This is a genomic window from Wolbachia endosymbiont (group B) of Schoenobius gigantella, from assembly GCF_964031005.1.
In the GTDB taxonomy this organism is placed as follows: Bacteria; Pseudomonadota; Alphaproteobacteria; order Rickettsiales; family Anaplasmataceae; genus Wolbachia; species Wolbachia pipientis.
Genome location: NZ_OZ035002.1, coordinates 980415 through 1038085, shown reverse-complemented (window position 1 = coordinate 1038085; position 57671 = coordinate 980415). Strand labels below are relative to the sequence as shown.

45 protein-coding genes and 3 pseudogenes (1 of these 48 only partly in view) are annotated in these 57671 nt (G+C 35.0%); 22 read left to right on the top strand and 26 right to left on the bottom strand.

From position 1 onward, the window contains the following. Nucleotides 1–168: 168 nt before the first annotated feature. Both ACQH2O_RS04755 and ACQH2O_RS04750 read right to left on the bottom strand, forming a co-directional pair. Nucleotides 169–333, bottom strand: a complete 165-nt coding sequence (locus ACQH2O_RS04755) for a hypothetical protein (RefSeq protein WP_244662725.1) — start codon at nucleotides 331–333, stop codon at nucleotides 169–171. Between the two features lie 70 nt (nucleotides 334–403). Continuing rightward, entirely contained in the window at nucleotides 404–1270 is an 867-nt protein-coding gene (locus tag ACQH2O_RS04750; protein WP_425385096.1) for an ATP-binding protein, read from the bottom strand. Between the two features lie 714 nt (nucleotides 1271–1984). On the opposite strand from ACQH2O_RS04750, the gene ACQH2O_RS04745 reads away from it, so the two are divergent. Then, nucleotides 1985–2251, top strand: a complete 267-nt coding sequence (locus ACQH2O_RS04745) for a hypothetical protein (RefSeq protein WP_425385095.1) — start codon at nucleotides 1985–1987, stop codon at nucleotides 2249–2251. Between the two features lie 178 nt (nucleotides 2252–2429). Then, nucleotides 2430–3632, top strand: a complete 1203-nt coding sequence (locus tag ACQH2O_RS04740; RefSeq protein ID WP_244226872.1) for an MFS transporter — start codon at nucleotides 2430–2432, stop codon at nucleotides 3630–3632. Between the two features lie 40 nt (nucleotides 3633–3672). Here the strand turns inward: ACQH2O_RS04740 and ACQH2O_RS04735 are convergent, their stop codons facing one another. From ACQH2O_RS04735 to secG, 3 genes are read right to left on the bottom strand one after another with little or no spacing between them, the layout of a single operon-like run. After that, complete coding sequence (locus ACQH2O_RS04735) at nucleotides 3673–4080, bottom strand: nucleoside deaminase (protein WP_010962617.1); 408 nt, start codon at nucleotides 4078–4080, stop codon at nucleotides 3673–3675. A gap of 25 nt (nucleotides 4081–4105) precedes the next feature. Then, nucleotides 4106–5710: a CTP synthase gene (locus ACQH2O_RS04730; protein ID WP_015588967.1), complete on the bottom strand. Its 1605-nt coding sequence runs from the start codon at nucleotides 5708–5710 to the stop codon at nucleotides 4106–4108. Next, a complete protein-coding gene (secG, locus tag ACQH2O_RS04725; RefSeq protein ID WP_010962615.1) occupies nucleotides 5710–6030 on the bottom strand; it encodes a preprotein translocase subunit SecG in 321 nt (106 codons plus the stop codon). Before secG ends, ACQH2O_RS04730 begins: the two co-directional genes overlap by 1 nt. 144 nt (nucleotides 6031–6174) lie before the next feature. Here secG and ACQH2O_RS04720 point away from each other — a divergent pair, with 144 nt between their 5' ends. Then, complete coding sequence (locus ACQH2O_RS04720; RefSeq protein WP_010962614.1) at nucleotides 6175–6690, top strand: gamma carbonic anhydrase family protein; 516 nt, start codon at nucleotides 6175–6177, stop codon at nucleotides 6688–6690. A 50-nt stretch (nucleotides 6691–6740) separates the two neighbouring features. Here ACQH2O_RS04720 and ACQH2O_RS04715 read toward each other — a convergent pair whose 3' ends face one another. Then, on the bottom strand, nucleotides 6741–8033 hold the full coding sequence (locus ACQH2O_RS04715; RefSeq protein WP_425385094.1) for a hypothetical protein: 1293 nt from the start codon (nucleotides 8031–8033) through the stop codon (nucleotides 6741–6743). 249 nt (nucleotides 8034–8282) lie between these two features. Between ACQH2O_RS04715 and ACQH2O_RS04710 the strand changes: the two genes are divergently transcribed. The 6 genes from ACQH2O_RS04710 (at nucleotide 8283) to ACQH2O_RS04685 (ending at nucleotide 16789) form a co-directional block, all read left to right on the top strand. Then, nucleotides 8283–10877, top strand: coding sequence for a valine--tRNA ligase (locus tag ACQH2O_RS04710; protein WP_182282612.1), 2595 nt, complete (start codon nucleotides 8283–8285; stop codon nucleotides 10875–10877). A 66-nt stretch (nucleotides 10878–10943) separates the two neighbouring features. Further along, nucleotides 10944–12449 (top strand): AAA family ATPase, encoded by a 1506-nt coding sequence (locus tag ACQH2O_RS04705; protein ID WP_425385093.1) that lies wholly within the window; start codon nucleotides 10944–10946, stop codon nucleotides 12447–12449. A gap of 176 nt (nucleotides 12450–12625) precedes the next feature. Beyond that, on the top strand, nucleotides 12626–13744 hold the full coding sequence (locus tag ACQH2O_RS04700; RefSeq protein ID WP_182282615.1) for a hypothetical protein: 1119 nt from the start codon (nucleotides 12626–12628) through the stop codon (nucleotides 13742–13744). A gap of 168 nt (nucleotides 13745–13912) precedes the next feature. Continuing rightward, a complete protein-coding gene (locus ACQH2O_RS04695; protein WP_425385092.1) occupies nucleotides 13913–15175 on the top strand; it encodes a hypothetical protein in 1263 nt (420 codons plus the stop codon). A 92-nt stretch (nucleotides 15176–15267) separates the two neighbouring features. Further along, the gene (gene pyrF, locus ACQH2O_RS04690; RefSeq protein WP_425385091.1) at nucleotides 15268–15942 is read left to right on the top strand and encodes an orotidine-5'-phosphate decarboxylase; all 675 of its coding nucleotides are present in this window, start codon (nucleotides 15268–15270) and stop codon (nucleotides 15940–15942) included. Between the two features lie 49 nt (nucleotides 15943–15991). Then, complete coding sequence (locus ACQH2O_RS04685; RefSeq protein ID WP_007548904.1) at nucleotides 15992–16789, top strand: hypothetical protein; 798 nt, start codon at nucleotides 15992–15994, stop codon at nucleotides 16787–16789. 192 nt (nucleotides 16790–16981) lie between these two features. Here ACQH2O_RS04685 and ACQH2O_RS04680 read toward each other — a convergent pair whose 3' ends face one another. Beyond that, on the bottom strand, nucleotides 16982–17275 hold the full coding sequence (locus ACQH2O_RS04680; RefSeq protein ID WP_010962608.1) for a hypothetical protein: 294 nt from the start codon (nucleotides 17273–17275) through the stop codon (nucleotides 16982–16984). 48 nt (nucleotides 17276–17323) lie between these two features. On the opposite strand from ACQH2O_RS04680, the gene ACQH2O_RS04675 reads away from it, so the two are divergent. After that, nucleotides 17324–18523: a phage major capsid protein gene (locus tag ACQH2O_RS04675; RefSeq protein ID WP_065094900.1), complete on the top strand. Its 1200-nt coding sequence runs from the start codon at nucleotides 17324–17326 to the stop codon at nucleotides 18521–18523. Between the two features lie 374 nt (nucleotides 18524–18897). Here ACQH2O_RS04675 and ACQH2O_RS04670 read toward each other — a convergent pair. From ACQH2O_RS04670 to ACQH2O_RS04655, 4 genes and pseudogenes are all read right to left on the bottom strand, one after another. Continuing rightward, nucleotides 18898–19730 (bottom strand): annotated as a pseudogene (locus ACQH2O_RS04670) (IS5 family transposase). 102 nt (nucleotides 19731–19832) lie between these two features. Further along, complete coding sequence (locus ACQH2O_RS04665) at nucleotides 19833–20474, bottom strand: amino acid ABC transporter ATP-binding protein (protein ID WP_010962606.1); 642 nt, start codon at nucleotides 20472–20474, stop codon at nucleotides 19833–19835. Further along, complete coding sequence (locus ACQH2O_RS04660) at nucleotides 20458–21105, bottom strand: amino acid ABC transporter permease (RefSeq protein ID WP_022626279.1); 648 nt, start codon at nucleotides 21103–21105, stop codon at nucleotides 20458–20460. The genes ACQH2O_RS04665 and ACQH2O_RS04660 overlap by 17 nt, the downstream gene beginning before the upstream one ends. Beyond that, nucleotides 21105–21839, bottom strand: a complete 735-nt coding sequence (locus ACQH2O_RS04655; protein WP_038198776.1) for an ABC transporter substrate-binding protein — start codon at nucleotides 21837–21839, stop codon at nucleotides 21105–21107. The genes ACQH2O_RS04660 and ACQH2O_RS04655 overlap by 1 nt, the downstream gene beginning before the upstream one ends. A 125-nt stretch (nucleotides 21840–21964) precedes the next feature. Between ACQH2O_RS04655 and ACQH2O_RS04650 the strand changes: the two genes are divergently transcribed. Further along, nucleotides 21965–22420 carry an arginine repressor ArgR gene (locus ACQH2O_RS04650; RefSeq protein ID WP_010081874.1) on the top strand — a complete coding sequence of 152 codons (456 nt, stop codon included), beginning with the start codon at nucleotides 21965–21967 and terminating at the stop codon, nucleotides 22418–22420. Nucleotides 22421–22473: 53 nt separating this feature from the next. On the opposite strand, the gene tatC is transcribed toward ACQH2O_RS04650, so the two are convergent. From tatC to ACQH2O_RS04635, 3 genes and pseudogenes are all read right to left on the bottom strand, one after another. After that, nucleotides 22474–23235, bottom strand: coding sequence for a twin-arginine translocase subunit TatC (tatC, locus tag ACQH2O_RS04645; protein WP_010962605.1), 762 nt, complete (start codon nucleotides 23233–23235; stop codon nucleotides 22474–22476). Continuing rightward, complete coding sequence (locus ACQH2O_RS04640; RefSeq protein ID WP_010962604.1) at nucleotides 23232–24329, bottom strand: type I glyceraldehyde-3-phosphate dehydrogenase; 1098 nt, start codon at nucleotides 24327–24329, stop codon at nucleotides 23232–23234. The genes tatC and ACQH2O_RS04640 overlap by 4 nt, the downstream gene beginning before the upstream one ends. A gap of 601 nt (nucleotides 24330–24930) precedes the next feature. Next, a pseudogene (locus ACQH2O_RS04635) lies at nucleotides 24931–25014 on the bottom strand (WPE palindromic element domain-containing protein); the annotation flags it as partial. Between the two features lie 568 nt (nucleotides 25015–25582). On the opposite strand from ACQH2O_RS04635, the gene ACQH2O_RS04630 reads away from it, so the two are divergent. Both ACQH2O_RS04630 and ACQH2O_RS04625 read left to right on the top strand, forming a co-directional pair. After that, nucleotides 25583–26116, top strand: coding sequence for an HK97 family phage prohead protease (locus tag ACQH2O_RS04630; protein WP_070357044.1), 534 nt, complete (start codon nucleotides 25583–25585; stop codon nucleotides 26114–26116). A 135-nt stretch (nucleotides 26117–26251) separates the two neighbouring features. Beyond that, complete coding sequence (locus ACQH2O_RS04625) at nucleotides 26252–28027, top strand: hypothetical protein (protein ID WP_174516763.1); 1776 nt, start codon at nucleotides 26252–26254, stop codon at nucleotides 28025–28027. Here the strand turns inward: ACQH2O_RS04625 and ACQH2O_RS04620 are convergent. Together ACQH2O_RS04620 and ACQH2O_RS04615 are read right to left on the bottom strand one after the other, a co-directional pair. Further along, nucleotides 28011–29186, bottom strand: a complete 1176-nt coding sequence (locus ACQH2O_RS04620) for a CCA tRNA nucleotidyltransferase (protein WP_010962599.1) — start codon at nucleotides 29184–29186, stop codon at nucleotides 28011–28013. The two genes, ACQH2O_RS04625 and ACQH2O_RS04620, sit on opposite strands and share 17 nt — an antisense overlap. A 75-nt stretch (nucleotides 29187–29261) precedes the next feature. Next, complete coding sequence (locus tag ACQH2O_RS04615; protein WP_425385090.1) at nucleotides 29262–30194, bottom strand: hypothetical protein; 933 nt, start codon at nucleotides 30192–30194, stop codon at nucleotides 29262–29264. Nucleotides 30195–30311: 117 nt separating this feature from the next. On the opposite strand from ACQH2O_RS04615, the gene ychF reads away from it, so the two are divergent. The 5 genes from ychF (at nucleotide 30312) to ACQH2O_RS04590 (ending at nucleotide 37447) form a co-directional block, all read left to right on the top strand. Then, a complete protein-coding gene (gene ychF, locus ACQH2O_RS04610) occupies nucleotides 30312–31406 on the top strand; it encodes a redox-regulated ATPase YchF (protein WP_010962597.1) in 1095 nt (364 codons plus the stop codon). 267 nt (nucleotides 31407–31673) lie between these two features. Then, on the top strand, nucleotides 31674–32867 hold the full coding sequence (locus ACQH2O_RS04605; protein WP_070356816.1) for an ankyrin repeat domain-containing protein: 1194 nt from the start codon (nucleotides 31674–31676) through the stop codon (nucleotides 32865–32867). Next, the gene (locus tag ACQH2O_RS04600) at nucleotides 32860–34665 is read left to right on the top strand and encodes a pentapeptide repeat-containing protein (protein WP_070356815.1); all 1806 of its coding nucleotides are present in this window, start codon (nucleotides 32860–32862) and stop codon (nucleotides 34663–34665) included. Before ACQH2O_RS04605 ends, ACQH2O_RS04600 begins: the two co-directional genes overlap by 8 nt. Then, complete coding sequence (gmk, locus tag ACQH2O_RS04595) at nucleotides 34649–35254, top strand: guanylate kinase (RefSeq protein ID WP_022626283.1); 606 nt, start codon at nucleotides 34649–34651, stop codon at nucleotides 35252–35254. Before ACQH2O_RS04600 ends, gmk begins: the two co-directional genes overlap by 17 nt. 294 nt (nucleotides 35255–35548) lie before the next feature. Further along, nucleotides 35549–37447: an ankyrin repeat domain-containing protein gene (locus tag ACQH2O_RS04590; RefSeq protein ID WP_038198760.1), complete on the top strand. Its 1899-nt coding sequence runs from the start codon at nucleotides 35549–35551 to the stop codon at nucleotides 37445–37447. On the opposite strand, the gene sdhA is transcribed toward ACQH2O_RS04590, so the two are convergent. Both sdhA and gltX read right to left on the bottom strand, forming a co-directional pair. Next, nucleotides 37419–39218, bottom strand: a complete 1800-nt coding sequence (gene sdhA / locus ACQH2O_RS04585) for a succinate dehydrogenase flavoprotein subunit (protein WP_010962592.1) — start codon at nucleotides 39216–39218, stop codon at nucleotides 37419–37421. The genes ACQH2O_RS04590 and sdhA overlap by 29 nt on opposite strands. Before the next feature lie 697 nt (nucleotides 39219–39915). Continuing rightward, a complete protein-coding gene (gene gltX, locus ACQH2O_RS04580) occupies nucleotides 39916–41337 on the bottom strand; it encodes a glutamate--tRNA ligase (protein ID WP_010962590.1) in 1422 nt (473 codons plus the stop codon). A 149-nt stretch (nucleotides 41338–41486) separates the two neighbouring features. On the opposite strand from gltX, the gene ACQH2O_RS04575 reads away from it, so the two are divergent. Next, nucleotides 41487–42242: an ankyrin repeat domain-containing protein gene (locus tag ACQH2O_RS04575; protein ID WP_425385089.1), complete on the top strand. Its 756-nt coding sequence runs from the start codon at nucleotides 41487–41489 to the stop codon at nucleotides 42240–42242. Between the two features lie 72 nt (nucleotides 42243–42314). Further along, nucleotides 42315–44390, top strand: coding sequence for an acetyl-CoA carboxylase biotin carboxylase subunit (locus tag ACQH2O_RS04570; RefSeq protein WP_070356813.1), 2076 nt, complete (start codon nucleotides 42315–42317; stop codon nucleotides 44388–44390). Here ACQH2O_RS04570 and ACQH2O_RS04565 read toward each other — a convergent pair. The 6 genes and pseudogenes from ACQH2O_RS04565 to ACQH2O_RS04540 form a co-directional block, all read right to left on the bottom strand. Continuing rightward, on the bottom strand, nucleotides 44339–45367 hold the full coding sequence (locus tag ACQH2O_RS04565) for a COX15/CtaA family protein (protein WP_038198748.1): 1029 nt from the start codon (nucleotides 45365–45367) through the stop codon (nucleotides 44339–44341). The genes ACQH2O_RS04570 and ACQH2O_RS04565 overlap by 52 nt on opposite strands. Beyond that, nucleotides 45349–46949, bottom strand: a pseudogene (locus ACQH2O_RS04560) (glycosyltransferase family 2 protein). Before ACQH2O_RS04560 ends, ACQH2O_RS04565 begins: the two are co-directional and overlap by 19 nt. A gap of 5 nt (nucleotides 46950–46954) precedes the next feature. Then, nucleotides 46955–47431: a hypothetical protein gene (locus ACQH2O_RS04555; protein WP_070356812.1), complete on the bottom strand. Its 477-nt coding sequence runs from the start codon at nucleotides 47429–47431 to the stop codon at nucleotides 46955–46957. A gap of 8 nt (nucleotides 47432–47439) precedes the next feature. Next, nucleotides 47440–47919: an ATP synthase F0 subunit B gene (locus tag ACQH2O_RS04550; protein ID WP_010962584.1), complete on the bottom strand. Its 480-nt coding sequence runs from the start codon at nucleotides 47917–47919 to the stop codon at nucleotides 47440–47442. A gap of 3 nt (nucleotides 47920–47922) precedes the next feature. Beyond that, nucleotides 47923–48150 (bottom strand): F0F1 ATP synthase subunit C, encoded by a 228-nt coding sequence (locus ACQH2O_RS04545; RefSeq protein WP_006014985.1) that lies wholly within the window; start codon nucleotides 48148–48150, stop codon nucleotides 47923–47925. Between the two features lie 59 nt (nucleotides 48151–48209). Further along, complete coding sequence (locus ACQH2O_RS04540) at nucleotides 48210–48935, bottom strand: F0F1 ATP synthase subunit A (RefSeq protein ID WP_022626288.1); 726 nt, start codon at nucleotides 48933–48935, stop codon at nucleotides 48210–48212. A 229-nt stretch (nucleotides 48936–49164) separates the two neighbouring features. Between ACQH2O_RS04540 and ACQH2O_RS04535 the strand changes: the two genes are divergently transcribed. Together ACQH2O_RS04535 and pheT are read left to right on the top strand one after the other, a co-directional pair. Beyond that, nucleotides 49165–49428 carry a hypothetical protein gene (locus tag ACQH2O_RS04535; protein WP_010962582.1) on the top strand — a complete coding sequence of 88 codons (264 nt, stop codon included), beginning with the start codon at nucleotides 49165–49167 and terminating at the stop codon, nucleotides 49426–49428. 112 nt (nucleotides 49429–49540) lie between these two features. Beyond that, on the top strand, nucleotides 49541–51880 hold the full coding sequence (gene pheT, locus ACQH2O_RS04530) for a phenylalanine--tRNA ligase subunit beta (protein WP_425385088.1): 2340 nt from the start codon (nucleotides 49541–49543) through the stop codon (nucleotides 51878–51880). Here the strand turns inward: pheT and ACQH2O_RS04525 are convergent. Both ACQH2O_RS04525 and ACQH2O_RS04520 read right to left on the bottom strand, forming a co-directional pair. Continuing rightward, a complete protein-coding gene (locus ACQH2O_RS04525) occupies nucleotides 51871–54360 on the bottom strand; it encodes a hypothetical protein (protein WP_179949434.1) in 2490 nt (829 codons plus the stop codon). The two genes, pheT and ACQH2O_RS04525, sit on opposite strands and share 10 nt — an antisense overlap. A gap of 68 nt (nucleotides 54361–54428) precedes the next feature. Continuing rightward, on the bottom strand, nucleotides 54429–57671 hold the 3' portion of the coding sequence (locus ACQH2O_RS04520; protein WP_070356811.1) for a class I tRNA ligase family protein. 93 nt of this gene lie beyond the right edge of the window; only the last 3243 of its 3336 coding nucleotides appear in the window; its start codon lies off the right edge, out of view — the gene reads right to left on this strand; its stop codon occupies nucleotides 54429–54431.

The window sequence follows — 57671 nt, the reverse complement described above, 5'->3', positions numbered from 1 at the left end:
TAGTTGCTAAAATTATAACTCTTAATTTAATAATTTTAATCCAATAAGCTTTCAGGTTAATAAAATTAAATTATTTGAGTAAATGCAATACCATGTCTTTATTTGTGGGTAATAATAAGAATAACGAAGGTTGGCTCAGCTACACTTCTATAATTTCAATTTTTATGTTTACCGTATAAAAGAAGTTTCTTCTATCTGTGTCTTCGCGTTTGAAACTAACTTTATTCTATCTCTTTCTTGTTCTGGACTTAACCTGTGAAGCGCGTAACTGAAATCTTCCTCACTCACTATAAGCCGTCTTTGCGCACCAGCGCTAATTTTTGCTTCATTCACTAATTGCTCTAACTCAGCCCCAGAATAGCCTTCAGTCTTGTCTGCAATGTCTTGGAGGCTTAGCTTTTCATCAGTTTTTGTACCCTCGCATATAAAGTGCCAATATCTTTTGTCTCACCTCTATGTTTGGATTAGGGACATAAACCTTCTGACCTAAACGTCCAGGTCTAATAAGTGCTGGATCTATACCACCGATAAGGTTAGTTGCACCAATTACTATTATATCTTTTCTGCTCTTAAATCCATCTATTTCAGTTAACAACTGTGTTAAACTCTCTCGACAATGGTAAGCTGAGTTATTAGCGGTACTTCTTTTTTGTGCAACTGCATCTATTTCATCTATAAAGACTATACAAGGAGAATATTTTTTTGCTATTTTAAAAAGCTCGCGTACAGCATGTGCACCATGACCAATATATACTCCAATAAGTTCAGGACCTGAGATGCTTATGAAATTCATATTTGATTCACCTGCAATTGCACGAGCGATAAGTGTTTTACCATTTCCAGGAGGGCCATATAATATGTAACCTCTTAGTGAATTAATACTTTTATTTCCAAACAGCTTGCGCATTTCTTCTGTCATTTGGTCACAGCAAATCATCTGCAACCGTTGTTTTAAGGAGTCATCAATTATAGCATCAGCAAATGTTATTCTTTTATCATCTGAATTAGCTAATTCTATCGATATAGGCAGCTCTACTTCCTTTAGTTTGCTGAATACTTGATCATATACAAACCAAACAATAAAAAGGAGAACGACAAGTAACACACAAGGCATAGCTTCACTAACATAATGTGCAGCTAACTCATACCCTTTACTAAGCAACATTGTATGCATATAGGCAAACAAAAAAGCGATAGAGACAATAGTTGCCACGCATAGTAAACAGATTGAAATTCTTTTTAGTAATTCTGAAATTTCAATTTTTTTCATCTTAATACCTTATACCAATTTTAAACTAAGAATAATTTTATCTAGCTTACCTATTTTAGCTTGATTAGAGCGTTCAGAAAAATTATCAAGTACGTACTTTATTAAATACTAAAAACAATATATCACCATATTGTCACATACATCTTTAAAGTTTACCAAATTCATTTTCAAAAAACAAGATTTTATTATTAACCCGAATTCTGGATTAGATTTTAGGTAAATTATTGAAAGTCTTGAATTTTACTAAATTAGTAACTAGTCTTAAAATGCTTACTGCTTTATCGTAAATGCTAAAACAATAAGCTATTGATATTCTTGTTTTTTTTAATCTCCAATCCAGAATTCGGGTTAAAAACGCTAACTTGTATCTTCAAGAAGTAAGACATAATAGCTCTAAAATGTCTTGCAAGGAAAGGTAAAGCTGAACGCTAACTTATGCCAGAAAAATACCGTCTTGTTTGCCTTTTTGAGTAGTATCATCTTATTTTTCCTGTAAATTTTGTTTATAACGCCTAAGATTTACGATATTTTAATCCCGGTAGAATATCTTATAAAATCAGATTATATGTTATACCTATGGAAATAGATAACTTTCAGCAATATTACAACCAAGAAGAAATGAAGACAGTAACATTAGCTCAAATTTATAAAGACTTGGTAATAAAGATATTCGATATAGCCACAAGCAAAATGTAAGCTACTATTAATGGTATTATGGAAATAGCACCAACGATACCACCTACTATACCTACTACCAGAGGTGACGGAGTAGTAAGGCTTAATATAATAAGTGGGAGAGAGATAATTGATAGTATTATAGAAATTACACCTACTGTTTTCAGAAGAGATAGAAATCCTTTTGAATCTAAGTGTTCTTTAATTCCCTTAAATAATATAAAGAAAATGCTTATACACATTATAGCACAAAGTATTACTGCTGCTATTTTTATTATAGCTGCTGCTATAAGTGCTGCTAAATAAGCTATATTCATTGCAATTATCACACACCATAATAAAAAAGTCAACTCCATATGTTTAGGTTGTAAAATCCCAAAAAGCAGCCAGAATAGAATAAGCAAACATTTACGAATTGAATTTAGTGCAAACAAGGGTGTTGATATCAACCATACTCTGCAGAATCGCAATATGGTATGACTACATGCTTTTTATTGATTTGATTAACATAATCAGCAGAGAGTTTTGTTTTGCAAAAGATGTCTACAGTAACATACTGCAATTATTTGGAATTGTAGGGCTAGGTGCAATTGTAAGGCCACTTGGTGCATTCATATTTGGTCACGTTGGTGACAGGTATGGAAGGAGGATAGCATTAATAATTACTATCTTGCTAATATCGATACCATCAAGTCTCATTGCATTTATTCCAAGTCACAATCAAGTAGGTATAATTTCTACTATATTGCTTCTTGCAATCCATATAACACAAGGAATTGCACTTGGTGGTGAACAAGGAAGTTCTGTTTATCTTATAGAGCATTTATCCAGTAGGAAAGAGAACTTAGGGATGTATTTTGGAATGATGGGTTTTGGTCGCTCCATTGGCGTCTTGCTTTCTGCGGTGATAGTGATTATCTGCAAAAAAACTACTGATTTTTGTACCTGGGGTTGGAGATTGCCATTTATTTTCTCAGCTATTTTAGGATTAATTAGCGCGTATAGCATATACACATTGGGAGAAACTCCAGCATATGAAAAAAATCGAAAACAAAGAAATTTACCTGATTTGCCAATAATAGAGCTTATAAAACGCCACAAGAGAGCTCTTATACTTGCTATTTTAATATCTGTACCTGTTAATGTTGCTGTTGGATTTACCATATTTCTTCGAACTCTCGCAAAGGAAATAGCATCAGTGGATGTTTATGTAACAACATATATCAACGAAATTGTATTGATTATAACCAGTGTATTAATGCCGATATCTTCAATAGCGTTTGGAATGTTGGCTGATAAAGTTGGAAAAGAGCGCACTGCAATCTTATTTATAGCAATTACAATGGCACTGTGTTGTCCTGCGTTATCTATTGCATATTACTATAAAAATTATCTTGTGATTGCGTTGAGCGTAATGGTTCTCTCTATAATAGAAAGGGGTATAGTTCCCATAGGAATAGTTGCATCTGAACTCTTTCCTACCAATGTTAGATTTAGTGGTGTGAGCTTATCACGCAATATCTCTTATGCGTTACATGGAGGATTTACTCCTATGGTTTGTATTTGGTTGACTGTAACATTTCCTCAAACAAACCTTGCTGCTGGGCTTTATATAGTCTTCTGCTTGTTGATCAGTGTGGTAGCAATATTGCAAATAAAACCGCAAGATAAAAATTTTGATTTGTGAAAGTTCTCAGTTTTCTCTTAGATTTATACCGTAATCTAAATTAGGTCCTTAGTTTCTCAAAAAAATCCTTTAACAAAAAAGAGCATTCTATTTCTAATATCCCACCATAAACTTCAGGTATATGGCTGCAAAATTGAAATATCTTAGCACCATTTTCAATTCCTCCACCTTTTGGATTATAAGCTCCAAAGTACAATCGTTTAATTCTGGCAAAGGAAATAGCTTGAGCACACATCGGACATGGTTCTAATGTTACGTACATATCAGCATCACAAAGCGTGGGAGTTGAAAATGCTTGTCTGATCGCTAACATCTCTGCATGTGCAGTTGGATCGCTGGATATATTGTGTGCAGAAGAAATGATATTGTCTCCACTCACTATTACAGCACCTATGGGCACCTCATCATTTTTTTGAGCGAGTTTGGCTTGCTCTATGGCAAGCTCCATATATTGATACTTAAACACTAGGCACTTATTTCTTATCAATTGCTGCTTTAACGAACGACACGAAAAGAGGATGAGGAGAAAACGGCTTTGATTGAAATTCTGGATGAAACTGCACACCAATAAACCACGGATGACTCTCTAACTCCACTGCCTCTATGCACGTTCCATCTTCTGATATGCCACTGCATAGCAGCCCATTTTTTTCCAAATCATCTTTATAATCTGAATTGATTATGTATCTATGCCTGTGTCTTTCTGAAATAGTAGTGTTACTATATGCATCCATCATTTTAGAGTTTGCATTTATATTACATTTGTATGCCCCAAGTCTCATGGTTCCACCAAGATCGTCATCTTGATCGCCAGCTAACTTAACGATTGGATGTTTACAGTTACGAAATTCTTCAGAGTGTGCATCTTCAAGCTTAACAACATTACGAGCAAATTCAATAATTGCAAGCTGCATACCAAGGCAAATTCCGAAAAATGGGATATTATTTGTACGGGCATAATTTATTGCTAATATTTTACCCTCTACTCCGTCATCACCAAACCCCCCTGGAACAAGGATTGCATGAGAATTCTGTAATTTCTCTCCTATAAGTTTTTCATTTATAGGTTTTTCTTCCTTCTCTCTTGAGTTAACCCAATTTATCTTTACTTTGACTTTATTACTAATCGCACCATGATTTAATGCTTCAACCAGTGATTTGTATGCATCAGGGAATTCGGTGTATTTTCCCACTATAGATACAGTAACTTCCTGTGTTGGGTGCCTTATGGAATGCACTATTTGATCCCATTCAGTCAAGCTTGGTTTTGGCTTACTTAAATGAAAGTGCTCCAAAATTTGCGTATCAAGCCCACATTGGCTATACAACACCGGTAACTCATATATATGACTCACATCAGGGGCAGGTATCACATTGGATAAAGAAACATTGCAAAGCTTAGCTATTTTCTCTCTTTGATTATCGAAAATTTCTTTCTCACTGCGGCATAATATAATATCTGGTTGTAACCCCGCGGAATTTAACTCTCGAACTGAATGCTGCGTTGGTTTTGTCTTTAATTCTTGCGCTGCGGTAAGATATGGTATTAAAGTTAAGTGAATAAGGATAACTCTTTGTTTTCCTAATGTGTAGTTAACTTGACGTATAGCCTCCAAAAATGGTTGGCTTTCAATGTCACCTACAGTTCCGCCTATTTCACATATTACAAAATCTAAACCTTCCGTACCATTAAAAATGAACGATTTGATCAAATCTGTCACATGAGGAATGACTTGCACAGTTTTGCCCAGATAATCACCACGCCTCTCTTTCTTCAATAACTCATGATATATCTTACCAGTTGTTATATTGTCATCTTTTGTTGCTTTAATTCCAGTAAAACGCTCATAATGCCCAAGATCCAAATCAGTTTCAGCACCATCCTCGGTCACAAATACCTCTCCGTGCTGAGTTGGGTTCATTGTCCCAGGATCAATGTTGAGATACGGGTCAAGTTTTCTGATACGGATCTTAAAACCGTGAGCTTGAAGAAGCGCACCAACGCTTGAAGCAACTAAGCCTTTACCAAGCGATGACACAACTCCACCTGTAACAAAGATAAATTTAGCTTCCTTCATTAATTTTCAAATGGAACAGAAGTAGGTTCACTTTCTTGCTTTTTTTCTAATATAATTTTCTCTGCAATCGATTTTTTATGTACGTCTTTTGAATATAATCCTGACAATAGCAATGTGTTTATAATAAACAATCCAGCAACAATAGCCGTTATTCTGCTGAGCGGGTTTTCAGAAGATTTCACTGGAATCATCGAATTGACCCCCTGTTGTGTATTACTAAAACCACTTAACGAACTACTTCCAGGCGGCTGCAAGAGCACTAAAATTACTAACACAACAACCAATATTATTTGAAATATACTTAATACCGCTACTGACATTATAGATAGGGATGAAAATAAAAATCTTAGCAGTACAAAGCACGTAAGTCAAGAACATCTGTCACCCAAATAACTTGAAATCTAAGTATGTATTTACTGCTTACCTTATTTTGATTAACATATGCATAAGACTTTGGGCTTAATATGTATCACATTTTAAAATATAAAGATTATGAACCAAAAATAGACGAAAGTGCTTTCATCGCAGGTGGTTCGCATATCATAGGTAAGGTTGAAATAGGAAGAGATGCAAGCATCTGGTTTAATTGTGTAATCAGAGGGGACGTTGGATCAATAAAAATAGGTAATGGAACAAATATTCAAGATGGAACGGTAATTCATGTGGATAGAAACCCAGGTGGTGACACAATTATTGGCAGCATGGTAACAGTGGGACATTTTTGTGTGTTGCACGCATGCACGGTGCATGATAAGGCGTTTATTGGTATGGGCTCTACCGTGATGGACCATGCAGTTGTGGAGCCTGAAGCTATGGTAGCTGCTGGCTCACTGGTAACACACGGAAAAGTGATAAAAAGTGGGGAAATATGGGCTGGCAGGCCAGCAAAATTCTTCAAAAAAATGTCGAATGAAGAAATTAAACATATTACACAATCAGCACAAAATTATATTATGCTAATGAAGGAATATAAAAACTGAAGTTCGCGTCAAGTGTTTTACTTGACACGTACATTTCGGCTTAACCCTTGTTACTTCTTTTTCCCATTCTCATTTACTTCTTGTGCTTTTGCCCCATCTACTTGAGTACTAGGTAATACTGCATATGTAATACCACCGGCTACGAGTGCAGATGCTACTGCTATACCAATCATTACTAACATCTCTAACTTAACTGTACGTTCAAGTGCAGTAAATGCTATCAGTCCAGCAGCAAGACCCATACCAACAGTAGCAGTGTACCGTGCTCCATTGCCTTGTTTTGGTTGCTCAGTTGTTTTGCTTTTATCTTCTAGTTTTCTATTTTTCTCCTCAGCTTCAGTCAATCGATTTTGTAAGTCTTTTGTTTCATCCTTTTTGGCTTTTAACTGAGCAGCAGTATCATTTGGTGCTGCTTGCAACTGCTGAACTTGATCTTTTAATGCTATTATTTCATTCTCTTTGGCTTTTAACTGAGCAGCAGTATCATTTGGTGCTGCCTTTAACTGCGCAACTTCATCATTTAGTTTATTTATTTCATCCTCTTTGGCTTTTAACTGAGCAGCATTTGGTTGGTTGTTTAACTGTGCTTCTAAATCTTTTATTTTATTTGTTAGTGTTGTTTTTTCACCCTCTAACTTCGTAACAGCAGCATCTGGTTGAGCTTTTAATGCTGTCATTTCATTCTCTTTCTCTGTTAACTTTTGCTGTAACGCCACAGCATCTAATGCTTCCAATTCTGTTATTTTAGCATTTTTCTCTTCTAACTGCTGCTGCAACGCTGTAGAATCTATTGCCTTTAGTTTTTCCACTTCAGCTTCTAAGTCTTGTTTTTCCTGCTGAGCTGTGTCCAATTGATCTTGTAATTCTTGTGTTTTAATTCTCAATTCCTCCTCAGCTTTCTTCTTTGCAGCTTCTAATTCTTCATTTTTCCCCTTTAACTGCTCTTCTGCAGCTTCCAATTCTGTTGTTTTAACATTTTTCTCTTCTAACAATTGTACTGTGGGATGGCAAGATAGGGCTTTTACCATAATCCCCTCTTTCCCATCGTTAAAGCCTAACAGATTTTTCATTTCTTCTAGGCGACTAAAATATTTGCCACCCTTTTTCCCAACGGATTTTACATTCATGATTGTATTATCTCCTAGTTCTTCTTGAGGATAAGAACCAGTAATATATAGTTGTTGATCATTTAGCGTACAGCCCACATAAAACTTGTCATCAATTATAGCACCACTCTTATCTACGTTTTTATACTTTTTAAATTCTTCATAATCATCTTTTTTTATAACAAGCACTATTTTATCATCGGCAACCTGTATTGTACCATTCTTTAAGCTTAGCATAACGAACCTCAATTATAATTTAACATTACATAATACCCTTAGAACCTAAGGTCAAGTAATATTTTTATCATAGCATAGAAAATTTATGTTCGTAAACAAAAAATTTTGGCGTAAAATTGCCGTAATTGTGCTATAGCTAAAGTAATTTAGGTTTACCGACCATCGTCATTCCGCTACTTGTTAGCGGGATCTAGAGATACCGCGGCGGTATGACGTTGCTAGCTTAAAGTTTAAAATTGAGAAATATTTATGTTAAAAGAAAAATACGGCTTTAAAGAAGTTGAAGACAAATGCAACATATTGTGGGAAGGCAGTAAAGTTTACAGGTGGAATGGTGAAAAGGATAACACTTTCACTATAGACACACCTCCACCGACAATATCGGGTAAATTGCATATTGGCCATATATTTAGCTATTGCCACACGGACTTTATTGCAAGGTTTCAGCGCATGCTGGGAAAAGATGTGTTTTACCCAATTGGGTTTGATGATAATGGGCTTCCCACTGAAAGATTGGTTGAGCAAACCTATAAAACCCGCGCAAAAGAAGTTGGCAGGGAAAAATTTATAGAGATGTGCCATGAGGTTATTGAAAAATCAAAGCAAGAATTCAAGGAACTATTTAAATCGGTCGGCATTAGTTATGACTGGGATTTGGAATATCACACGATCAGCAAGGAAACTGTGACGCTTTCACAGATGTCGTTTATTGATCTATATAATAAAGGGTATGCATATAGAAAAATGCAGCCCATCCTTTGGGACCCGGTTGATAAAACAGCAATTGCGCAAGCAGAAATAGAAGATAAAGTTTTTGAGTCATCCTTAAATACGATAGTTTTCTCTACTGAAGAAAATGAGCAGATCAACATTGCAACTACGCGACCTGAGTTACTTCCAGCATGTGTTGCAGTTTTTTGTCATCCAGAGGATGCGCGCTACACCCATCTGATCGGAAAAACAGCCGTGGTGCCGATCACAGAGACAAAAGTTCCAATAATAGCTGATGATAAGGTTAAAATAGATAAAGGCACTGGGCTTGTTATGTGCTGTACGTTTGGTGATGAACTCGACATATATTGGCAGCAAAAGCATAATCTACCGATGAAAATTATCATCGATCAGGATGGGAGGATGAGCCTTCATTCAGTACATGGTCAGAAGGAAGAAATATGGATCCCAGTGTCTGGGCACTGGGATGACACCATAGGGGCTACTGGGATGACAGGAGAAAGGGCTACTCAGATGACAAAGGAAGGTGGGTGTGATCAGAAAGAAGAATGGATCCCAGTGTCAGCTACTCGGATGACAGACGATATACTAAATGAAATAAATGGATTGAAAGTTACAGCAGCAAGAAAGCGGATAATCGAAATCCTAACTGAAAAAGGACTTTTGGTAGAAAGCACTAACATTTCTCATTCTGTTAAGTGTGCAGAAAGATCTGGTGCACCACTTGAGATATTGCCTACTTATCAATGGTTTATCAAGACCTTAGAGCAAAAAGCTCAAGTATTAGATAAAGTAAAAGAATGCAATTGGCACCCAAGCAATATGCGTAAACGCATGGAAGTGTGGATAGAAGGGCTAAATTGGGACTGGTGCATCTCAAGGCAGCGCTATTTTGGTGTGCCATTTCCAGCGTGGTATTCCAAGCGTAAAGGAGAAGAGGGCAAAATCATCCTAGCTGAAATAAAGGCCCTACCTATAGATCCATCGAAAGATTTACCAAAAGGGTATAGCAAAGAAGAGATTATCCCAGATCAAGATGTAATGGATACTTGGGCCACAAGTTCAATTACTCCTCAACTAAGTGCACTGGCAGTAAACAGTGAGTTTAGCTTACCAAATCATCGCTATGATACGATATTTCCTGCAGATCTGCGCAGCCAGAGCCATGAGATAATAAGAACTTGGGCTTTTTATACTATTTTAAAGGCACATTATCATGCAAATTCTTTACCTTGGAAAAACATTATGATCAGCGGTTGGTGTTTAGCAGATGATAAGAAAAAGATGAGTAAATCAAAGGGTAACATCATCACTCCTCATGTAATACTTGAAACTTATGGAGCTGATGTAGTGCGCTATTGGGCAGCGAACTCAAGGCTTGGAGTTGATACAGTCTACTCTGAAAATACATTCAAAATTGGCAAGCGCCTCGTTACAAAACTTTGGAACGCTAGCAAGTTCGTTTCCATGTTCATGGAAAAGCATCAAGTGATGAGCATAAATTCTGCTCACGAGACAATGGATAAGTGGATATTGTCTAAGTTATACAAAGTTATAGAAAGAGCAACAAATAACCTATTACAGTTTGAATACTGCGAAGCTTTGGGCGCAATAGAGGAATTTTTTTGGAAGGATTTTTGTGATAGTTACTTGGAGTTAGTAAAAAAACGTGCGTACGGAAGCAGTGAAGCAACCTTAAGTGCAAAACAAAGCTTGGCGTATGTGTTAAATGTTATTTTGCGGTTATTTGCACCTTTCTTGCCATACATTACAGAAGAGATATACCACCAGTTGTATAGTTATAATTCTGTACACAATCAAAGTAATTGGCCAAGCAAAGAAGAACTTATCTACGATAAATATTCAGAGGAAATGGGAGATAATGTTATTCAGATATTAAACATTATCAGAAAGATAAAGGCAGATAATAATGTATCAGTTAAGCATCTGATAAAAAAGTTGATGATAAAAGCAGATCTACGAGAGGATAAGTTGGATCAATCCGCACAGAATGATTTGCAGGCAGTTTGCAATGCGGAAACGATAGAGTGGATGCAGTCTGAGCTTGAAACTGAAGACGAGAAATACATAGTGAATATAGATTTATATTGATTTTTATAGCTTTACTTCCTTTAATATCCATGCTATTGTAATCATTATTAGTATGAGGGAATAATAATGGGGGATTTATATAATAAAGCCAATGCACCGTATCTTATAGCTGGTGCTCTTGCTACTTTGGTATTGCTTGCGTCTGGGACACTTGCCGTTGCCCCTTATGTTGAGTTCTTGTCTTCAGTTGCAGCCTTTAATGTAGCTCTTCCTGTTGCTTTGAGTTTGTCTATACTTTCTGTTCTGGTGCTTGTACTTTCATGTAAAATGATCAGCCAGAATAAAAAGCTTGATGCACAAAAAGCAGAACCTAATGAAAAAAATGGATTAGCTAAAGAGCAAGAAAATATAATACAAAGCTTAGAGCCTCAAATCAAAGAGCTAAATAAGAGGCTTAGTAGTCAGTACAATGAGATTGAAAAGCTAATTGCTAGTGCTGCAAAAAAAGAGGAGCTAAATAAGCTTAACAATGAAGTGAAAGAGCTAAAGGTAAAGATTGCTAGTGTTGCAACAAAAGAAGAGATAAATAAGCTTAGTAATGAAGTTGAAAAGCTAATTGGTAGTGCTGCAACAAAAGATGAAATGGAAGAGCTAAAGGCAAAGATTGCTAGTGCTGCAACAGAAAGTAAAACACAAGAAAAGATTTTTATGAAATTTTGCGCAAAAGGTGAAAAAAGAGGGAAGAAAGCATTTGAGGATTTTATATTTATAAAAGAGATAAAAACAAAATTAGTAAATATTTATGAATCAATAAAAAATAATATTAATATAGTGTCTTCAGCAAAATCAGGTGATTCAGAAGAAGAGCAAGAAAAAATACAAAGAGGATTCATTTTTCACGGTCCAGGAGGAACTGGTAAGAGTTCAATTGTTGAGGCGATTGGGGATCAGCTGATATCTCTAACTACATTTATAAAAGTTTCTGGAGCTGATTTGCTTGAAAAATCAAATATAAATGAGCTTTTTAATAAAGCAAACGAAAACGCTCCTTGTATAGTTCTTATAGATGAAATCGACAGCTTTGGCAAGGGACGCACTGATGCCAATCGAGTACCTTTAAATTATTTTTTCACTAGATTCGATGAAGCTGATAAAGGTGTGACGGTGTTTGCTACAACTAATGTTAGTCTGCAAGATTTAGATGCATCACTTGTTAGGGGAAGTCGTTTGAGTAGTAAACTCAAGTTTACTATGATAGAAGGAAGTATACTTAAGAATATACTGAAGGATGGTCTGAATGAAAAATTAAAAAATAAAAAGTACAAGCATGCTATCTCAAGAATTTTAAACGAAACAAGACTTACAACACTCTCTATCTCAGCAGCAGATGTGGAATGTTTTATAAATTATATAGTTGAAAAGTTAAACAACAAGATTGGAACTTCTGCTTATACTATAATTAAAGATTTTTGTATTAAATATAATATTGGAGAGGTGTCGAATAAGCAGACTAACAGGAAAATTGAAAATTCTATAGGAGAATCACAGCAATACACATCCAGACCATCACATAAGCTGAATGACGCTTTATGTGATTCTGGATATACCAGTATGTTCTACCCCGATCAATAGCTAACTAGACTTATAAGTACAATGGTACACTCGATACACAAGGTCTAAGTCATTTTTTAGCTAGCAGACTGAAGATGGGAAGTTTGTTGTAGGTGCAGCACTATAATTCCTCCACAGATAAGAGAATTTTAATAAATATATACAAGACTGCTGAACGTGGGGGGAGGAGGGGAGTAATGAGCAATTTGCTTAGTGAGGCTAACACATTTTATTTTATAGCTAGTTCCTTAGCTACTCTTACGTTACTTACATCTTTAGCGCTTATTGTAACTTCTAATGTGCCTCTTCCTCTAATTCTTGCTTTAGCTACATTATCTATTTTGGTGCTTGCACTTTCATGTAAAATAATTAGTAATAATGTAGAATTGGAAGCAAAAGTAAAAGGTCAGTTAGAACATAAGGAGGAGATGCTTTCTCTTGAACACCAAGAGTTACGTGATGAAAATACAAGATTGAATGAAAAAGTGGATTCTTTAATGGAGGAATTGTGTCAATGCAAATTAGAAAGTGAAAAGAATAAGTTATGTTTAAAGTCAGAATATGAAGATGAGTTACGCTTAAGATTGGAATATGAAGATGAATTAAACTTGGAATTAGAACATAAAAGTAGGGAAGCTTCTTCTCTGCGTACTCAATTAACTATGTTAAGAAAAAAAGTAGAAGTAGAAGAAGTAAAACAATTAAAAACTTTAGAATCGGAAGAACAACATGAGAGCTCAGAAAGCGACATAGAAGAATTAGAGAAGAAGTTATGCCAGTCGGAAAAGGAAAAGAAAGAATTAGAAGGTAAAGTTAGTGATGAACGTCAAAAGCGCACTGATCTTGAAAGTAAAGTTGATAAATTGTGTACAAAGGAGAAAGAGTACTTATCTAAAATTAAGGAGCTGGAAAAGGAGTCATTATCTTTACAAAAAGAAGAGAAAGAATCTGATAACACATTAACAACAGTGAATGATGATCGCGATAATAAGGTGAAAGAATTAAACAGTTCACTTTTGAAGCAATCCTCTCAAATAGAACAACTTCAAAAAGCTTTATTGGAAAAGAAAAAAGAAGAAGTGCTTTTTTTGCAACGGATGATAGAATATGTAACAGATGAGGTAGAAAAATTAGTAAGGGAAAATGAAGTGATCAGAGATGATGATAAAAAAGTAATATTACAAGTGATTCAAGCAACAAAGTCTGTGTTAGTAGAAGAAGCTGCACAATATTTGCCAGGCGAAACGTCTGTTCCTTCATTTGTGGAAGATCCTGGATATACCAGTGGATGTTCTACCCCGATCAATAGCCACTAGACATTTTGAGTACAGTTGTACACTGGATACATAAAACCTTAGCCATTTTTAGCTAGTAGACTGAAAAAGGAAAGTTTGTTGTAGGTGCAGCACTATAATTCCTCCACAGATAAGAGAATTTTAATAAATATATACAAGACTGCTGAACGTGGGGGGAGGAGGGGAGTAATGAGCAATTTGCTTAGTGAGGCTAACACATTTTATTTTATAGCTAGTTCCTTAGCTACTCTTACGTTACTTACATCTTTAGCGCTTATTGTAACTTCTAATGTGCCTCTTCCTCTAATTCTTGCTTTAGCTACATTATCTGTTTTGGTGCTTGCACTTTCGTATAAAATAATTAGTAATAATAAAAAAATAGAGGTTGAGAGAAATAAATTCGCTCAGAAAGAGCAAGAGTTAGAAAATAAAATAACTCTAGGAAAGGAAGCTGAAAAAGCTGCAAACAAAGAAGTGGAAAAATTAAAACATGAATTAACTCGAGAAAAGCAAAATTTAGACAAGAGAGCAAAAAGATTGGATCAGAAAGTAAATGAGTCAGAAGTTGAGAGAGAATCTCTTCTTGAAGAAAAAAAATCTTTAGAGAAAAAATTAGAAACAGCAAAGAATCGTACGTTTGAAATAGACAATGAATTGGACAAAACAAGAAAGGAAATAGGTAAGCTTAATGAGCAGGAAGAGAAATTAAAACTTGAAATCTCATGTTTAAAGAAACAGTTGGAAGAAAGAAGTAGATTTATTGCAAAGCTGAAGATGGAAGTGGATGATAATAAACATTTAGAGCTAGAGAATAAGGGGTTAAATGATAGAATAGAAACGTTACGTGAAGTACAAAAGGCACTACGTGAGAAAAAACATGAACTTAGTGAAAAAGTAGAGGCATTGAATAAGGAAAAAAATAAACTTTCTAAAGAAGTAGAGGAATTACGTGAAGAACAAGAAAGGCTGCATGCAAACTTAGATAAACTACAATGTAAAATTAAAGAGGTCAACAAAGAAAAGAAAAATTTATCTAAAGAATTAAAAGAGAAATTTGAAGAGTTAGATGAAGCAAATGGTTTAATTAAAAATCAATCTTTTGAGTTAGATGGGATAAGAAAAGATTGTAATAATGAAGTAAAAAGTTTAAGAAATTCACTTTTAGAACGAGACAGTCAAATAGAAGATTTTTTGAAAGAGAAAGAAAAACAAGTGAATTTTGCGCAACTGTTGATAAGATGCGTAACAGACAATATAGAAGAACCAATAAGAAATAATGATGGAAAAGCAATATTAGATACGATTCAAATATTAAAGTCTGCGTTACAAGGAGAAATTGCACGGCTTTTGCCAGACGAAACGCCTTCTTCTTCGCTGGAAGATCTTGGATATGAATCATTATTTGTCAGTCGCTCATCCACCCCCCGACCAAGTTGCCAAATTCACTATTGACAGAATCTTATGAACGCAGTCAGTTCAATCAGAGTGAAAGTATTTGCAAAACACAACAATGAGTCTTATTATAAGATAAATCATGCAAGATAATGAACCCAATAATATGCGCACTGGATACACAAGACTTAAATAAGGCTATTTCTCTAGCTAATGCTCTGCGTGGTAAAGTTGGCATGGTAAAGCTGGGATTAGAATTTTTTGCTGCTCAAGGTCTTTCTGGAGTGCAAGAAGTTGCAAAATGCAATGTACCAATTTTTTTAGATCTGAAATTGCATGACATTCCAAACACTGTAGCTAAAACAGTTGAAGTAATAAAAGTTCTGAACGTTGAAATGTTAACTCTGCACATCAGCGGTGGGACAAAAATGCTTGAAGAAGCGCTAAGTGTAGTGCAAGGCAAAAAAATAAAGCTGATTGGAGTGACAGTGCTAACTAGTATGAGCAATGAGGATTTAAACGAGCTTGGAGTAGCAAGAGAAGTAAAATCACAGGTAATTTTGCTTGCAAAGCTTGCAAAAAAGATTGGACTCTATGGAATAGTCTGTTCTGCATTGGAAGCTCAGGAAGTGCGCCGAGAATGCGGTGAAGACTTTAAAATTATTACTCCAGGAATTCGTATAGATCCAGGTCATGACGACCAAAAAAGAACAGCAACACCAAAAGAAGCAATAAATTCAGGAGCTGATTATATCGTCATTGGCAGACCCATTACAAAAACTACAAGTAGTGCGGAGCTAATATTGAAATCCATGAAAGAATTTTAATATAATAACTTAATTTATAAAAATACTAACATATTAATTAGGAATAAGCATGAGTAATATCAATAGAATAATACGCGAAGTAATCAAGGAATTCCGCTCAAAATTACCAGATAAGGAAATAGAGGAATATTCTGGCAAATTGAATAAGCTACATATCTACCAGTGCAATAAGCATATAATAGAAAATAAGAAGCTATATCATTATACAATAAATGGGAAAACCCATGCTATGGGTCAGCATGGGCATAATTTTGTCAAGAGTTTAGAAGTTATCTTGAGGAATAAGCCACAAATTTCCTTAGAAGAGGTAATTGATTTTATGGAAAAAATAATTAATTTTGGTATTGATAGTTGTTATGGAGCATTTGAGATGATATTTGAATCTCGCTCTGGTGTTACAATAGATGATGCAGTTAATTTTGTAAAAGATAGCTTATCTAGTAAATTTTATGGATTCCATGGCAGTGGGATTTTCAAAGTAATATTAGAACTTAATCCAGAGAGCTCTCTTGAAGAGATAGAGAAACAATTTAGCAAAGTAGTAGATCCTTACTTTCTTAATGCTTGGAGTCGAGAAAGTGAAAGGGCTTTTGCTAAGATATGTAGGTTATGTAGAGAAGGACATGTGGAGAATATGCAGAAATTTGATTTTAGCAATTTTAATTTAGATCAAGATAGTGCTGGAGCATTAAGAGCACTGTTACAGTATTGTGTTGACGTTTCTAATCAAAAAGCTTTAGGTGATTCACATGAATTGCATAGAGAAGAGATGGAGGGGATATATAAATTTGATGATAATTACGATTTAAATTTAGATAGTGATCATAATGATAGTATCTGGCATTGAAATTATACTACAATAATAAAATAACTGGATAAAAATTATCACCAAAAAAATTCAAAAAAGTGCTTGACATAAAAGAACGAACATTATATAGTGTCATTATCTTTTATTTTACCTCGCTTAATTTAATTACTGGATTAAGCTTACAGTACTAAGCGTGGCACAAAGTGCCACGCTATTTTTCGGTTTACATTTTCAACAGATAAAAAATGATGCCATTTCAGTGCCAAGCACATAACTGTACGGATATTCATTTTTAAAGGTAAATTGCACAACAGATGATGTCATTCCAGTGCTTGACACTGGAATCCAGAAATTTTGCTTATAACTGAGCTGATGAGCTAAAGGTAGTTGTCTTACGCTAAAACAAACGTTTTTAATTAAGTTGCATAGAAGCTGGATCCCAGTGTCAAGCACTGGAATGACATCGTTTACTATGTACCATATTGCAATATTCGTACAACTGTGGGAAACATCTATGGATGCCATTCCTATTACCTTATTTCCATTTTTATTTCATTTTCAAAGGAGGCTATTATGTCACTTACCGATATCGCTCACCGTATCAATGAACTCGCTTCATCATGGGAGCAATTTAAATTAATAAATGATCGCAAACTAAAAGAAATTGAAAGCAAAGGGCGTGCTGATTCTGCAACAATTGAGCAGCTATGCAAGGTAAATAATGCCATTGATAGTTGCAAAGAGCGTTTAGACTTGATCGAAACTGCAGCTCAACGCCCAGAAGTAAATACAGATTTTAGCACAAGCGATAAATATTTTTCTGATTATATCCGCAAGGGAATGGAAAGCGGTTTATCACACAAAACCCTCAGTGGAGATGACAGTGATATCGGGGGGTATCTAGTTACTCCGCATATTGTAAAACGCATAAACAAGCGCGTAACTGATTCGTCCCCAATGCGACAAATATGCTCCAGTCAAAGAATCTCTACTGAAACATTGGATTACATTATAGAAGATTTTGACCGCGCCGGTGCAGGTTGGAGCAGTGAAACAGTAGATGATGAGGACGGTGGCAATAAGTCTAAGTATGATTTTGCAAAAGATACGGACACGCCCAAAATCCAAAAGATTTCCGTCACAACTTACGAGTTATATGCTCAACCACAAATATCACAAAAGTTACTCGATGATGCGTTTGTCGATGTTGAGAGTTGGCTGGTGGAAAAGATTGCCGAGACTTTTAGTAAGGAAGAAAGCGAAGCCTTCATTAAGGGTGAGGGCACTTTTCAACCAAAAGGAATTTTAGCTTATGAAAATGGAAACAGTTATAATAAAATAGAGCAAGTTAAAACTGAAAAATTAGATAGTGATTCAATAATGATGTTGTATTACTCTCTGGACGAATATTATTCCAAAAATGCGTCATTTTTGATGAACAGGAGTACGTTGAAGGATATCAGGCTGCTAAAATCTCAAACAGGTCAGTATCTCTGGCAGCCAAGTCTGTCGCTTGAAGCTCCAGATACTTTAATGGGAATACCAGTATATCAATCTGCCGATATGCCACCAGCGCCAAACAATCAGCTACCAGTAATTGCGATGGCAGATTTCAAACAAGCTTATAAGATTGTAGATAACAGAGGAATGAGAATATTAAGAGACCCTTATACGAATAAACCTTATGTGAGGTTTTTTGTCACTAAGCGTGTCGGCGGAGAGGTTGTAAACACCAGTGCTATTAAATTGTTGAAAGTTGCGAGCAAGTACTAAAAACTTCCGCAGCATCATCTTTATAGCTGATCAAAGCAACACGTCATACCGCGATTCATTCCATAACTGTACGAACATTGTGATTTTGGCCCATCAGGAGGGTGTCATCCCAGTGCTTGACACATATAGCTAAACTGACTTAGATTTACCGACAGTTTGAAAAACAAAAATTCGTCATTCCGCTACTTGTTAGCGGAATCTATGCTGAGATATCGCGGCGGTATGACGTAGGAAAACCTTTCTTGGGTTAGCTATAGTTTGCTATATTATGTGATTTTATTTTTAGCATTGCTTCTTACATTATGTAATTTTGTTTTCCATAATGTATATTATGTAATTTTCGATGCTAAGAGGTTGTCCGGAAACTAGTAAATTCAAGCATATTCCCTCTTTAACATAACCCTACTCATAGCTAGGTATATGAAATTCTCAGTGGATGTTGTGAGTAAATCATACTCCTTCGATAGCCTTCTATTCCTATTAACCCAAGCAAAAGTCCTTTCTACAACCCATCTTCTTGGCTGTACTTTAAACCCTTGTTCTCTTGTTGGTAGTAGCTCAGGTGGCGTATCTTTGTGCACCCAAAATCTACATGGAGGCCTTTTAACAATTTCAATATCTATGTCATATTCTTCCTTTATGTGATTCTTTAAATTTCTTCCTTGGTATCCCATGTCAGCCCACATTTTTTTAACTTTAGTATATTTTGTTCTCATATTGTTTAATGCTATTTTAATACCATCTCTATCATTTTCGTTAGCAGCGCCTACGTAACAACCTAGTATAAAACCCTGAGTGTCTGTAATTATATGCCTTTTTCTACCCTTTACTTTTTTACTTCCATCATAGCCTTTGATCCCCCCTTTTCTGTAGTCTTTACAGATTGACTATCTACTATACAGGCACTCGGCTGCTCATTCCTTCCTATTTTTCTTCTACTATATTTTGTAATTTCATAATTCATTTTCTCAAAAATTCCCTGCTTCTTCCATTGCCTGAACTGCTCATACACAGTCTTCCATAGCGGAAAATCATTTGGTAAATACCGCCATTGACACCCTGTACGCAATACATAGAAAATTGCTTCTAATATTTCTTTTTTGCTATACTTTGGCGGCCTTCCTCCTTTCTTGTATGATACTCTGAAGTGTTTTTCTATTCTTGCCCATTCCCTTTCGCTTAGATCTGTTGGATACTTTTTTCTCATCTTTACCCCGTACTAAAATTTCAGATATTATAGCCTTTTACTTGTTTCCGGACAACCTCTAAGATCTGTTATAGCTCTCAGTATGATATGAGTGATTCTCTTTTAATAATTATTTTTTAAATAGTTTGTTGGTTCATCAATTTCTTTAGGATTGATATCTACAATTATTTTTCCGTTTTTTAACAGAATAATCCGATCTGATATTTTTGTTAAAAAATCCAAATTGTGAGAAGCGATAATCATAGTAATACCCATATCTCTAACTGATTGTAGTAGTTCCACAACGTCGACTATTGTTGCTACATCTAAACCAGACGTTGGCTCATCGCATAATAGAATCCTTGGATTCATCATTAAGCTTCTGGCAAGCGCAACCCGCTGTTTTTGCCCACCGGATAGATTACTAGGGTAATCATTTTTTTTAGAGGCAATACCCAAAGACTCAAGTAGTGAATCACTTTGATCCTGAGTTTTGTTTTTAAGCTTGGGAGCATATGTAAGATTTTCCCAGACAGTCATATGTGAGAAAAGTTGAAAATCCTGAAATACAAAACCAGTACTATCATTGCATTCAATGCTACCAGAATCTAAAACTTCGAGTTTTTGTATACAACGTAACAATGTTGATTTACCACTACCAGAAGGACCAGCAAGACCAACTATAGATTGCTCTATAATCAGGTTAATATTATTAAGTACTGGAACATTATTAAATAATTTACAAACATTATGCATTTTTATCATATATACCTTTCTGTTCAATCTTTTTGCCTATATATTCAATTAGTAATACAAGAGCGTAATAATAAGCCCCAGCAAGACAAAGTGGTATAAAATAAGTAAATTGTTCTGCTGCAAGCATTTGCGCAGAGCGCATAATATCAACACCACCAATAGTAGAGATTAATGCCGTTTCTTTAAGGAGTGCAATGATCTCATTTATCATTGCAGGAAGAATATTTTTAATAACTTGTGGTAATATAATATCTCTCCACATATAGAAACTAGGTATTTGTAAAGTTTTAGCTGCTTCAAACTGGTTTTTTGATATAGTTTCAATACCAGCTCGTAAAATCTCAGCAATATAAGCACAGCTATTTAGACCAAATGCTATAATGCCAGCACTAAATATGTTTAATTTAATTCCTGCAATGGTTGGGGTCATAAAATAAACAACACTTAACTGTAATATAAGGGGGGTGCCACGTATTACAGATATAATTCCATTAATTAATGGAATACAGATCTTATTATATCTGAGTACTGACAATAATCCCCCTAGACTCACACCTAAAAGCAGTCCTCCAATCAATAATTTTAAAGTAAAGGCAAGGCCTGTTCCAACAAACAAGAAATTAGAAATTAATTCCTGCATCAGTTATCTCCTAGCCATTTTTCTGCTATTTTTTGTATTACACCTTTACTTTCTAAACTTTTTAATGCCTCGTTTATTTTATCCTTTAAAGCAGATCCTTTATTCACAGCAATAACATAACCACCATCTAACTTGGCAGTGGCTGACCATGATAGACCAGGATTTTTTTTGCTAAATACTTTACCTTGGAATTCATCAATTAGGACGCCATCAACATGACCAGACTTTAATGTTTCTACAGCTTGATTATTATTGTCTATAGCAATAATTTGAGCTGTTGTAGGAACATGCTCTTTTAGCCAAATTTCCATGACAGTTCCTAGTTGAACGGCTATCTTCTTGTGAGTTAAGTTGTTTATACCGGCTATGGGTTTATTTTTGTGATATAGAATACCAAATTCCCCTGTATAATAACTATTTGAAAAATCAAAATTTTTTTCACGCTCTTCTGTGCTACCAATAGTAGATATAGCAGCATCTACAGAATTACTTTGCAATGCTGCAAATATAGCACTAAACTGCATATCTTTAAATATCGCTTCTTTACCTAACTCTTTTGCTACTAATTGAGCAAGCTCAATGTCAAAGCCAGTAAATTTACCATTTTCATAATATTCAAAAGGTGGATAATCTGCAGAAATTGCAAATCTAATGATATTATCGTGTTTATTTTCCTTGCATCCTGTTAATAGAATACTTATCACTATAATAGCATTTAAAATATATTTTTTCATATTACTAATTTATATTCATATTTTATTCATCTTATGAATATAGACATTAAAAATTGAATAGTCAAGAAATAATGAATATAATTTCAAATATACTTATTACATATTCAATATGAGGAAAATGCATAATGCATGACAACACACTAGGTGAACATATTTTAAATATTATTCAAAATCACGAAATTTTAGAGCAGAGCGATTTACAGACCTTGCTTAAAGAAAGAGGGCACAACATTCCTCAGGCTACTTTATCAAGAAAATTAAAAAAACTTAAAATTGCCAAAGTTGCTGGTATGTATAAAGTAATTGACATCAACCAATATCGATTACCATTAATACTTAATATGCAAATTTCGGATTTTGGTTTAATAGTACTACACACTCAACCAGGACAAGCTAGCAGCCTAGCTTACTTTCTAGATCAGAAGTATGTTATTTATTCATTAAATAATAGCAAAAACATAGGAATTATAGGAACTATAGCAGGTGATGATACAGTATTATTGATCATCAAAAGTAAGGCTGAACTTAACAAAGTATTACAATCAATTTATGAAACATTTCCATATTTAAGTCCTGAATAAGAATGTTGTAAGTTAAAAATGTGATATAAAGGAGATAAGAGGGATTTCTTTGTTTAAATCTTTGTCTTCTTTTTTTCAATATACCTACATATCAGAATGGACAATTCATATAGAATCAGCATAGGTATTGCAAGCCCTACTTGGCTTAATACATCAGGTGGAGTTAAGATTGCAGCGATAATAAAAATTACCACTATCGCGATTCTGCGTTTATTTGACAAACTTTGTGTAGTGAGTAACCCTACTCTCACCATTAATGTGAGTATTACTGGAATTTGAAATGCAGTGCCAAAAGCAAACATAAATTGGAGAACGAGGTCTAAATATTCGCTAACTGATGGCATAAACTCTATTGGTATACCGAAAGATTTCCCACTATGTTCAAAAGTGATGAAAAACTTCCAGGCTAAAGGAAATATATAGTAATAGACTACAGTAGCTCCCGTTACAAATAAAACCGGTGTTGCAATCAAGTATGGCAACAACACTGCCCTTTCACTTTTATATAACCCAGGTGCTAAGAACATATAAAATTGCCATGCAAACACAGGAAAAGAAAACAAAAGTGCGCTCATTATTGCAACTTGGAGATACACAAAAAATGCCTCTGTTAAGTCTGTGTAAATTAAAGAAAAACCTTCGCTACCTTTTGTTGCTTCTATTAAAGGTGCGAGTAAAAAACGGTATATATTTTCCTTAAAGTAATAACAAAAACCAAAAGCAACGCAAAAAAATAGAAAGCAAAAGATAACTCTTTTTCTGAGTTCCGCAAAGTGCTCATAAAATGAGGCGTATTTGCTTGAGTTCCAGTTCATACTTTACTATAGCTCAATAATGCTATGTCTAACATTCTCAGCGAAAAAGCCCACTCATTGTCATACCACGCTGCAACCCTGCATATATCACCTGTAACATATGTACCAGTTAAATCCACAATTGCACTATAAGGGTTATGCACAAAATCTATTGAGACTAAAGGTTCCTCGCATATAGAAAGTACATTTGACATTGGATAACCCTCTGTCATCCTAGTACCCTCTGATGTCATCCGAGTAGCTGACACTGGGATCCAGAAATTAGATTCCAGCGTCACGCGCTGGAATGACGTAGAGGAGAGAGCTGCATCCTTAAACATTTCATTGATTTCTTTAACGGTCGCTTTCTTATCAGTCGTAAATGTAAAATCAACCATAGAAACATTGCTAACCGGAACTCTGACGGCAGTGCCATCTAGCTTGCCCTTTAATTCAGGAATTATAGAACCAATTGTTTTTGCTGCCCCGGTTGTAGTTGGCACCATAGATAATCCGCAAGCCCTTGCTCTACGCAAATCTTTATGATTACCATCAAGAACATTTTGATCATTCGTGTAGGCATGTATAGTAGTCATAAAACCGCTTTTTATACCTAAACTGGAGTGTAGGACTTTCACAATCGGAGCAAGGCAATTTGTAGTGCAAGAACCTGCTGATATCACTTTATGCTCTTTTTCGAGCATATCGTCATTCACACCATAAACTATAGTGACATCAGCATCCGGAACTGGAGCAGAGACAATTACTTTCTCTGCATTGTGCCTTATTGCTTCTTCACGTTTATTGAATGCACCAGTACATTCAAGTATTACATCAACATTCCAAGGAATATTTTCAGGATTCCGTTCTCTATATAAAGAAAACTTTTTGCCATTTATAGAAATCCAATTTTGAGACTCATTAAAATCAATATCACCACTGAATTTGCCATGAACAGAATCATATTTAATCAAATGTGCATGCTGCTTTGCACTGAGCGATCCATTGACAGCTACAACTTCTATTTGTTTGCTATATTCTTCTATTTCGAAAATAGCACGCAATACGCCTCTGCCTATTCTACCCAGACCATTAATTCCTACACGAATCGTCATCTCTTCATTCAAAAAATTTAATTATAGAGGATATCACTTGATATTTCATTTTATTCTTTTGCTTTTCTATCGATATGAACATTATAGCAAGGAGACAGGGCTAAAAACTTGCTTGACAAACTCCGCCAGCCCCCTTATCATAAAATTGAAGCTATTGTATTTGCTTTCGCCAATCTGCAGATTAAAAGGTAAGGATTACTTAATGTATCGGCGTCTTATGTTTAATTTTTTGCAGTACATAGATACTGTATGTCTTTACAAAACTTCATCTACATCTAGATTTTTATCTAAATAAGCTGAACGCGCTTATAAAGCGTTACAAGACATCAAAAAATGCCAATACTCGACAGAGATAGTAAAAGACTAGCTAACTCGGGGATTCTTTGTCTTTTTTTCTGCTTAGTAAACTTCTTAAACATTTGCAGCGTAAGTTAGTTGCAATTAAAAGCAGCTTAATCTTGCTTGTCAAGCGTTTAAAACATAAAAAACGCCAATATTTTAAAGCGGATAATAACCCCAGGGCTTCTTTTGCCTTTTTTTTCATTTGGTAAATTTCTTAATGTTTATAGCTAAAAGAGCCCAAGAGAGGTCAATGCCCCTGTGATGTCATTCCAGTGCTTGACACTGGAATCCAGCCTTTATTATGCAGCCACTTGGTTGAAATTAAGTCTTCTGGATCCCAGTGGGCTTTGTTGCATCGCTAGCTATGATGGATTAAAGATAAAAAAGATGGAGAATATCAGTAGCTTATTATTCTGGTATTTATAACAAGAACGGTCAGTGAATACCTAAATTTGAGTAAAAGAAATTTCACTACCACTCACTAATCCGGCTAAAATTCAAGAATTTCAATGCTTTAGCTATTTTCAATAGAATTAAATTTATTAATGTAAATAATAAATTACTATTCTTAAATTTGATCAGATTGATTGCAAAAAAACAAGATTTTCAATAGGTTGCTTATAATCCTAACTATAGTTAGCCTTTCATAAGTAGCGATGCAACAAAGCCATCCCAGTGTCAAGCACTGGGATGACAAAAAAAGGAGGCTACTCGGATGACAGGAGAAGGTACTGCCGTCATAAAGGAACCAGTTTCAGCTACTTTCATGACATCGTTGTAACATTGTACCATATTACAATTTAGCGTTTTTAGTAACTAAGAAAGTGCTTCCCCCTTTTAGAGCACTGCATATAATAGAATTATATCGCAGTGCATTGCGAAACAAAATTCCCAATACTACAGGAGGCTTTATGAATAAGAAATTTCTCTATTCACCATTGTCAATAAAAAGTATAGGAGAAAACGGTGTATTTTCTGGTTATGCGAGCGTTTTTAACATAGTTGATAAACAAAATGATCTGATATTGCCCGGAGCATTTAAGGAAAATTTAAACAGAAATAAAATAAAACTCCTTTGGCAGCATAATCCTGACGAACCTATAGGTAGTATCATAGATATTTATGAAAATGATGTTGGCCTGTATATAACCGCACATTTACTTTTGGGTATTCAGAAAGCAGAAGAAGTGTATTTGATGCTCAAAACTGGGGCAATTAACGGACTTTCCATCGGCTATATACCTATAGAGTATGATGTTGATCATAAAAGTGGAGCTAGAGTGTTAAAACAAGTGGAATTATGGGAAGTCAGTTTGGTCACTTTTCCTGCAAACTTGGCTGCTCAGGTAATCAATGTGAAAAATCAGAACAATGAACAGGGAGTGTTAGCAAGAGCGATAGAAAAAGCAAATGCTGTACTTGCAGACATGTACATTTCTGCTTAAAGTGTATTAGGCGGGCAAAGACTTTACCATAATTTGACACCTGCGTTAGTATTTGTTTAACATTTATACTAATATATATAACTTTATTACTATTAAAATTTTCTGTAAATTAAAGTTAAAAAATAAGGTAATTTTATGCTAAATATTAATAATAAGGTTAATTATGAAATTAATATTAAGCGAAAGGAAAAAAAATACAGCTGGTCTACTGTATTTGCTTGGTTATATCTAAAAACGATTGGACGAATATTGCCCAAGAGATGGAATAGATGGGCAGAAAATATTTTGTACTACGATAAAACTACTGCAAACAATGAAGTTCAAACTGATGCTTTTAAGACAATAGATGGAAGTGTTCAAGTTGACTTAAAACCTGAAGTTGTAGAGAAAGAGAGCCAAAGTGTAGTGATAAACAAAGATGGAGGGGTTCAGACTGATGGAGTAGCATTGATAACAGAGGAAGATGATGAAGCATTAGAAGAACAGCTGGAGGGCATAAATCAGGAATTAGAACTTGAACGTTTACAAAATGCTTCCTTAAAAGAAGAAAATAGAGAATTACGATCTGCAATTGAAGGACTTGAAAAGAGTTATAAGGGACTTACAGAAGATGCAGGCGAACGAGAAGAGGAACTAACCAAATACAAACAAGATAAAAAAGCAATGCAGGATAAAGTTGATGAACAACAGAAAACTATATTTGATCAATACATGATAATAAGAGAGCAAGGAGAAGAAATTGAAGCTACTAGGAAAGATAATGAAAGTCTGCAAGCACAAATAATAGAACTTAAGAGTAGGTTAAAGGACAAGGAGGATAAATTAATTGAATTGAATCAACAATGGCAAGCTAGCAAATTAGTGGCTTTACTTAAATCACAGACTGATAAATTGTGTCAGGCTAAAGACAAAAATACTGAATTAGAAAATAAAGTCAGTGACTTAGGTCATGAAAACAAAGCTCTACGATTAAGTGTGAATACATTGACTGCTCAATTGGGTGAAATGGAGAACTTGGGGAAGCAATTACAAAGTGTTCAAGAATCTAAACAACAATTGGAGATTGATTTAGAAGGTCAATTGAAAGCTGACACTAAGAAACTACAGGAAGCAAAAGAAGGTCAATTGGCTAAAAAGGCAGGTGCAGTGAGTACAGTATCTACTGCAAAATCAACTCTTTCAAAATTACGAAACTTGCCCAATAAGCTTTCTAGGGATAAGGGTCTCAATAACTTTTTATCTGGGAAAAACGAGGAGTTAAAAAAAGGTTTTCCTGAATTTAAAGAGAAACACTTTTGCCATAACGTGCTTAATGAAACTATAAAGTCTCTATCAAATCAAGATGATGGCAAATTTGAAAGCAGTAAGCTGCTTGAATTATTAGAAAGTAATTTGAAACAATCCGCAAGGGAGATCATAGAAGCTAAGGTTAAAGAAGTTGTCAACGAACATTGTAACATTGGAAAAAATATGGGTAAAGAACTACGAGATGACACGTTAAAAGCCAAGTTGTCACCTTCTGTTAGAAAATGCGTAAAAAAATTAGAATTTAACAAACAAGAAGGGGTAAATAAGATTGTAGACTCTATCTTGCACAGCTTTAATAGCAAGAATAATAATAATAACGACTCAGGAGAATTGCTTAAAGAAATTGTTACAGGAAAATTAACAGAGGCTAAAATGAAATGTTTTTCAAATAAGATTCAAGAGTTACAACTGGCATTAAGCATAAGAGATAAATTTTTATCTCCAGATCAGGGAATGTGTAATCAAACTCAAGGAGGAGTAAACGAATATCAATTAACAGAAAAAGCTAAAAAAGAACATATACCTAATTCCTCTATGAGTTCCCCTAATATTGCAAGCATACATTCATTGAACAGTCAGAAAGCAGTTAGAATAGGTTCTTAGCATAAAGCACCAGCTCCTCTTTTGTTAAAGTGTAGGAGCTATCTTCCCAATGTTGTTTTAGCAATTCCAAGTTTCTACCTAAACTTTTTCCTGGCTGGTGACCTATACTTATTAAATCATCGCCAGATAAAGGAAATTTTGGAATATTGAATGTGTTAGCAAATGAAATGTATTCATCAACATTTTCTCCAGACTCAACACCACAAATTTTCACTAAATCACAATATAATTCTCTACCAAATAAAGATATGTATTTTTTTTGCTCTTTTTCTGAGAGTTCTGTTTTGATATCGTTGGATAGTAAAAATAGCAGCTTTTTCTTTTGCTTGTTCGAAAGACGTAAAAATTTGCTTACATATTCTCCAAGACTTAACCTGTCATTTTTTTTAGTAGCCCTAAGGAGTAACGCTAATTTTACTAGTGCATCAGTGCCCAAAAGAAGTGGCGAAGACAGAATTTCGCATTTTACTTCTTTTGGGATAATCTTTTGCAAAACATCAGATTCTTGCATGCTCTTAAGTGTTGGAAAAGGATCATTGCACTCCAGCAATTTAAGTATTTCATCTCTTATTCTCTCTCCAGAGAGGTTTTGGATCATATGCGAATGCTTTTTGCATACGCTTAGTATTTCATCACTCAAATCTCCGACACATATTTTTGCATGAAAACGAAAAGCTCTTAGAATACGTAGATAGTCTTCTTTAATTCTATCTTCAGCGTTGCCTATAAAGTTTAACCTTCGCGCTTTTAAGTCCTCTATACCACCAAAGTAGTCATATATATGGCCATGCTTATCTGCATACAGAGCATTAAATGTAAAGTCGCGCCTTGAAGCATCCGCTTGCCAATTATTGGTAAATTCTACTTTTGCATGCCTACCATCACATTTCACATCATGCCTTAGTGTCGTAATTTCAAAAGACCTCTGATTTAGAACCGCAGTGATAGTTCCATGTTTTAAGCCAGTTGGAATAGTTTTTATATTACGGAGTTTTAGCGCTTTAATCGTTTGATTGGGAAGCAAATTAGTAGCTAAATCGATGTCGTGGACATCACGCTGCAAAATTGAGTCTCTCACACACCCGCCGACAAGCCTAGCCTCACCACCAAATTCCTCTATGGCATCAATAATTAAACTAGTCTCATGGTCAACTTGCATTTAGGTTAGTACGTACTGCAAGTTCATATTATATGAAATGCTTGCAAAAGCCCTATATAAAAATATACAGGGCTATTAAGATTTTACAAGTTGTGGTGCTCGTTGTTGATGAAATGGTTCTGCCATCGATTCCGTACCACATCTTAGTAAACTTGAAGGGTTTTGCTGCTCTATGCGCTGCTTTATATCACTAACGCACTGCCCTACAACATCACCAATTTTTCCATCAGCATTTTCTGCCAATAACTTATCAAATCCCTTTTCAACCTCTGCTCTCTCAGAGATATCCTTTGAAAGGTTACAATATTCTAAGATCTCGTCTAGCTGCAGTTTTTTTGCTAATAGGAAATCTTCTTGTTCTTGCTCTTGTTTAAGTTTGGTTTCCTCTTGCAGTTGTTTTGCTGAACTTTTATTTCTATCAAGCAATGGTTCGAAATGCAATCCGCCTTTGTTTATTATATGCACAGTACTACTATCATCATAATCAACTTTATTGTATTCACCTGCACTTTTTGAACCTGAATTGTCTATTAATTCATGCAAAGACAGATCTTGGTTATCAACAGTCTGGTTCTCTATAACATGTAGCTTTACCTTATACTTTTCACAAAGTATTCTGCCTTCAACGTCAGGATCACCCCACCTACTGTTACGCATAATGTCTGCTGTATAATCATCTACAGTTTCACTACGGTGCTGGCCATTGTTATCATGACTATTGACAATTGCATTTGTAAACCACTTTGGTGGATTCTTTTGCGCAAATTCCCTACAATCATTTCTTAATTTTTCGGCAGTAACTTGCTCTCCTGTCTGTTGTTCTAGACTTTGCCTGAACGAGTCAAAAAAACAGCTTCCATTACCAATTGCTTGTCCTACATAGAAATTGTCAGGGTAAGGTTTACTATTTAAAAGAGTTATTTCTTGCCCTGAGATCCTGGGCCTTTTTATTCCAACCTCAACATCATGAAAGTCACTTGGTAGTTTCCGTTTCTTAGCTGTAGTCATAGTTTTACCTTAATTTAAGCTATATATTACTATACCAACAAAATTGTCAATAAGCGACTAATTAAGTATAGCAGAAATTTTTAAATTATGCAATAGTTATAATTTTACATAGCAAATATGAGTTTTAACTGCGGTATAGTTGGGTTACCAAACATAGGAAAATCAACCTTATTTAATGCGCTTACAGAGTCAAGTGCAGCCGAAGCTGCAAATTATCCTTTTTGCACAATCGAGCCAAATATAGGCAAGATTTCGATAAAAGATCAACGTTTGAAACAAATCGCAGCAATTGCAGGCTCAGAGAAGGTAATCTACAACCAATTAGAAGTTGTAGATATTGCAGGTCTGGTAAAGGGTGCGAGCAAAGGCGAAGGGCTTGGCAATAAATTTTTAAGCCATATCAGAGAAGTTGATGCCATCGTTCATCTGCTCAGGTGCTTTACGGATGACGATATCAGCCATATACACAGTAAAATAGATCCAATATCAGATGCTGAAGTGGTAGAAATGGAATTAATCCTAGCTGATATTGATAGCATAGAAAAAAGGCTTCCTCAATTGGAAAAGAAAGCAAAGCAAGGTGATAAAGAGCTAAAGAGACAACTTGAATTAATGCAAGAGGTATTAGCTACTTTAAAATTAGGTAAACCTGCAAGAAGTTTGGAGAATATCAATGAAGATGAGATGAAGTTGCTTCAATTGCTGACAACAAAGCCCGTTATGTACGTTTGCAATGTTGAAGATACAAATGTTATAACTGGCAATGAATTATCTAAAAAGGTAGAGAGGATGGCGGAGGAAAATAAAAGCAAATTTTATTGCATTTCAGCAAAACTCGAAGCAGATATTGCAAATCTTGATAGTGAAGAGGAAAAACAGAGTTTTTTATCAGAATTTGGCTTACAAGAATCAGGCCTTGATGGAGTAGCGCGTATTATGTATGAAGTGCTGAGTATGATAACTTTCTTTACTGTGGGCCCCAAAGAAGCACGTGCATGGCCAGTAAAAATAGGGTCAACAGCCGATAAAGCAGCAGGTGTAATCCACACTGATTTTGAGAAAGGCTTTATAAAAGCAGAGACAATAAGCTTTGCAGACTACATAAAGTATGGAAGTGAATCAGCTTGCAAAGACGCAGGAAAAATTCGCTTTGAAGGCAGAGATTATATCGTGCAAGATGGCGATATAATGCACTTTAGGTTTAATGTGTAGTTTATTATGCAGCCACTTATTTAAAGTTAAGTTTTCTGGATCCCAGTGTCTGGGCACTGGGATGACATCCTCCCTAGCGGAGATTGCTCTCAAACCACAATGTTCGTACAGTAAGCACTGACCACTTTGCTTCAATATTTGCGATGCCCCTGAACAGATACAAAAAATCTATTGTTTTTTTATAAATTAAATCCTAAGGCATTTTTTACTGTAGATTAATCATTTGATTATAGTATCATTTTAATTAAGCTTATGCTTGGGATATTTATGAAGAATATTTTATATTTTATATTATTAGCTGTCGTATTCGGATCACCCATCCTGTTTGCCGTAGAGCAGCTTGAAGAAAAGAAAATTGAATCAGTTCATAAAAACGAAAATGTAGGTGTAAGGAAGCAAGATAGCACAAATCAAAAAGATGAGTTAAAAAGCAACGTCGATGCTAAACAAACACAAGAGGCTGAGAGCAAAAGATTAGACGGCACTACCGATAAAGAGAAACTGCAACACAACGAGAACAAAGCTTTCGTGGTTGAAAAAACTATAAGTGAAGGTGAAAGGATTGATAAAGATTTGCCAAATGACCAGCTAGAAGGAAGCACAGACAAATTTGCTCAAAATTTACCAAATGTGGCCAATAAAGAAGTGAATAAAGATTTGAAACCAGAGCCTTTGCCTTTAAGTGCTGATTTAAATGAGAATACAGCTAACCCGCAAAAAAATCTACAAGCTGATCAGAAGATTGATATAAAAGATAATGAACTTTCAAAAAGTGATGCGAGTCAATTATTAGAGGGAAAAAAAGAAAAAGTAGAGAATCAGTCTGAAGAAAAAAAAGTGAAAGAAACAAACAGTAATTCCAAGGACCGCAATAGAGTAAAACCTATAACTAAAAAAGATGAAGAAGAGCAAAGTGAAAAGAAAAGTTTACAAAAATGGACAAAGCTAAACAGAGAACCAATAAAAGAATGGGGTCATAAAGACATACAAAGCAAGTCAATATATAAACGACAATATGATAGCCTTAATGAGCATCTTCCTACAACTGTGTTTATTGATGATTACAGTAAGCAATTTTTTTACTGCATTAAGAAGAACAACTTAACTTGCTTAAGAGGAGTAATAAGTAAGCTAGAAAAAATTGGATTAACAATTCAAGAGATACTAAGGTTTAGAAATAAATTGGGTGATACTCCTCTCATTTATTCAGTTAAACAAGGTGAGGTAGACATAGTGCGCTTTCTCTTATTACAAGGTGCTGATCTTAGAGTAGTTAACAATAATTTTCAATCCCCAATTGATATAGCAATCGAAAAAAAGCAGATCAATATAATAAATGCGATTGCCGAAATGATGCCACATCTTTTGGAGGATAGAAAAATAGACAATAAAGAAAGCTCAGCAATGTACGATTGGGCTGTGAAAACGAAAGAAATACAGTGCGATAAGCAAGATGATTAGATTTTTGATATTAATTTTAGTTGGTCATTTATGTTATGGAAACGAAACAAATGATGAAAAAAATCAGATTAGTGATTTTTTAAACGCTTTGCGTGATGCAAAATACGTATCTTACAGTAAAAAAGACTTTGCTGAATTTTTGGTGCAGTGCCACAAAGAGGGCGTGCCAGAAGATTTTAAGAAAGGTTTTGGTTCTAACTTAAATGGAGCTAATTTTAACCAACTGTACCTAAGTAAATCTGTTTTTGATGGAGTAAGTCTGATTGGTGCCGATTTTTCTAACACCGATTTATCCGATGTGTCTTTCATTGATGTTGATTTACGTGGTGCTAATTTTTCCAATGCTAATTTACATGGCATTAAAATAAAAGGTACAAATTTGAGTTTTACAAAATTTGTTTCTGCAAACTTAACAGATATCGTATTTGATCAGTCTAATGTTAGTTATGCTGATTTTATCAGTTCCGATCTCAAAAAAGTAAGTATGCACAACGTAATTGGTTTGCATACTAATTTCTCGAATGTGAAAATGAATTTCTCCAACTTATCAAACTCGAATGTTAGCCACGTAAATTTTAGTGATAGTGAAATAAACGATACTGTTATGCAGAAAAACAACCTTGATAATGCAAGTTTCTTTGGAGTGGATGCATATAAATTAAAGATACAATTTTCTTCATTAAAAAATGCTAACATATATGGTGCAGAGTTAAAAGAATCAGACTTTACAGGTAGCAATCTTTCCGATGCTTGCCTTAATTCTTCTATCATAATTAACAGTAACTTCGACGAAACTGATTTAAGCAACACACAAATTTCCTATGTGAATGACGATAATTCAAGTTTTGTTCAATCTATACTAAATGGTTCCAAGATAAAACATGCATATGTTTCTGAAGCAAATCTTCATGATGCTGATTTATCCAATATTGATTTTAGTTTTAGTGAACTGCATCAAGTTAATGTCTCTAATGCTGACATTCGTCACGGAAAGTTTCATAATACTAAAGTTGCAAATTCTAACATGAATGGCTCATTTTTTGACCATTCACTATTCACCTATGTGAAGATAGAAGATTCAGACCTTTCTACAACTTCAATGTATAAGATAAAAATCCAAGACTCTCAAGTTTATAACAGTACACTTTCTCGCCATAATATTGATTCCAGTGAAATAGAAAATTCAACATTCTTTAATTTATTAGCTGATAATTCGAGTTGGTCCAATTTAAAAGTAACTAATTCAAATTTTATTGAAAGCGATTTCAGATCTTCTTTGCTTCACGCTAATGCCTTTAGGAAAACTAGTTTTTTTCTTAGCAATTTGAGTAATTCAACAATTAGTGATATGTCTTTTCACTCTTCAAGCATATATAAAAGTTCAGTTGCTGATGTTCATTTAACAGATTGCAAGTTTGATAATTCGATTTTGATTGACAATCAAGGACAGAAAAAACTTGCAGGGTTAGAAAATGCTATAACTTCAATTGGAGATTTGCAAGAGAAAATATCACAGGGTGAAAAATTTAATGTAAATTATTCTTACTTTGAATTTAAGAATATGAATTTAGAAAATGCCGATTTTTCTAATTCAACATTGAGTAGAGCAAAGTTTGTAAACGTTAATTTGAATAAGGCAAATTTTGAAAAAACCGATTTGCGCTATACTGTCTTTGATAACTCTTCTCTCATTGGCACCAACTTATCAAATTCTAATTTAGAAGGTTCTAGCTTTTTAAACTCTGATCCAAAAAGCACCATGTTAAAAAATGCAAAGAAAAATGACCGTAAAAAGTGAGGGCGTATTATTGGTTCTATCCTCCCCTTCTGGAGCTGGAAAAACTACTATATCAGCAAAATTACTTGAGCAATCAACTAATTTAGTTAGGTCTGTTTCTATGACTACACGCAAGCCTCGCCCCGGCGAAATAAATGGAAAAGACTATTTTTTCGTTACCGAAGAAAAATTTCACGAGTTATGCAAAGCTGGCCAAATGCTTGAATACGCCAAAGTTTTTGAGAATTTTTATGGTATACCAAGAGATTTTATAGAGCAAAACCTGAGCAGTGGAATAAGCGTTTTACTCAGCATAGACTGGCAAGGAGCATTTCACTTATTCAAGCTCATGAGAAAAAAAGTTGTGAGTGTTTTTATACTTCCCCCTTCAATGGAAGAGCTTAGGTTGCGTTTGCAAAAGCGTAATAGTGATGATGCAAGCGAAATAGAGCGCAGATTAGCCGAAGCTCAAAAAGAGATAAGCAAACGTGATAAATATGATTATGTAATAATCAATGATGATATTGATAAAAGTGTAGAAGAGATAAGCTCCATACTAAATAAAGAAAGACTTAAAAAACTAAAAGAAAAACCAAGTCTGGAAGACTGATAAAAACATCAATTTGGATATTTGCAGCTATAGTTTCTTATCCTATTTTAGCCAATAGCACATTTCACAGTTTAGCTATATTTATTATTTTTTAAGATTAAATGGTTAAAATAGTAGCAACTGTTCAAGTGAGGTTTAACTATGACGGCAAATTTTCTCACAGAAATTAATTTTCTGCCTTTCCACCTATATTTTGATCACATATACAACGTTTAGCTCAATTTAAAAGTCAAACTTCTTGGTTGTTAGTTTAGTGCTGACAACTTAAATAGCTTTTAATATTGAGGTTTTAGTATGGGTATAGATATAACTGCACTAACTACTAATGCAGATAAATTAGGTGAATGCATAGATAAAAATAAAAAGCAAGAGCAGGATAGAAAAGACGAGCAATTGTATGGCATTATAGAGAGAAAGGTAAAAAAAGAAGAACACAAGCGTGAAAAACCAAGAGGTCAAGATGGAACCCTCAAGAAGTGTAAAAGGTTATTTGAAAAAGATGCTAGTCCTGAAGTATTAACTAAATTAGAAGAATCACTTAGAGAACAAGAAAAATATTATAGGTATTATGTCCAATGCTTCCTTCCAGTGCTAGATAAAGCAATAGAACGATCGAAAAAAATATCAAATGAAACAAAAGAGCGAGTAAAGCAAGCAATTTCAGAAATTACTTATAATAGCAAATATTGTAACCAAAATGATCGTAGGGACAGTGGAATTGAAAGTGACTACAGTAGCGATGCTGGTGATGATTATGAGAAACATTCAATCAGTAACCCTAATACAGCAAATGAAGATCAAGAAGTAGAGAAAAGCAACGAAATAACAAATAGCAATGCTCTATTACTAAAAGCGATCAAAAATGGAAATAACAGGAAATTTGAAAAATATCTAAAAGATTGTACGGATATTAGCAGCATAAAAGATGAAAAAGGAAACAATATTTTACACCTTATCGTATCGTTGGAAAAGAAACAGAAACGCAAGTTTCTAGGTATTCTAATAAAAACGGTCACCAAGAAAGATCTAGCACAACTCATTAATAGTGAAAATCAGACCCCTCTTCAGGTGGCACTAATTAACAAGATAACAAAAGAAAAACATGAGTCTCACACAATCCAAGATAACGATAACACACTTAAGTTTCTTACAAAATTGTTAGAGCATGGAGCCAGCCATGATCAGTTAGAATTACCTGAGGAAAGCTTAAAAAAATTGTCTAAGGGGCAAAATGAATACTATTGTAAATTTTTAAAGAAATTAGCTAAAAAGGCTGAGCTAAAGCAGGAAATAAAAATCAAGACAGAAGCAAAAGTTAAAGAAATTGTGGCACATACTGTAAACACTCCAAATAGTAATAGTGATTATCCGTTACATTTAGCAATTAAAAATAATGATAAAGAACTTTTTAAAGAACTATTGCAAGAGGGGGCGAACATTAGCCTTGAAGGTGCAAATAAAAATAATGCCTTACACCACATTGCTTTACTTAAAGGAGAATATAAAATCAAATATTTGAAGTTAATATTAGATTTTGAAAAAAAAGGAGTAATATCTTCAGAAAAATTGCATAAGGCTATAAACGCTCAAAATAAAGATGATAAATATCCAGCGCAAGTTGCTTTAATTAGACAAACAGAGAAGATACCTAGTAAGTTAAAAGACTTTTCTAGGTGGGTTAGATCAAGGCCCACAAAACATTATTATACTGCTGAATTTTGTGCAGAATTGTTACAAAATGGTGCTGAGAATAAAAGTGACCATATAACAATACCTAAAGAGCATCGTAAGCAAAAATATTATCAGACTACAAAAAGAATCAAAGATATAACAGGTGTTAGCCCTGACCCAGAAACACAAGAAGAACTTGAAGAGCATTTTTCTAAGAAGAATGCTCGTAAGAATATAAGTCTTCCAGTAAAATGGATACTCGGAGGTTTAATTTTTGCAACAGTATTTAGTGCTTTAGCAGGAAACATGATAGCTGCAGCCGCTTTATCGGTGACCATAGCGGTTTGTGCAATGTGTTACCCTATTTACTTAAAGTTAGAAAATGCTCTTAATGCTAGAGCATCAGATCAATCAGAGCATACAGAAAACCCAGCTACTAAAATGAGCGATGTATCAATACTACGTCAATTCATGAATAAGCTAGATGGGCTGACTAATAAACCCTCTTCTCTGGCGCTATGAAATCAATCTCACCGCTCAGAGTTTTTTCAGCCACTTTTTTATAATCAATTTTTACGTTAATTTGCCCTTTCTTTTCTTCAAGCCACGCTATAGTGTGCTTCATCCAGTTTTTGTCATCACGTTCAGGAAAGTCTTCACGAGCATGTGCACCTCTGCTTTCCTCGCGATTAGCTGCGCATTCCATGGTAATAACCGCTTGTGGGATCATGTTAGCAAGCTCCAGCGCTTCAACTAAATCACTGTTCCACATCATACTGCGATCCTCAAGTGAAATATCAGGCATCATTTTTGCTACCTTTTTTATAGCTTTTTTGCCTTCTTCTAAAACTTCAGCAACACGGAAAACTGATGCGTATTTTTGCATAGTGTTCTGCATTTCACCGCGTATTTTTGCTACTTTTAGCCCACCGGAAGCAAATCGCATTTTATTAAATCTATCTACTATCCAGTCTGTGCAGTCTGAATGCAATTTTTTATGTGGTGTACCGGACTTTAGCTTCTCTTTTGCTCTGAGCGCTGCAGCTCTACCAAAAACCACAAGATCAAGAAGCGAGTTAGAGCCAAGTCGATTTGCACCGTGCACAGAGACACACGCAGCTTCTCCAATTGCAAATAGTCCATCTACTACCTCTTCCTTACCTTGCTTCAGCGTGATCACTTCTCCATAATAATTGGTTGGAATGCCACCCATGTTATAGTGAACAGTCGGAATGACCGGTATTGGATCTTTAGTGACATCAACTCCAGCAAAAGTTCTTGCGGTTTCGCTGATGCCCGGCAATCTGAGTTTTATTACTTCCGGATCAAGATGCGCTATAGTTAAATACATATGATCTTTTTTTGGTCCAACCCCCCTTCCCTCTCTAATTTCAATTGTTATTGCGCGACTTACCACATCACGGGAAGCTAAATCTTTTGCTTTTGGTGCGTAACGTTCCATAAACTTCTCGCCCTGAGAATTAACGAGGTACCCCCCTTCACCACGGCATCCTTCTGTCATCAAGCACCCTGAGCCATATATTCCTGTTGGATGAAATTGTACAAATTCCATATCTTCAAGTGGTAATCCAGCCCTTACTACCATGCCATTACCATCACCTGTGCAGGTATGCGCACTTGTTGCAGAGAAATAAACACGTCCATATCCACCTGTTGCTAGCACCACTCTATGCGCACGAAATCTATGTAATGTGCCGTCGCATAGCGACCAAGCAAGAACTCCGCAGCATGTTTCGCTATCCATAATTAAATCAATCACAAAGTATTCAACAAAAAATTCAGCGTTGAATTTAAGACACTGCTGATATAGAGTGTGAAGGATTGCGTGCCCAGTCTTATCTGCTGCCGCACAAGTGCGCTGCGCTGATTTTCCTTTACCAAAGTGAGTTGTCATTCCACCAAAGGAACGCTGGTATATTTTGCCATCTTCTGTACGAGAAAAAGGTACGCCAAAATTTTCAAGTTCAATAACAGCTTTAGCAGCGTTTTTACACATATATTCTATTGCATCTTGATCACCAAGCCAGTCTGAACCTTTTATTGTGTCATATGCATGCCAGCGCCAATCGTCTTCACCGATATTACCTAAAGCTGCACTAATTCCGCCTTGTGCTGCAACTGTATGACTTCGTGTAGGGAAAATTTTAGAAATGCAGGCAACTGAAAAATTAGTTGCAGCCATCCCAAGCGTTGCTCTGAGCCCTGCTCCACCTGCACCTACTACTACCACGTCATACTCATGTTCTATGATCTCATACGCTGACTTATCCATATTTACTTATTTTATCATTACAGGCTTATGATATCACAGAAGTAGAAAAAATCTATACAAGTTTTCTATAGTTAAGACGTCATACCGCCGCAGTATCTCAGCCACTAACACGTAGCGGGATGACGAGCTTATTGTCATGCCGCCACGAACCGTCATACCGCGATTCATTCGCGGTATCTCTAGATCCCGCTAACAAGCAGCGGGATGACGATTGTCGTTTAGCTATAAACATTAAGAAATTTACCAAACGAAAAAAAAGGCAAAAGAAGCCCCGTGGTTATTATCCGCTTTAAAATATTGGCGTTTTTTATGTTTTAAACGCTTGACAAGCGAAATTCAGCTGCTTTTAATTGCAACTAACCTACGCTGCAAATGTTTAAGAAATTTACCAAGCAGAAAAAAAGACAAAGAATCCCCGAGTTAGCTAGTCTTTTACTATCTTTGTCGAGTATTGGCATTTTTTGATGTCTTGTAACGCTTTGTAAGCGCGTTCAGCTTATTTAGATAAAAATCTAGATGTAGATGAAGTTTTGTAAAGACATACAGTATCTATATACTGCAAAAAATTAAACATAAGACGCCGATACATTAAGTAATCCTTACCTTTTAATCTGCAGATTGGCGAAAGCAAATACAATAGCTTCACTGTCATGATAAAGGGGCTGGCAAAGCTTGTCAAGAAATTTTCTTATTTCATTTAAATTGCTTGTAACCTTCTTATACACTCATCTTTACCAAGAATCACCATGATATCAATGATTCCAGGTGCATCCATTACTCCAGTTATAGGGGCGCGTAATGAGTGGTATACATCGCTTATTTTCATATCGTGCAATTTTGCACATTCCTTGATCTGAGAAGATAAAAAACCCTTATTCCAATTTTCATCACCGATCTTTGACAGAAATGACGCAAGTAACTTGATTATATCGAGGTTAGATTTGACAATTTGCTCAGCCTCTTCACTTAAATCAAGTGGCGGATCTTGAATATAAAATTTTGCTAAATCCAATAATTCGGTCAGGTAGTTTGCTCTTTTTTTTAGCTCTGTCAGTCCCTGCAGTAAATAGCCCTTTTTTTTGTCAGTTAGAGTATTTTCTCTAAGCATTAGAGTCAGAATATCTTCATTGCTCATATTACTAATATAGTGGTTATTCAAATGCTCCAGTTTTTTGAAATCGAGCCGTGCAGGTGAACGACCAATACTTTCTAAATTAAACCACTCTATTGCTTGCTCATCGCTAATAATCTCATCGTTGCCGTGACTCCAGCCAAGTCTCAGCAAGTAATTACGCATCGCTTTTGGCAATATTCCCATCTTTTCATAATCGCAAACGCTTGTGGCACCATGCCTTTTGGATAGCTTATTCCCATCTTCCCCATGGATAAGCGGCACATGTGCAAAGCGTGGAATGTCAAAATCAAGAGCCTGGTATATTAGCAGATGTTTAAAGGTATTAGTGAGATGGTCAGAACCACGTATTATATCAGTTATTCCAGCATCATGATCGTCAACTACCACGGCAAAAATATATGTTGGAGTGTTATCAGAGCGTAAGATCACTATATCATCAAGCTGGTCGCTATTTACTTTGATTTGGCCGTATATTTTGTCATCAATGACGATCTCTTGCGAATCTGGCACTTTAAAGCGGACAACTGACCTCACACCCGATGTCATTCCAGCGCGTGACCACATATTTTTCCAGTGTCGGCTACTTGGATGACAAGAAGGAGGTTTTGTAGTACATTTATGCTTGTATATCTTGCCCTCTTCTCTTGCTTTTGCCTTCTTTTCTGCAACTTCATCTTCAGGGCAGTAACAGTGATACGCCCTACCCTTTTCAACTAAAAGGTTTGCTACTTCTTTATGCCGCTCTATTCTTTTTGACTGATATACTATTTCCCCATCATAGCTCATACCGAGCCATCTTAGCCCTTCTATAATTGCATCAATTGCTTCTTGTGTTGAACGTTTTCTGTCGGTGTCCTCAATTCTTAGCAAAAACCTGCCACCATGATGCTTTGCATAGAGCCAATTAAATAACGCAGTACGAGCTCCTCCAATGTGCAAAAATCCTGTTGGTGATGGAGCAAATCTCGTGACTATACCTGGCATATTTGTCTGTTACAGTAATGTAAATGATGATAGCTAAAATTTATGTTTGTAACAATTTAGAATTTATTTGTTCTGAGAGATAAAATTTACTTGTTTTTCATAAATTGTGTTGTATAATTTAGTATTGGTTGAATATAGCGAGGTGAGTTATGGATGGACTTGTAGATATAGCAAAATTGCTTTCAGATAATGAAGCTAATATCAATTGGCGTTACACCGGCCCTTTTGATAAAACAAAACAAAGAGTACAGGCAGGTAATCTCCTGCATTTAGCTGCAAGAATACAAAACAAAGGTAAATTTGTAGACATTTGTAAGAAGAACATTGCTTCTGTAACTGCGCATAATGAATATGGAGATAATCCATTTCATGAAGCAGCAAGAAGTGGAATTTTGCTGCCTGCAGTACAAGAGATTGTGAATGACTTAGAGAAGGAAGCTAATAACAAAATTACGAAAGCAGAAGAAGCTGGAGATCGGAAAGAAGTAAGCAGATTGAAAGAGGAACTCAAATGTAATAAAAAATATATTAAAGATGCGCTCTGCAGTAAAGGCTATGCTTTTAATAAGAAGAGGGAAACTCCTCTTTATTACTTAAATGCTGCACAACAGAAAGAAATTAAGCAAATCGCAGGCATAAAAGACAGCTTTATATGTAACCAGAAGTTTCACCTGTGCTTATATATAATAGGAGCGATAGCATGTATCGCTGCTTTATGTTTGTCTTTATACTTTTTATTTTTAGTTTCTCAATCTTTTGCACTAAGCCCGATGGTTGCAATAGCTTCTGGCGGAGTCACATACCTGTCAGTTAAAGCATGTAGCGAGATACATGCCTTGCATAACGAAAGCACTTTAGTGGAAAATGCTAATGTACAACTTGCAGGAGAAAGTTTAGGTGTTTGATGAAGCTAGAAATTACTTGCAGGCAATGATATAGAAATTTACTTTCTTAACTTCAGAAAGTATACTCATACGATGATAGAAAAGAAGTACAGTAAGATTTTAATAGCAAACAGAGGAGAGATTGCCTGCAGGATTATCAGAACTGCCCATAAGATGGGTATATCTTGTGTGTGCATATACTCGGATGCAGATGTAAATTCTGTGCATGTAAGACAAGCAGATGAGTCAAGATATATCGGCCCTTCGCCATCTTGCCTCAGTTATTTAAACATTGAAAAAATATGTGAAGTAGCAGTTGAAACAGGTGCTGAGGCAGTTCATCCTGGCTATGGTTTTTTAGCAGAGAATCCAGATTTTCCACGTGCTCTTCAAAAACATAATATAGACTTCATCGGTCCCAGTGCAGAAACAATAGAAGTTACAGCCAACAAAATAACAGCAAAAGAAGCTGCAAGAAAAGCTGGAGTGAATGTAGTGCCAGGATATATGGGTAAGATCAGCGATGCTGCCCACGCAGCTCAAGTTGCTAAAGAGGTCGGTTTTCCCGTTATGCTCAAAGCTGCATCAGGCGGTGGTGGCAAAGGAATGCGAATTGTAAACTCCAAAAAAGAAATTGAACTAGCATTTACATCAGCCACAAATGAAGCAGAGAAAAGTTTTAAGGATGGCAGTATCTTTATAGAGAAATATATAGAGTTGCCAAGACATATTGAAATACAAATCATAGCAGATAAATATGGCAATATAGTTTGTCTTGGAGAAAGAGAATGCTCGATACAAAGGAATAATCAGAAAATAATAGAAGAAACGCCAAGTCCATTCATTAGTGAAGAAGTAAGACAAAAAATGTATGTTCAATGTGTTTCTCTGGCAAAGCAAGTTGGCTATTTTTCAGCAGGCACTGTTGAGTTTGTTGTAGATAAAGACCAAAACTTCTATTTTCTTGAGGTAAATACGAGATTGCAAGTTGAGCATCCAGTAACAGAATTTATAACTGGAATAGACATAGTAGAAGAAATGATTAGAACTTCCTGTGGAGAGAAATTGAGATTCAATCAGGATGATATTAAACTTACTGGTTCTGCAATAGAAAGTAGAATTTGCGCTGAAGACCCATCGAAGAAATTTTTCCCTTCCAGCGGAAGAATAAAATATTACGATAAACCGGGTGAAAATGATTATGTAAGAATAGATGATGGAGTTGCTGCAGGTTCAGAAATTAGCATGTTCTATGATTCGATGATTGCCAAAGTGATAACATATGGAAAAGATAGAGTAGAAGCGATCAGCAGAATGCAAAAAGCATTGTCTGAATGCTATATAGAAGGAGTAACAAATAATATAGAATTTCTAGAATCCATCTTCCATCACCCAAATTTTATCGCAGCAAAGCTCCATACGAGATTCATTCCAGATCATTACCCTAGTGGGTTTCACGGCGATTTTGTTACAGAGGAGTATATTAAAATATTTATTTTCACTGCGTTATATGTTCATTTGGAAAATGAAGAAAGGTACCATCATAAAGCAGTGAATGAAACATCTCAGGTGTCATTCCAGTGCGTGACACTGGAATCTAGTAAAAAAGAAGGGGCACCAGTATCAGCTACTCGGATGGCAGGTGACCGTGCAAGAGATTTATTCATAGTGAATATAAATGACAATGAGTACTCCGTAAATGCAAAATACCAAGATAATATATTAATAACGGTATATAATCACAATAAATACTCCGTTATAGGCAAGTGGAAATCAAGTTATAGATTGCTATATATCACAATTAATGACGATACCAATATAGCACTTAAAATAGAAAGACAAGGCAGCAAGTACTTCATAAGGCATGCAGGCATGAAAGCTGAGTGTTGTATATTTAAGCCTCATGTAGCTGAATTAAGTAGGTTAATGCTAAATAATGAAACAGAAGGGATTTCAGCAGATGCTGTAAAATCCCCAATATCTGGTTTATTAGTTAAATTGCACGTAAATGTAGGAGATCAGGTGGAAATAGGACAACCTTTATTTGTGGTGGAGGCAATGAAAATGGAAAATATCATATGTGCTGAAGCAGCAATGGTGATAAAAAATATTCCCGTTCAAGAAGGAAAAAATGTGCAGATTGGTGATGTAGTCTGCTTTCTTAAATAACATAAGAAGTACAAACTTGACCCAAACAAGATAAATGAAAACACTTGATGAGCTATGGCAATGGCTATTGGTATGTGCAATAATAGAGTAATTACACCTAAAATGATCTGAATGACGACGGAGAGCAGCATAATATATACCGGTTTTATGCTAGCATTTTTTACTGTGAGTATTACTACCAAAGTTAGTATTAGCAATGCCAGTGCTCGATGTATAAATTGCACTGTCGCTCTGTTCTCAAAGATATTCAGCCATGTAGGCTGTAAGAAAAATAAATCTTCTGGAACGATTTGTCCGTCCATTAGTGGAAAGGTATTGTAAATTAGACCAGCATTTAATCCTGCAACAAATGCGCCGAAAATTATTTGTATCATGATCAGAACTAAAATAATTCCTACGTAGTACTTGGTGTTACAACTAATCTTAAGTTTAGTTTGCTTTGGCCTGATTTGGTAATCAAAAAATTGATATGAAAATAATGCAAAGATAATTAATGCTAATAATAAGTGAAGTGCGAGCCTATAGTGGCTAACATGAGGCTTGGCTACCAAGCCGCTTTTTACCATATACCAACCAGCAAAAGCTTGTAAAGCTCCAAATAATAATGCCACAAATAGCTTTATTACTACCTTTTTAGATATTTTTCTTCTTAATGTAAAATATATAAATGGCAGGACAAAAACTAAACCTGTTAGTCTTGCAACCAATCTGTGTACATATTCTATTAAGTATATAGCGCGAAACTCCTCCATACTAATACCATAGTTAAGTGCTTTATATTCAGGTGTAGCTTCGTATTTTAATTTTTCTTGTAGCCAGTCTTGTTCACTCAGTGGTGGTAATGTTCCAGTAATGGGTTTCCACTCCGTGATTGACAATCCTGCTTTTGAAAGTCTGGTAAATCCACCAATCCCTACCATGAGAATTACCATGACCGAGCAGAGAAAAAGCCAAATAGCTACAGGTTTTGCTTCCATAAACCATGCTGAGTTTTGTTCCATCGCTCAGGGTAAAGAATAAATTCCCATAAGGCAAGAAAAGCTGCAACACTATGTAGCAGACTATAGACCGGAAAAAATATCGATACTATATAAAAATAAAAAGGCATCTTTTGCTGTTTGACAGCTATTACCAAAAGAATCAGGTTAGTAACGTATACCACTACAAAGTAGTACAAAAATAATTCATTTAAAACTTTAGTTAATATCAATAAAAGCAGTAAAAATGGAGTAGTAAAAAATATAAAAGCTGCAGAGCCAACAAAAAGATTCAATAGCAAAATTCCCTTAAATCCAGTGTGTTTATAAAGTGACTTTATATTTTTTAAATGAACAATATAAGTTTGCATATAGCCTTTGATCCAGCGCGCTCTTTGCTTAATCCAAGCAAATACAGCAATTGGTGACTCTTCCAATGTTTCTGAGTCAATCATCCTGGTTTTATATCCCATTTGTGCGCAAGTCTCAAACCAAGGTCAGCATCTTCGGTAACACTATAAGCATCCCAGAAAAACACTTCTTTTAGAATTTTTACTGAAAAATGATTACTGCTACCACCCAAAGGTATCGGCATGTTCATTTTTTGGAATCCAGGCAATAAGTATTGAAACCAGTTCATATACTCCAGAGAAAAGAATTTTGTGAGAAAATTATAATCACAATTGTAGTAATTTAATTTCGCCTGTACACAGGCAAGCTTATCGTCGTCCTTATTAAATTCAATCAGTGCTTTTTTTAACTGCAATGGGTCTGGTTTATCGTCCGCATCATATATTACTGCATACTTTCCTCTAGCAAAGCTCATAGCATAATTGCATGACTTGGCTTTTGTTCTAGGCAAAGAATGAGGCACTTTTATTACTTCAAAATACTGCGGTAAAGTGTACTTTTCTATAGCTGCTAGCGTTTCTTGGTCATCACTTTCTACCTGAAGCTTCACATCTAATTTTGATTTTGGATAATCCAAACTTTCAATGCTTTCGATCAATTGCTCTATCACTGCACTTTCTTTAAAAGCAGGCAATAAAATAGTATATATAGGAAAATCTTCTTCATTCAGCTTACTATAATCCACTTTTTGATTAGAGGTTTCACATAAGCTAAAAACTGTAGCTATAAACTTGAATAAATAACTAGAACATCCGATTATAAATATCAACATCAAAGCAAAATATGTATATTTCTCTGTTAGTGTTAAAATTGAAGTTACAATAAAGAAAGAAGCAAAAAATATTGAGCTTAGTTTAATGCTTTTAGCTGAAAAATTAGGATTCTTGTAATATAAGTAGTTGCTTGCAAATTCTGAAATACCAAAGTGCGAGTTAAGAAGATTTAAAATCTGTTCGCTATCCACTTTTATTAATACATAGTCAATGCCGTAATGAGCTTCGACCCAACGGTTGATATCTCGGCTTGTGTCTTCAACCATAAAAAAAGTAGTATCATTTAATTTTTGCCAAGGAATTATATTAAATTTATAGTAAAAAAGTTTCTCTTGCTCTTTGCACAAACTAGAATCAAACTTAATTTTTTCTACATTATCAGCTTGAAGTATAGGCATTAAACCTAATGCAATTTTTTATTTAAGTCACGTGAAAATGAAGATATGACCTCGCTACTACGCTTATCATCTTTACGTTCATGCATTATTTTTTTTACAGCATCAGCAGCTATACTCGCTGTGTTAGCCTGTAAATCTCCAAGAGCTTTTTCAACTTGGTCAGTGACTTTCTTCAAGTTAGAATGGGCATTGTCATCTAATGTCTGATCTAGCTGCTGTCTATTGTGCTTAATGATACTATTAGCTTTATCAAGTGCTTCATTCATCATTTTATTAACTTCTGCATCTAATTCTTTGTATTTTTTAGAAGATTTTTTGTAATACTCCAACATATCTTTCCTGAATTTTTCAGTTTCTTCACTTGAAAATTTGCTTTTGTTACGCTTATTGTTAAGCGCATTTTTTATCACTTTCTTTAGCAATTTATACGAAAGGACAAAACTTACCAAGAAGGCAAGACCGATAATCAGTGATGTAGACATAAAAACCCCTAAAATTCTTTGGACACCAAGTCAGCAATAAATTCCTCTTCAATTTCAGAATTAGTCAATTTAGTATAATAAATTAAAGCAATACTAGTAGCCATTTGTTTTAACTGATCAGTATATTCAGATTTAAATTCTGCCACTTTTTTTTCAATAAGCTTGCTCTTTTTTTTATCTTCCTCTTCTAATATATTCTTAACATTAGCTCTCATTTCTTCTACCTGAGCAAGTGCATCATCTATGATTTTTTTTGCCTGTATTCTAGCTTGGGTTAAAGCTGCGTTATACTTGGTAATCTGATCTTCCGTAAGTCTTAAAAGATGAACAGAACTATTAAAAGAACCCAATACTTCTTTACTTCTAGTGCTTATTATTTCATCTAACTTTGGCAAAAATAAACAACTTACTACGAAAAAAAGTGAAGAGAAAAAAATTAAAAACCAAAAAACTTGAGAAAAGAAGGTTGAAACATCAAGCTGTGGCATCTGTTAAGCAGCAAATATTAATAACATTGCAAGTACAAACGCAAGCAATCCCATGATTTCAACCATGGCAGCACCAATATAAACATAACTTTTCATTTTACCTTCTGATTCAGGGTTTCTCGCAATCCCATTTAACATAGCAGAGAAGATATTAGCTATACCTAAACCAGCGCCGAGCATTCCAAACACAGCTAAACCAATTGCTATAAATTTTAAAGCTACTAAATCCATATATTACCTTTAATTATTTCTTTATAATATAATTGTAAAATATTCTACAAGGAAGTCAATTACTTTACTGCATCTGACAAATATACACATGTTAATATAGTAAATATATAAGCTTGTAAAATTGCAACAAATACTTCAAATCCTATCAATGCAATTATGAACAAAAACGGCGCAGGAGTGAAAAATATGTTCATATTTACAATAAACCCTGCTATCACTTTGATGATTGTATGACCAGCAATCATATTTGCTGCAAGCCTTATTGATAGGCTAACCGGCCTTACTAAATAAGCAAACAACTTAATAATAATTATTATAGGTGCAAGCCACGAAGGAGTTCCTTTTGGTAGCAATATGCGTAAAAATTCTACTCCCCTTTCTTTAAATCCAACAATCGTTATATAAATAAAAACCACCATCGATAAAGCGAAGGTGACTATCACATGACTTGTGACCGTGAAACTATAAGGAAGAACACCAACTAAATTACACGATAAAATGAAAATAAATACTGTGAATATCAATGGAATGTGCTGCAAGCCTTTGCTTCCAGTGTTATTTTCTATTATTGAAATAACAAAATCATATACATACTCAACTGCAGCTTGCAAATATCCTGGTATTACTGACCCCTTCTTTATTCCAAAAAGCAAAAAGAGTATCATCAATATCACCGAAATCATCGTGAAAAAAGATGAATTGGTAAAGCTTACGTCATACCCAAATAACCTAGGTAACTCTATTATTGTATATACCTTAAACTGTTCCAGTGGATTTAGTGCCATTTTAATCTGAATTATAAACAGTAAATAAAGTATGAATTTTATAGGACAAAGTCAAGAATTAAGATAAGGCTCTGTATTATTATAACATTAACATATTAACAAAATATGTAATTAGAATGTTAATTACAGTCAGCTCTGTATTTTAAAATTTACTAATCTTGTTAAATTATTCAATATCTTGACTTAATATCTTATTTTGATTATAATTTAATTTTTAGTGAGGTATATAATGAACGAAATAGATTTTATTAACACTAATCATCCTTTAAATTTGGAGCAGGAATTTGGTAACGGATACATCGAATCAGTAGATTGTTTCCTTGACGAAGATACTCGCGATTATTACATAGGACTCAACAATGCAATAATACACTTCTTTTTTGATGGTAACATTGATGAGGATGCCTGGGATTATGAAAGTCTTAAATTCTTTCTGGAGATAGATTTAAAAGGTGATATAGAAAAAATTCTTTCTCTTCGCAAGAAGATATAAAGTTACAAAAGCTTCTACATCATAAACAATGATGTAGAAGTATTCCACTACAACAAGCTTTAAAAGCACTACATTTTATATTACAATAACTTTTTCACTTCTTTTTAGGTCCATGAAATTCACATTATCTTGGTTATTAGAGTACTTAGAAACCAATGCTAGTTTAGAAGAAATTACCGATAAATTAACTCACATAGGGTTAGAAGTAGAAGATGTGATCGATAATTCCAGATTGACTGGGTTTATCGTTGCAGAGGTATTAGAAGTCGTACCTCATCCAAATGCTGATAAATTAAAATTATGTAAAGTAGATGACGGAAGTAAAATTCTACAAATAGTTTGCGGAGCAAACAATGTTAGAGAAGGTATGAAAACTGTGCTTGCATCTCTTGGTAGCACATTGCCAGAAAGTGATTTCACAATCAAGCCCACAAAAATACGAGGAGTGCTAAGTGAAGGGATGCTCTGCTCTGCTTCTGAACTTGCGCTGGTTCAAGAGGAAAGTGAAGGAATAATCGAGCTTTCCGATGATTATAAAGTAGGGGATAAATTTTTCAATTGTGACCCTGTAATTGATATAAATGTTACTCCAAACCGTGGAGATTGCTTAGGCATTTATGGAATAGCTCGCGACCTTGCTGCAACTGGAATTGGGACATTAAAGACTTTAAGCATTCCACAACTTACCAGCTCCATAAATTCACCAATCGATGTTGAAGTTACTGACGGGGAAAGTTTTATTAGTGGAATATACATCGCCAATGTAAAAAATCAAGAAAGCCCAAAATGGTTAAAAGATAGGCTGGAATCGATAGGAATGCGCTCCATTTCTGCAATAGTTGATATCACGAACTATATTATGATATCTTTCAGCCGCCCAATGCACGCGTATGATGCAAAAAAAATAGAAGGAGAGCTCACAGTACGCAAAGCAAACGACGGAGAAAAATTTGCTGGTTTGAACGGTAAAGAATACTTATTAAACAAAGACATAAGCGTTATTGCAGGTGATAAAAATATTCATGGAATTGCTGGAATTATAGGTGGTAAGTGCAGTGAATGTACTCTTGAAACTACTGATATCTTTTTAGAGTCTGCTTGGTTCGATCCCATCTCTATTACTAAATCTTCAAGGCAGCTCGGCATCTCCACAGACGCTAGTTACAGATTTGCACGTTCAGTTGATCCTGAATTTACTTTTGATGGACTCAACCTTGCAGCTAAAATGATTCTGGACTTATGTGGTGGAGAAACCTCAAGCGTAGTGTCTGCTGGCAGTTTAGATAGTGCTGACACCAAGGTGAGCTTTGATTATCAGGATGTGAACAAGTTTGGAAGTGTGTCTGTATCGCCTGATGAGGTGCTTGATATCTTAACGAAACTAGGGTTTAGTATTGATAAAAAAACCGAAGGCAATTGGAATGTACAAGTACCAAGCTGGAGACCGGACGTGACAATACCGGCTGACCTAATCGAAGAAGTAACAAGGATATACGGCTATGACAAAATAAAAGAAGAACCACTACCAAATAATGTTGAAGAAGTAGATAGTACATACGACAATTTGCGTATTTTGATGACAAACAGAGGGTTTCATGAAGTGCTAACCTGGTCGTTTATGAGTGAATCAACAGCTGAAAAATTTGGTTACTCGAATAAGTTATTTATCATCGATAATCCGTTTAACAATAGCTTTAATATAATGAGACCAAGTATTATGCCAAATTTATTGCAAGTTACTGCTGATAATATTGCCCATGGAATATCTGATCTTGCAATCTTCGAAATCGGGCCGATTTACGATGGTGAAGCTCAGTCTAAGTATGTTTTAAGTGGAATTAGGTCAGGAAATAATTTACCGCGAAACCATTATAATACTGATAGGAAAGTAGATGTTTTTGACGCAAAGGCTGATTGCATAGCAGCTTTGGAGTTTTTTAACGTTAATTGTGATAATTTAACGATAGAGAAAGCAGAAAAAGAACATTACCACCCAGGAAAGTCAGGCACTCTCTCTTTTAAGAATAAAGTAGCAGGTTATTTTGGAGAGTTGCATCCTAATATATTAGATCTTTTTGATATCAAGCAAAAAGTTGTAGGTTTTGAGGTAATACTAGAAAATATTGAAAATTTACCTGTAAGTAGAAAGAAATTTATCGATTATAAATACCAAAGTGTAAAACGTGATTTTGCATTTATAGTAAATAAGGATGTGGAAGTAGGTAACATAATCAATGTGATAAAAAAAAGCTCAGAGCTCATCACAGAAGTTTTGATATTCGATGTATACCATGGAAATAATATAGAACCGAATAAGATGTCTATAGCGTTGTCAGTTACTTTTTGCTCTCCAATCCACACTTTAACTGAAAATGAGATCCAAAAAGAATCAAGTGCTATAGTTAATTTAGTATGTGAAAATACCGGAGGAACTTTGAGAACTTATCGTTGAGTCACAATCATAGTTTCCTGCCGTTGCTGTGTCACACTTACTTCATCCAATTTATTTCCAATATTGAATTCAATATCCTTGAAAAATCTATCCCACATTCCATGCAAATGCTCTTCTATTTTAGGCCACACATCATTTTTAAATGTTACCCCATCATCAGAAAATAAATTACCTAAAAAGGCTCCAATACCTTCATAATTTGACTGAAAACATTGAAGAAATGTCTCTCCTTCTTTATAAGTATTATGTGCCACATTTAACGCTTTTCTCTCTGTAGTCTCTTTATAAGCATTTGATGCTCCAATCTTTATTGCACCAAACATAACTTTACTCCAGTTCTTAACTTTCTGTATACAACCTTCACTATTTCCTGGTATATTATTTATTATATTTTTTGTCAAATTGTCTATCAAAGGAGACAATAAATTTTGACTAAAATGTTTGATATTATCTTTTGTTTTAATTACAGGATATTTGATGCGTTTTTCTGCTAAACAGTACTCCAGTTCTGCTCTTTCTAATAACTTCTTGATTTCTTTTTCATCAAAAGTTTCAAGCTTGAATACCTTCAGTAAATCATCTTCTATTACTGCAAATTTTATTTTTTCACGAGACGTTAGTTCTTCTTTATAATCATTTTTTGTTTCTTCATTTATCAATAATTCTTTTTTGCCTAATTCTAACTGTTTTAATGCTTTCAGAATTTCTTCATTCCTTTTTAAGAGCACTTCTATTGATCTTGTACCCGGATGCCCTTTTTCCCTGTTATTTTGTTCAGCTTGTAAACGCTTATTTTGATCTTTGAGTGTTTGTTCTAATGTAGATTTTTCTAAATGTCCTTCATCTTGCACGCGAAAAGCTTCAATTATTTCTGCTAGACCTGATTCACCATATTTTCTTAATTTCTTGCATAAACGTAAAACACCCTTTTTTTGTTCTCGAAGTAACCTTTGCACTTTATATTTTTTTATTTCTAAATACATCTTTTCTATAAAGTCATTTATTTTAGCTGAAGCTTCCTTATCCGATGGAACCTTTACTTTTTTTTCTAAATCTTCAAGCTGCTTCCTTAGGCTTTGCTTCTCCTTATCCGGTATATCTGATTGACTTAACTTACCTTGAACTTTTTTCATTACTGATTTTATCAGCCTGCGCTCAATCTCTTGATCATCATATTCGAATTTAAAAAGGTCTTCTAACCCCCTTTTTAAGGTGTCATTTGTTAAGCTACTGTTTTCATGTATTTCTTTTAATTTCTTATATATATTGTTACACCTTGTTTGACCTATTCCTCTTAAACTCTCTAATTCCTGTCTCACTAAAGAATTTTTTATCTCATCTTCCAGCGAAAAATCTTCTCCCCGTCTATCTCGCTGAAACTTAATTGCTTGTATAAAGGCAACTTGATAAGCACTTTGTATTAAGTGACTTGTCAAATTAGGACCTATACTATCTACCACTTTCGACTTGAATTCGTTCAATAATTCCTTCAATTTATCATATGTAATCTCTTTCTTTTCTAGCTTTATCAGTTCTTCCATAGTCTTCGCAAATTCCTGAATAGAAGTTGCAAGCACATCCTTGATTTCATTGCGTAAGGGCTTAAGACCATTTTTTAAATTGATGTTAGTTGACAATTTCAGTACGATGCTATGCTCTGAATTCCGCGTCACATCAAACCACTTGTTATTTTCATTTTCATACAAATCTCTAAGCAATCGTTTAAATTGCGGTGGAAATTCTATTTCCATATCCCACGCAATATTTGGTCCAGTAACTTCCTTTTCATGAAAAGACACCTCAATATTTTGATGCTTATTAGAATACCGCCCCATACTTATTTTAAGAGCAGTAACTAAAGAGTGAGATAAATCTCTATTTAAAAGATAAAAAGTAGCCAAAGCAATTGTTGCAGGAACAACTAAGGCTACAAGTACAGCCATATTAACAAAAATTGCTATTGCAGCAAGAACACCATATGCCAATCTTTTTGGCACGCCAGTTTCACTCTTTTTTGTCTTATCTTCCCCTACACTGTCTTGTGTCTTGCTGTTTGCTTGAAATCTACTGCATACGACTAATCCCAGTGCAGTAAAAGCAATATAAGGAAGCATTAAAACTGACAGAGCTAAATTTAATATTTTCTTTTCTGGGCAAGTTCTATTTATTTCCTTAAATATTTCGCTTGATATATTATACCAGGAAGTAAAAAAATCAGAGTTATAATCTTTATAATGAAATATACTGAGTGGAACGTTAAAATTAGCTAACGGCTCTTGTTCTTCCACAGCATCAAAAAATTCTTCTTCCTCTTCTGAAGTAGCAAGACCTAAATTATTCCCTTCTTCTACATTAGAAACAGCTTCCATAGCATCAAAAAACTCTTCTTCCTCCTCCAAAGTAACAACAGATTCTGCTTTACCTAAACCACCACTATTGTTAACAACTTCTTCATAATCATCTGCAACAGCTTTATTCATATTATAACCTTATCCAATTACCTTAAGTATAGCATAAATACTGACAATCTTGCAACTTTATTAAAAATTTAACGCTCAATACTAACACTTAAATCCTGATATTCCTTAGAATAGAAGTTAGTTCCAATTTCTGTATTAATGTCCAAAGATAAGGCAAGGGTCTGCTCTTTTATATATTCAAACCACGTATTTATTGCTTCCTTAATTTTCTCTTCTTCTGTTTTGATTATTACTCTGATTCTATCTGATATATGAAAATCAGCTTGTTTTCTGGTTTCTTGAATGAGCCTCACGACATCTCTCGCTAACCCTTCTAGAATTAATTCATCATTTAGTTCAGTATTTAGAATGACAATCCCTTTATTGTTATCAAATACAGAGGAATATTCACTGTTTGCTTTTAACAATAGTTCATATTCGCCTTTTTCTATAATATAGTTCTCTGATTCGTCTCCTAGAAATATCTGCTCATTCTCAACTTGCTTCCATTTTCCCTCCTTGACATATTGAACTAGCTTCTTGATTTTGTCTGGAATTCTTTTCCCAAGCAGTGGGAAATTTAGCTTTAACTCTAGTGATGCAATACCTTCAAGTCTGTTTACTAATTCCAAGCTTTTTACATTCACCTCATCTTTTATCATCTCCTGGTACTCATTTGAATCTGCAGCACACTGGATCCCAGTGTCAGCTACTTGGATAACAGGAGAGAACTCTGGGATGACAGAAAGCGGTTCACCTTCAAGAAAACTACAGGAAGACTGATGATAAATGATCATACTGCCAAGCGGCTGTCTGATACGTATATTAAAAGTGTTTCTGATCGAAAGTGCAGAGTTGCACACCTCTCTCACTAGATCCATCTTGGCAATGAGCTGACTATCAAACTTCTCTAATTGTGGAAAATTAGCCAAATGAACAGATGTTTCTTCATACTTAAGCCCTTGCCATATATTCTCTGTTATAAGTGGCAACAAAGGAGCTGCAGCTCTTAGTATGTAATAAAAAACCGTATATAGAACATTATAAGCATCAGTTTTATCCTGATCCAAATCACTTTTCCAAAAACGCTCACGACTGCGACGAATATACCAGTTATTCAGCACTTCAAAAAAATCTATCAGAATTTTGCAAGCCTCTTGGGAGCTATAGCTGTTCATAGAAGCTTGGATACTTTCTACAGCTTCAAAACATTTGGAAATCATGTAGCGATCAATAGTACTTTGATAATCCTTACAAACTTCAGCTTTAATTCCATCTGCATTTGCATACATAGTAAAAAAGTGATAACTGTTCCAAATAGGTTTTATTACGTTTTTCAGAACATCTCGTATTGAGTTTCCTTCTTTATCGAGTAGCAAATTACCACCACAAATAATAGATCCAGAAAGCATAAGAAAACGCAGTGCATCAGAACCGTATCTATCAAAAACCTCCATTGGATCTGCATAGTTATTCAAACGTTTGGACAATTTTTGCCCTTTTACATCCAAAACAACACCGTGGCATATGCAGTTCTTAAATGGTTCCCTATTAAACAAAGCAGTGGACAATACAAAGAGCGTATAAAACCACCCCCTGGTTTGCGCTATGTATTCAGTGATAAAATCCGCAGATTCAAACCACTCCTTATTTTCAAACGGATAGTGGATTTGCGCAAATGGCATCGAGCCAGATTCAAACCAGCAGTCAAACACGTCAGGTACACGGCGCATAACTGATTTTCCTGTTGGATCATCAGGATTTAGTCTTGTTAAAGTATCGATAAATGGTCTGTGCAAGTCGTCTATTTTAACATTAAAATCTCTCTCCAGTTCTTCTATTGAACCATATACATCTACTCTTGGATATCTCGCATCATCTGATTTCCATACAGGGATTGGCGTACCCCAGAATCGATTGCGTGAAATTGACCAGTCGTGTGCCCCTTCAAGCCATTTTCCAAATTGACCATCTCTAATGTGGTTTGGTATCCAATTAACTCTCTTATTTAGCTCTACCATTCTGCTTTTGAATTTTGTAACAGCAACATACCAAGAAGGCATAGTTCGATAGATCAAAGGAGTGTCAGTTCTCCAGCAGTGTGGATAATTGTGAATATATTGCTCAGTCTTAAACCAACTTCCCTGCCCTTTCAATTTTTTTATTACTGTATCATTGGCATCAAAAACATGAACCCCTGCCAAATCTGAAACTTCAGCAGTAAATTTTCCACTGTTATCAATTGGACAAATAACTGGAATATCATGGCTTTGGCAAAGGTAAAAATCTTCCTCACCAAATCCAGGAGCAGTATGCACAACGCCAGTACCGTCTTCTTCCGTCACATAATCAGCAATAAAAACGCGAAATGCATTTTTTGTGTCTTTAAAATAGTCAAACAGTGGTTTGTAAGAAAGACCTGCAAGATCATTCGCTTTAAGTTTTATATTGCAGTTTTCATATGGAATATTGTTTTGTTCAGAGTGGCTGATAAATTTCTCTAAGTAGCTTTCAGCAAAAATGTATATTTCACCATTCATTGAACTTCCTTCACTACTCCCTGTCATCCCAGTGCCCAGACACTGGGATCCAGAAATAGATTCCAGCGTCACGCGCTGGAATGACATCAAAGGGTGGACTGACACTGCACAATACTTAATATCTTTTCCTATTGCTAAAGCCAAGTTGCTCGGCAACGTCCAAGGAGTTGTAGTCCAAGCAAGTAATTTACACTTTCGTTTAACACTTTTAAATTGCTGTGGGTTTTCTAAAAGCTCAAATGCAACAGTTACAGCTTTGCTAACTTTTTCTCTATACGCGTTATCAAGCCTTGTTTCGAAATTAGATAATGGAGTTTCGCATGCCCAGCTATATGGTACAACGCGCACTGATTCATACACCAGACCCTTATCATAAAGCTGCTTGAATGCCCACATGACCGACTCCATGAATGATTTATCCATAGTCTTATAGTCATTGTGAAAGTCTACCCACCTTGCTTGCCTATTTACATACTTCTCCCACTCTGATGAAAATTTCATCACAGAAGTACGGCAATGATCGTTAAATTTATCTATACCAAACTTCTCTATCTCAGTTCTACCAGATATTCCAAGTTCTTTTTCTGCACCCATCTCAGCCGGCAATCCATGGCAATCCCAGCCAAATCTACGTTCAACCCTTTTTTGAAGCATAGTTTGATATCTTGCAAATGCGTCTTTGATGAAACCAGTGAGTAAATGTCCATAATGCGGAAGTCCATTTGCAAACGGAGGCCCATCGTAAAAGACAAAACAATTATCCTTGGAACGTTCTTCAACTGACCGCTCAAA

Coding starts and splice junctions, on each gene's coding strand:
- ACQH2O_RS04750 (WP_425385096.1), bottom strand. CDS start 1,270: ATGAAAAAAATTGAAATTTCAGAATTACTAAAAAGAATTTCAATCTGT.
- ACQH2O_RS04745 (WP_425385095.1), top strand. CDS start 1,985: ATGGAAATAGCACCAACGATACCACCTACTATACCTACTACCAGAGGT.
- ACQH2O_RS04740 (WP_244226872.1), top strand. CDS start 2,430: ATGCTTTTTATTGATTTGATTAACATAATCAGCAGAGAGTTTTGTTTT.
- ACQH2O_RS04735 (WP_010962617.1), bottom strand. CDS start 4,080: ATGGAGCTTGCCATAGAGCAAGCCAAACTCGCTCAAAAAAATGATGAG.
- ACQH2O_RS04730 (WP_015588967.1), bottom strand. CDS start 5,710: ATGAAGGAAGCTAAATTTATCTTTGTTACAGGTGGAGTTGTGTCATCG.
- secG (WP_010962615.1), bottom strand. CDS start 6,030: ATGTCAGTAGCGGTATTAAGTATATTTCAAATAATATTGGTTGTTGTG.
- ACQH2O_RS04720 (WP_010962614.1), top strand. CDS start 6,175: ATGTATCACATTTTAAAATATAAAGATTATGAACCAAAAATAGACGAA.
- ACQH2O_RS04715 (WP_425385094.1), bottom strand. CDS start 8,033: ATGCTAAGCTTAAAGAATGGTACAATACAGGTTGCCGATGATAAAATA.
- ACQH2O_RS04710 (WP_182282612.1), top strand. CDS start 8,283: ATGTTAAAAGAAAAATACGGCTTTAAAGAAGTTGAAGACAAATGCAAC.
- ACQH2O_RS04705 (WP_425385093.1), top strand. CDS start 10,944: ATGGGGGATTTATATAATAAAGCCAATGCACCGTATCTTATAGCTGGT.
- ACQH2O_RS04700 (WP_182282615.1), top strand. CDS start 12,626: ATGAGCAATTTGCTTAGTGAGGCTAACACATTTTATTTTATAGCTAGT.
- ACQH2O_RS04695 (WP_425385092.1), top strand. CDS start 13,913: ATGAGCAATTTGCTTAGTGAGGCTAACACATTTTATTTTATAGCTAGT.
- pyrF (WP_425385091.1), top strand. CDS start 15,268: ATGAACCCAATAATATGCGCACTGGATACACAAGACTTAAATAAGGCT.
- ACQH2O_RS04685 (WP_007548904.1), top strand. CDS start 15,992: ATGAGTAATATCAATAGAATAATACGCGAAGTAATCAAGGAATTCCGC.
- ACQH2O_RS04680 (WP_010962608.1), bottom strand. CDS start 17,275: ATGGCATCCATAGATGTTTCCCACAGTTGTACGAATATTGCAATATGG.
- ACQH2O_RS04675 (WP_065094900.1), top strand. CDS start 17,324: ATGTCACTTACCGATATCGCTCACCGTATCAATGAACTCGCTTCATCA.
- ACQH2O_RS04665 (WP_010962606.1), bottom strand. CDS start 20,474: ATGATAAAAATGCATAATGTTTGTAAATTATTTAATAATGTTCCAGTA.
- ACQH2O_RS04660 (WP_022626279.1), bottom strand. CDS start 21,105: ATGCAGGAATTAATTTCTAATTTCTTGTTTGTTGGAACAGGCCTTGCC.
- ACQH2O_RS04655 (WP_038198776.1), bottom strand. CDS start 21,839: ATGAAAAAATATATTTTAAATGCTATTATAGTGATAAGTATTCTATTA.
- ACQH2O_RS04650 (WP_010081874.1), top strand. CDS start 21,965: ATGCATGACAACACACTAGGTGAACATATTTTAAATATTATTCAAAAT.
- tatC (WP_010962605.1), bottom strand. CDS start 23,235: ATGAACTGGAACTCAAGCAAATACGCCTCATTTTATGAGCACTTTGCG.
- ACQH2O_RS04640 (WP_010962604.1), bottom strand. CDS start 24,329: ATGACGATTCGTGTAGGAATTAATGGTCTGGGTAGAATAGGCAGAGGC.
- ACQH2O_RS04630 (WP_070357044.1), top strand. CDS start 25,583: ATGAATAAGAAATTTCTCTATTCACCATTGTCAATAAAAAGTATAGGA.
- ACQH2O_RS04625 (WP_174516763.1), top strand. CDS start 26,252: ATGCTAAATATTAATAATAAGGTTAATTATGAAATTAATATTAAGCGA.
- ACQH2O_RS04620 (WP_010962599.1), bottom strand. CDS start 29,186: ATGCAAGTTGACCATGAGACTAGTTTAATTATTGATGCCATAGAGGAA.
- ACQH2O_RS04615 (WP_425385090.1), bottom strand. CDS start 30,194: ATGACTACAGCTAAGAAACGGAAACTACCAAGTGACTTTCATGATGTT.
- ychF (WP_010962597.1), top strand. CDS start 30,312: ATGAGTTTTAACTGCGGTATAGTTGGGTTACCAAACATAGGAAAATCA.
- ACQH2O_RS04605 (WP_070356816.1), top strand. CDS start 31,674: ATGAAGAATATTTTATATTTTATATTATTAGCTGTCGTATTCGGATCA.
- ACQH2O_RS04600 (WP_070356815.1), top strand. CDS start 32,860: ATGATTAGATTTTTGATATTAATTTTAGTTGGTCATTTATGTTATGGA.
- gmk (WP_022626283.1), top strand. CDS start 34,649: ATGACCGTAAAAAGTGAGGGCGTATTATTGGTTCTATCCTCCCCTTCT.
- ACQH2O_RS04590 (WP_038198760.1), top strand. CDS start 35,549: ATGGGTATAGATATAACTGCACTAACTACTAATGCAGATAAATTAGGT.
- sdhA (WP_010962592.1), bottom strand. CDS start 39,218: ATGGATAAGTCAGCGTATGAGATCATAGAACATGAGTATGACGTGGTA.
- gltX (WP_010962590.1), bottom strand. CDS start 41,337: ATGCCAGGTATAGTCACGAGATTTGCTCCATCACCAACAGGATTTTTG.
- ACQH2O_RS04575 (WP_425385089.1), top strand. CDS start 41,487: ATGGATGGACTTGTAGATATAGCAAAATTGCTTTCAGATAATGAAGCT.
- ACQH2O_RS04570 (WP_070356813.1), top strand. CDS start 42,315: ATGATAGAAAAGAAGTACAGTAAGATTTTAATAGCAAACAGAGGAGAG.
- ACQH2O_RS04565 (WP_038198748.1), bottom strand. CDS start 45,367: ATGGAAGCAAAACCTGTAGCTATTTGGCTTTTTCTCTGCTCGGTCATG.
- ACQH2O_RS04555 (WP_070356812.1), bottom strand. CDS start 47,431: ATGTCTACATCACTGATTATCGGTCTTGCCTTCTTGGTAAGTTTTGTC.
- ACQH2O_RS04550 (WP_010962584.1), bottom strand. CDS start 47,919: ATGCCACAGCTTGATGTTTCAACCTTCTTTTCTCAAGTTTTTTGGTTT.
- ACQH2O_RS04545 (WP_006014985.1), bottom strand. CDS start 48,150: ATGGATTTAGTAGCTTTAAAATTTATAGCAATTGGTTTAGCTGTGTTT.
- ACQH2O_RS04540 (WP_022626288.1), bottom strand. CDS start 48,935: ATGGCACTAAATCCACTGGAACAGTTTAAGGTATATACAATAATAGAG.
- ACQH2O_RS04535 (WP_010962582.1), top strand. CDS start 49,165: ATGAACGAAATAGATTTTATTAACACTAATCATCCTTTAAATTTGGAG.
- pheT (WP_425385088.1), top strand. CDS start 49,541: ATGAAATTCACATTATCTTGGTTATTAGAGTACTTAGAAACCAATGCT.
- ACQH2O_RS04525 (WP_179949434.1), bottom strand. CDS start 54,360: ATGAATAAAGCTGTTGCAGATGATTATGAAGAAGTTGTTAACAATAGT.